At 41.9% G+C, this 57,671-nt stretch carries 50 protein-coding genes and 1 tRNA gene (2 of these 51 only partly in view); 24 read left to right on the top strand and 27 right to left on the bottom strand.

Annotation, left to right across the window (positions count from 1 at the left end):
- Nucleotides 1–129, top strand: the 3' end of a protein-coding gene (locus AHMF7605_RS16595) for a Fic family protein (protein WP_106931181.1). It extends 1,206 nt beyond the left edge of the window; the window shows 129 of its 1,335 coding nt (coding positions 1,207–1,335); its start codon lies off the left edge, out of view; the stop codon is at nt 127–129.
- A gap of 148 nt (nt 130–277) precedes the next feature.
- Here AHMF7605_RS16595 and AHMF7605_RS16600 read toward each other — a convergent pair whose 3' ends face one another.
- From AHMF7605_RS16600 to AHMF7605_RS16610, 3 genes are all read right to left on the bottom strand, one after another.
- Nucleotides 278–1,654 carry an alkaline phosphatase family protein gene (locus AHMF7605_RS16600; RefSeq protein ID WP_106931182.1) on the bottom strand — a complete coding sequence of 459 codons (1,377 nt, stop codon included), beginning with the start codon at nt 1,652–1,654 and terminating at the stop codon, nt 278–280.
- Between the two features lie 113 nt (nt 1,655–1,767).
- Entirely contained in the window at nt 1,768–2,991 is a 1,224-nt protein-coding gene (gene eboE, locus AHMF7605_RS16605; protein WP_106931183.1) for a metabolite traffic protein EboE, read from the bottom strand.
- 367 nt (nt 2,992–3,358) lie between these two features.
- Complete coding sequence (locus AHMF7605_RS16610) at nt 3,359–4,717, bottom strand: DEAD/DEAH box helicase (protein ID WP_106931184.1); 1,359 nt, start codon at nt 4,715–4,717, stop codon at nt 3,359–3,361.
- 146 nt (nt 4,718–4,863) lie between these two features.
- On the opposite strand from AHMF7605_RS16610, the gene AHMF7605_RS16615 reads away from it, so the two are divergent.
- The 9 genes from AHMF7605_RS16615 to AHMF7605_RS16655 all read left to right on the top strand — a co-directional run bounded on the left by AHMF7605_RS16615 (nt 4,864) and on the right by AHMF7605_RS16655 (nt 14,370).
- Entirely contained in the window at nt 4,864–6,237 is a 1,374-nt protein-coding gene (locus AHMF7605_RS16615) for a dihydroorotase (RefSeq protein WP_106931185.1), read from the top strand.
- 36 nt (nt 6,238–6,273) lie between these two features.
- Nucleotides 6,274–6,350, top strand: a tRNA-His gene (locus tag AHMF7605_RS16620).
- A 144-nt stretch (nt 6,351–6,494) separates the two neighbouring features.
- Nucleotides 6,495–7,409: a PfkB family carbohydrate kinase gene (locus tag AHMF7605_RS16625; protein ID WP_106931186.1), complete on the top strand. Its 915-nt coding sequence runs from the start codon at nt 6,495–6,497 to the stop codon at nt 7,407–7,409.
- Between the two features lie 600 nt (nt 7,410–8,009).
- Complete coding sequence (locus AHMF7605_RS16630; protein ID WP_106931187.1) at nt 8,010–8,738, top strand: diacylglycerol/polyprenol kinase family protein; 729 nt, start codon at nt 8,010–8,012, stop codon at nt 8,736–8,738.
- A 308-nt stretch (nt 8,739–9,046) separates the two neighbouring features.
- Complete coding sequence (locus tag AHMF7605_RS16635) at nt 9,047–9,868, top strand: NIPSNAP family protein (RefSeq protein WP_106931188.1); 822 nt, start codon at nt 9,047–9,049, stop codon at nt 9,866–9,868.
- Between the two features lie 361 nt (nt 9,869–10,229).
- Nucleotides 10,230–11,117, top strand: a complete 888-nt coding sequence (locus AHMF7605_RS16640; protein ID WP_146153609.1) for an EboA domain-containing protein — start codon at nt 10,230–10,232, stop codon at nt 11,115–11,117.
- Nucleotides 11,118–11,190: 73 nt separating this feature from the next.
- Nucleotides 11,191–12,120 carry a TatD family hydrolase gene (locus AHMF7605_RS16645; protein ID WP_106931190.1) on the top strand — a complete coding sequence of 310 codons (930 nt, stop codon included), beginning with the start codon at nt 11,191–11,193 and terminating at the stop codon, nt 12,118–12,120.
- A gap of 20 nt (nt 12,121–12,140) precedes the next feature.
- Nucleotides 12,141–13,061 (top strand): UbiA-like protein EboC, encoded by a 921-nt coding sequence (gene eboC / locus AHMF7605_RS16650; protein ID WP_106931191.1) that lies wholly within the window; start codon nt 12,141–12,143, stop codon nt 13,059–13,061.
- Nucleotides 13,062–13,200: 139 nt separating this feature from the next.
- A complete protein-coding gene (locus AHMF7605_RS16655) occupies nt 13,201–14,370 on the top strand; it encodes a 3-dehydroquinate synthase (RefSeq protein WP_106933507.1) in 1,170 nt (389 codons plus the stop codon).
- Between the two features lie 171 nt (nt 14,371–14,541).
- Here AHMF7605_RS16655 and AHMF7605_RS16660 read toward each other — a convergent pair whose 3' ends face one another.
- The 8 genes from AHMF7605_RS16660 to upp all read right to left on the bottom strand — a co-directional run bounded on the left by AHMF7605_RS16660 (nt 14,542) and on the right by upp (nt 20,185).
- Nucleotides 14,542–14,814 (bottom strand): DUF3368 domain-containing protein, encoded by a 273-nt coding sequence (locus AHMF7605_RS16660; RefSeq protein WP_106931192.1) that lies wholly within the window; start codon nt 14,812–14,814, stop codon nt 14,542–14,544.
- 160 nt (nt 14,815–14,974) lie between these two features.
- Nucleotides 14,975–15,214 carry a UPF0175 family protein gene (locus tag AHMF7605_RS16665; protein ID WP_106931193.1) on the bottom strand — a complete coding sequence of 80 codons (240 nt, stop codon included), beginning with the start codon at nt 15,212–15,214 and terminating at the stop codon, nt 14,975–14,977.
- Between the two features lie 79 nt (nt 15,215–15,293).
- Complete coding sequence (locus tag AHMF7605_RS16670) at nt 15,294–15,644, bottom strand: L-rhamnose mutarotase (protein ID WP_106931194.1); 351 nt, start codon at nt 15,642–15,644, stop codon at nt 15,294–15,296.
- Nucleotides 15,645–15,670: 26 nt separating this feature from the next.
- Nucleotides 15,671–16,489 carry a sugar phosphate isomerase/epimerase family protein gene (locus tag AHMF7605_RS16675; protein ID WP_106931195.1) on the bottom strand — a complete coding sequence of 273 codons (819 nt, stop codon included), beginning with the start codon at nt 16,487–16,489 and terminating at the stop codon, nt 15,671–15,673.
- 89 nt (nt 16,490–16,578) lie between these two features.
- Nucleotides 16,579–17,598, bottom strand: a complete 1,020-nt coding sequence (locus AHMF7605_RS16680) for a zinc-binding alcohol dehydrogenase family protein (RefSeq protein WP_106931196.1) — start codon at nt 17,596–17,598, stop codon at nt 16,579–16,581.
- Nucleotides 17,599–17,613: 15 nt separating this feature from the next.
- On the bottom strand, nt 17,614–18,555 hold the full coding sequence (locus tag AHMF7605_RS16685; RefSeq protein ID WP_106931197.1) for an aldo/keto reductase: 942 nt from the start codon (nt 18,553–18,555) through the stop codon (nt 17,614–17,616).
- Between the two features lie 377 nt (nt 18,556–18,932).
- Entirely contained in the window at nt 18,933–19,349 is a 417-nt protein-coding gene (locus AHMF7605_RS16690) for a hypothetical protein (RefSeq protein WP_199200253.1), read from the bottom strand.
- Between the two features lie 179 nt (nt 19,350–19,528).
- Nucleotides 19,529–20,185, bottom strand: coding sequence for a uracil phosphoribosyltransferase (upp, locus tag AHMF7605_RS16695; RefSeq protein ID WP_233219162.1), 657 nt, complete (start codon nt 20,183–20,185; stop codon nt 19,529–19,531).
- 238 nt (nt 20,186–20,423) lie between these two features.
- On the opposite strand from upp, the gene AHMF7605_RS16700 reads away from it, so the two are divergent.
- The 5 genes from AHMF7605_RS16700 (at nt 20,424) to AHMF7605_RS16720 (ending at nt 27,251) form a co-directional block, all read left to right on the top strand.
- Nucleotides 20,424–22,103 (top strand): hypothetical protein, encoded by a 1,680-nt coding sequence (locus tag AHMF7605_RS16700; protein WP_106931198.1) that lies wholly within the window; start codon nt 20,424–20,426, stop codon nt 22,101–22,103.
- Nucleotides 22,104–22,383: 280 nt separating this feature from the next.
- Nucleotides 22,384–24,231: an ABC transporter ATP-binding protein gene (locus tag AHMF7605_RS16705; protein ID WP_106931199.1), complete on the top strand. Its 1,848-nt coding sequence runs from the start codon at nt 22,384–22,386 to the stop codon at nt 24,229–24,231.
- A 188-nt stretch (nt 24,232–24,419) separates the two neighbouring features.
- Entirely contained in the window at nt 24,420–24,845 is a 426-nt protein-coding gene (locus tag AHMF7605_RS16710; protein WP_106931200.1) for a hypothetical protein, read from the top strand.
- A gap of 13 nt (nt 24,846–24,858) precedes the next feature.
- A complete protein-coding gene (gene lpcA / locus AHMF7605_RS16715; protein WP_394336235.1) occupies nt 24,859–25,437 on the top strand; it encodes a D-sedoheptulose 7-phosphate isomerase in 579 nt (192 codons plus the stop codon).
- Nucleotides 25,438–25,712: 275 nt separating this feature from the next.
- A complete protein-coding gene (locus tag AHMF7605_RS16720; RefSeq protein WP_106931202.1) occupies nt 25,713–27,251 on the top strand; it encodes a YifB family Mg chelatase-like AAA ATPase in 1,539 nt (512 codons plus the stop codon).
- 155 nt (nt 27,252–27,406) lie between these two features.
- On the opposite strand, the gene AHMF7605_RS16725 is transcribed toward AHMF7605_RS16720, so the two are convergent.
- Nucleotides 27,407–28,525, bottom strand: coding sequence for an acyloxyacyl hydrolase (locus tag AHMF7605_RS16725; protein WP_146153610.1), 1,119 nt, complete (start codon nt 28,523–28,525; stop codon nt 27,407–27,409).
- 294 nt (nt 28,526–28,819) lie between these two features.
- Between AHMF7605_RS16725 and AHMF7605_RS16730 the strand changes: the two genes are divergently transcribed.
- Nucleotides 28,820–29,485, top strand: coding sequence for a porin family protein (locus tag AHMF7605_RS16730; protein WP_106931204.1), 666 nt, complete (start codon nt 28,820–28,822; stop codon nt 29,483–29,485).
- A gap of 145 nt (nt 29,486–29,630) precedes the next feature.
- On the opposite strand, the gene AHMF7605_RS16735 is transcribed toward AHMF7605_RS16730, so the two are convergent.
- The 7 genes from AHMF7605_RS16735 to AHMF7605_RS16765 form a co-directional block, all read right to left on the bottom strand.
- Nucleotides 29,631–31,004 (bottom strand): dipeptidase, encoded by a 1,374-nt coding sequence (locus AHMF7605_RS16735; RefSeq protein ID WP_106931205.1) that lies wholly within the window; start codon nt 31,002–31,004, stop codon nt 29,631–29,633.
- Between the two features lie 217 nt (nt 31,005–31,221).
- A complete protein-coding gene (gene plsY / locus AHMF7605_RS16740) occupies nt 31,222–31,872 on the bottom strand; it encodes a glycerol-3-phosphate 1-O-acyltransferase PlsY (RefSeq protein WP_106931206.1) in 651 nt (216 codons plus the stop codon).
- A 300-nt stretch (nt 31,873–32,172) separates the two neighbouring features.
- Nucleotides 32,173–37,605, bottom strand: a complete 5,433-nt coding sequence (locus tag AHMF7605_RS16745) for a hypothetical protein (RefSeq protein ID WP_106931207.1) — start codon at nt 37,603–37,605, stop codon at nt 32,173–32,175.
- 16 nt (nt 37,606–37,621) lie between these two features.
- On the bottom strand, nt 37,622–38,455 hold the full coding sequence (gene prmA / locus AHMF7605_RS16750) for a 50S ribosomal protein L11 methyltransferase (protein ID WP_106931208.1): 834 nt from the start codon (nt 38,453–38,455) through the stop codon (nt 37,622–37,624).
- 112 nt (nt 38,456–38,567) lie between these two features.
- A complete protein-coding gene (locus AHMF7605_RS16755) occupies nt 38,568–38,822 on the bottom strand; it encodes a DUF6150 family protein (RefSeq protein WP_233219163.1) in 255 nt (84 codons plus the stop codon).
- Between the two features lie 238 nt (nt 38,823–39,060).
- Entirely contained in the window at nt 39,061–39,822 is a 762-nt protein-coding gene (gene tpiA, locus AHMF7605_RS16760; protein ID WP_106931209.1) for a triose-phosphate isomerase, read from the bottom strand.
- 136 nt (nt 39,823–39,958) lie between these two features.
- Entirely contained in the window at nt 39,959–40,651 is a 693-nt protein-coding gene (locus tag AHMF7605_RS16765; RefSeq protein ID WP_106931210.1) for a hypothetical protein, read from the bottom strand.
- Between the two features lie 362 nt (nt 40,652–41,013).
- On the opposite strand from AHMF7605_RS16765, the gene AHMF7605_RS16770 reads away from it, so the two are divergent.
- Complete coding sequence (locus AHMF7605_RS16770; protein ID WP_146153611.1) at nt 41,014–42,915, top strand: SIR2 family NAD-dependent protein deacylase; 1,902 nt, start codon at nt 41,014–41,016, stop codon at nt 42,913–42,915.
- Between the two features lie 47 nt (nt 42,916–42,962).
- Here the strand turns inward: AHMF7605_RS16770 and uvrA are convergent, their stop codons facing one another.
- The gene (gene uvrA / locus AHMF7605_RS16775; protein WP_106931212.1) at nt 42,963–45,776 is read right to left on the bottom strand and encodes an excinuclease ABC subunit UvrA; all 2,814 of its coding nucleotides are present in this window, start codon (nt 45,774–45,776) and stop codon (nt 42,963–42,965) included.
- 264 nt (nt 45,777–46,040) lie between these two features.
- Between uvrA and AHMF7605_RS16780 the strand changes: the two genes are divergently transcribed.
- Complete coding sequence (locus AHMF7605_RS16780; RefSeq protein ID WP_106931213.1) at nt 46,041–46,196, top strand: 30S ribosomal protein THX; 156 nt, start codon at nt 46,041–46,043, stop codon at nt 46,194–46,196.
- A gap of 202 nt (nt 46,197–46,398) precedes the next feature.
- Here the strand turns inward: AHMF7605_RS16780 and AHMF7605_RS16785 are convergent, their stop codons facing one another.
- Nucleotides 46,399–47,649: an MFS transporter gene (locus AHMF7605_RS16785; RefSeq protein WP_106931214.1), complete on the bottom strand. Its 1,251-nt coding sequence runs from the start codon at nt 47,647–47,649 to the stop codon at nt 46,399–46,401.
- A 332-nt stretch (nt 47,650–47,981) separates the two neighbouring features.
- Here AHMF7605_RS16785 and AHMF7605_RS16790 point away from each other — a divergent pair, with 332 nt between their 5' ends.
- The 3 genes from AHMF7605_RS16790 (at nt 47,982) to AHMF7605_RS16800 (ending at nt 49,943) form a co-directional block, all read left to right on the top strand.
- The gene (locus AHMF7605_RS16790) at nt 47,982–48,905 is read left to right on the top strand and encodes an EamA family transporter (RefSeq protein ID WP_233219165.1); all 924 of its coding nucleotides are present in this window, start codon (nt 47,982–47,984) and stop codon (nt 48,903–48,905) included.
- Nucleotides 48,906–48,947: 42 nt separating this feature from the next.
- Nucleotides 48,948–49,391: a DinB family protein gene (locus AHMF7605_RS16795; protein ID WP_106931216.1), complete on the top strand. Its 444-nt coding sequence runs from the start codon at nt 48,948–48,950 to the stop codon at nt 49,389–49,391.
- A 75-nt stretch (nt 49,392–49,466) separates the two neighbouring features.
- Nucleotides 49,467–49,943 carry a hypothetical protein gene (locus tag AHMF7605_RS16800; protein ID WP_106931217.1) on the top strand — a complete coding sequence of 159 codons (477 nt, stop codon included), beginning with the start codon at nt 49,467–49,469 and terminating at the stop codon, nt 49,941–49,943.
- 16 nt (nt 49,944–49,959) lie between these two features.
- On the opposite strand, the gene AHMF7605_RS16805 is transcribed toward AHMF7605_RS16800, so the two are convergent.
- Nucleotides 49,960–50,235, bottom strand: a complete 276-nt coding sequence (locus AHMF7605_RS16805; protein ID WP_106931218.1) for a hypothetical protein — start codon at nt 50,233–50,235, stop codon at nt 49,960–49,962.
- 155 nt (nt 50,236–50,390) lie between these two features.
- Nucleotides 50,391–52,982 carry a DUF5686 and carboxypeptidase regulatory-like domain-containing protein gene (locus AHMF7605_RS16810; protein ID WP_106931219.1) on the bottom strand — a complete coding sequence of 864 codons (2,592 nt, stop codon included), beginning with the start codon at nt 52,980–52,982 and terminating at the stop codon, nt 50,391–50,393.
- A gap of 12 nt (nt 52,983–52,994) precedes the next feature.
- On the opposite strand from AHMF7605_RS16810, the gene AHMF7605_RS29810 reads away from it, so the two are divergent.
- From AHMF7605_RS29810 to AHMF7605_RS16820, 3 genes are all read left to right on the top strand, one after another.
- Nucleotides 52,995–53,147, top strand: a complete 153-nt coding sequence (locus tag AHMF7605_RS29810) for a hypothetical protein (protein WP_158267538.1) — start codon at nt 52,995–52,997, stop codon at nt 53,145–53,147.
- Nucleotides 53,148–53,158: 11 nt separating this feature from the next.
- Nucleotides 53,159–54,094, top strand: coding sequence for a glycosyltransferase family 2 protein (locus AHMF7605_RS16815; protein WP_106931220.1), 936 nt, complete (start codon nt 53,159–53,161; stop codon nt 54,092–54,094).
- A gap of 417 nt (nt 54,095–54,511) precedes the next feature.
- Nucleotides 54,512–55,003: a regulatory protein RecX gene (locus AHMF7605_RS16820; protein ID WP_106931221.1), complete on the top strand. Its 492-nt coding sequence runs from the start codon at nt 54,512–54,514 to the stop codon at nt 55,001–55,003.
- An 81-nt stretch (nt 55,004–55,084) separates the two neighbouring features.
- On the opposite strand, the gene AHMF7605_RS16825 is transcribed toward AHMF7605_RS16820, so the two are convergent.
- From AHMF7605_RS16825 to AHMF7605_RS16840, 4 genes are all read right to left on the bottom strand, one after another.
- Nucleotides 55,085–55,621, bottom strand: a complete 537-nt coding sequence (locus tag AHMF7605_RS16825) for a GNAT family N-acetyltransferase (protein WP_106931222.1) — start codon at nt 55,619–55,621, stop codon at nt 55,085–55,087.
- 144 nt (nt 55,622–55,765) lie between these two features.
- The gene (locus AHMF7605_RS16830) at nt 55,766–56,386 is read right to left on the bottom strand and encodes a DUF4230 domain-containing protein (protein WP_106931223.1); all 621 of its coding nucleotides are present in this window, start codon (nt 56,384–56,386) and stop codon (nt 55,766–55,768) included.
- A 193-nt stretch (nt 56,387–56,579) separates the two neighbouring features.
- On the bottom strand, nt 56,580–57,488 hold the full coding sequence (locus AHMF7605_RS16835) for a 1-aminocyclopropane-1-carboxylate deaminase/D-cysteine desulfhydrase (RefSeq protein WP_106931224.1): 909 nt from the start codon (nt 57,486–57,488) through the stop codon (nt 56,580–56,582).
- A gap of 149 nt (nt 57,489–57,637) precedes the next feature.
- Nucleotides 57,638–57,671: the end of a YfhO family protein gene (locus AHMF7605_RS16840; protein WP_106931225.1), read on the bottom strand. 2,471 nt of this gene lie beyond the right edge of the window; 34 of the gene's 2,505 nt are visible here — the last part of the coding sequence; its start codon lies off the right edge, out of view; its stop codon occupies nt 57,638–57,640.

Here is a 57,671-nt window from a genome sequence, read left to right on the forward strand (position 1 = left end):
TTATTGGAAAAACCTTATGGAGTGCAGTTGACAGATAAAGAGATAGATGAATTAGTAAAGGTCGAAGCTCTTAGACATAAGGATTTTATTGAAAGAAAATTAAAGGAAATTCAAAATAAAAATACCTAACCGTATAATAGCGCTTGGCAGTTGAGAAAGCGATTATGTTTAGGTGTCATTTTTAGATATTCTAATTTATTTCATTCAGGAGAAATCTTATTCGCGCATAGTTGAATAGACTCCTCCTAAATGGCCAGGGACAAATTAAAATACCCTGCTACTTCTGCTGTAAATGAGCCAGCATTAAATCAAATACTTCCGTGGGTTCGATAGAATCGGTCGGGAGCAGGTTTTTGTTTTTCGTGATGAACAAAGGCCCTTCAGCCGGTGATGCTGGTTGGCGGCCGTGCGAGCCACCCACCAGCGTAGCATCCAGCGGAATAATATCCATGAGCATCCGGAAACCCAGCTTTTTCTTTAATACTTTAAAGCCTACTTTCGGCATCAGCATCTTTATTTCCGGATTGGTAAACATTTCCACCGGGTCAAAACCGGGCTTGCGGTGAATATCAATAACGCGGGCAAAATCCGGAGCTTTGGCATCGTCGAGCCAATAGTAATAGGTAAACCACGAATCTTTATTCGCAATAGCTACTAATTCACCCGCCCGGTCATGATCAAGGTGGTAAGCAGCTTTTTCTTCCGGACCCAGTACTTTTTCCACGCCTGGTACGCTTTCTATCAATTTCCGGACTTCATTAAGTTTAGAGTGATCGTTTACATAGATATGCGCTACCTGGTGGTCGGCAACGGCAAAAGCTTGGCAGGTACCTGGGTCCAGAAGTTCCAAACCTCTTTCTTCCCGAATCGAAATATAGCCGTGCTGCCGCAATACCCGGTTTAAATGCACCGGTTGACTTACCTTCGCAATACCGTATTCCGATAATACAATTACCTGCGCTCCCCGGCCTTCAAAATAAGTTATTAATTCGCCTGCCAGTTGGTCTATTTCCTGTAAATCCTTAGCAACCCGGGCATCTTGCGGGCCATAGCGCTGCGAATTATAATCCAGGTGAGGAAGATAAACGAGCGTAAGCGTAGGGTCGTACAATTTATCGGTTTCTATGGCTGCTTTTGCCAACCAACGACTGGAGTTAATGGTAGTTCTCGGGCCCCAATACTCAAACAGCGGAAAAGTGCCTAATTTCTCTGTCAGCTTATCGCGGAGGTCCATGGGATACGTATAGCAATCCGGCATTTTGCGGCCATCGGCTAAATACTGCGGTCGAGGGGTAACCGTATAATCGACGGTAGAGTTCATGGCAAACCACCAGTTAATGTTGGCGCAAGTAAACGTAGGGTCCAGTTCGCGGGCTTTTTCCCAGATTTTAGGCGCTTGTACCAGTTTATTAGATTGATGCCAATTGCGAACTTCGCACACGTCCCGGAAATACCAGCCATTGGCTACAATTCCGTGTTCGCTGGGCCATTTGCCGGTAAGATAAGTAGATTGCACCGAACAAGTAACGGCCGGTAATACATGGCCCACAGTTGCTAATTTGGAATCATCCGACCATTTTTTTAAAAAAGGAGTATTCTTGCCAATAGCGGCAGGAGTTAATCCTACTATATCTAAAACAATTGTTTTGCGCATACTATGTAGTATCAAGTAGCAAGATGCAAGTATCAGGTAATTAGATACTTTTTTTAAGTTAAAAAAACAGATTAATAAGAATTGAACGGTTTATTGCCCGGATCGGTATTAAATCAGATTTTTGCGGGCCATTGCGCCAATACCCAAGCCAGTTCGCGCTCAATAGAAGCTCCTAACTCTTGTTTTAACTCCGGGGGTAAGACTCCCCAGGTATAGGTTTCTACTTCCAGGTGTTTGGTAACCGGGTTATCGGGTAATAACTGCAGCGTTTTAATTATTTCGTCCTGGGTTGATTGTAAGCGGTTAAACCGGTTCACGAAGATTGGTACGTGGAAATGCGTGCGCCATTCGGTAGCGTCGGTGTCCTGAATATGTTCCAGTGCGGGCGGTAAATCCGGATACTGCACAATAGAACCATCAGCGTTTTTAACCAACACCTGGTGCAGGTAAGTAGATTCTACGAAAGGCTGAAAAGCTTGCTTTATTTCCTCGCGCTCTTCGCTATTAGAAGTAAACTGCACTTTAATAGCCGCACTAATCTGAACTTTACCTACCCGAATATCTGCTTCCGCTAACTTCTGGAAAACCGTTTGCGGTTCTTCGTAAGCCAAGGCAAAATGGCACACATCGTAGCATAACTGAATGTGCGTTTTAATAATTTGTTCGGCTTGGTCGGCCGACAAGCCAAGCTGGATTCCCAAATAATTGGTAGTTACCGGTAAGAGCCAGTTTTTATAATAATTTAAAAATTCAGCGGAGTTTTCGAGTAAGCCGTCCGGCTCTGGCTCTATATCAATATGAATGATTTTGCCAGTTTCCAATTTCAGTTGATATAGGCTTTCCACCAGCATGGCCAGGTGCATAGTGGCTTGCTCGAAAACTTCCCTGGTATGCGCCGGATCATTGCCCAGCCAAGGTTTATAAGATAAAGGCGACGTAGAAATACCACCATCCAAACCTTCCGGAACTAACTCTGCCAAAATACGGCTCAGCCGTTGCGTATATTCAAATCGAGCAACAGTGGTCCAGTCGGGGTGATGAACTGCATCTTTCACTACTTGCCCGTGAAAACCGCCAAACGGAAAACCGTTCATGGTAAAAATATACAGACCATTCTGCCGGAGCCAGGTTTTAAACTCAGCCAGGTAGTTTTGAGTGAGTAAATCTTTACTGGCCTGGTCCGAAAGGCGCAAACCTATTCCAAAAGGCTTATCCGGTGATAAATGCGCTTTTATGGGTAACACGTAGGTTTGCAGACTTTCGAAAACTTCGGCCCAGGTTTCGCCGGGATGGATGTTGGTGCAATAGGTTAAATGGTAGCCTTGTCCGATATTCATGAAGAATGGGTTTGCTTAAATAGAGAACGGGAAAATTAACGGGAATAGGGCAAAAAAGTAAAAGGTTTTAGCAGTTATTTATGTAGATGGCCTCTGGCTGGATGATTAAATTCGGAATGGAGAGGATTTTTCAAAAAATCCTTCGTTGAAAATAAACCACCCCCAGTTCCTCCTCATCTGAGGCGGGGAGCTTTTTAGTATTCTCATTTATTAATTTTCATAATCGAATTACTTCATTCTGAAATAATAAAGCATAAGCCCGATAGTTTAAGATTCTAATACTTTGAAAATTTTATCTATTATCAAGCTTCATTCAAATAATAATCCGTGGAATCCGAATGATCCGCGCAAATCTAAGATTCGGACACTAAGATTTATTCCGGCGAAAACCGCGGATTTTAGTTGGTTTTTTCTCCTGGAATGGCTTACCGGTACGTTTGTCGATCACACCTTCGTGCAAGTGCTGTTTTTTCTCGTGAAAAGCTCCTTTAAAGTTAGGGTCCGCCCGGCGTTTTTGCTTGTCCATTTCCTTTGCCATCTCCTGACCTTCCGCAAATTTCGTTTTCGCTATTTCTACTTCGGGCGGTAGCGGCGCTTCCGGAATCGACATATTAATAATTTTTTCAATTTCCCGGATGTGGTGTATTTCGGCTTCGGTGGCAAAAGTAATGGAAGCACCTTCCTGTTCTGCCCGACCCGTCCGACCAATACGATGCACGTAATCTTCGTAAATAATAGGCACGTCTACGTTTATCACGTGGCTCACGCCGGATATATCAATGCCCCGGGAAGCTACATCAGTAGCCACTAAAAACCGGACTTCGCCGCTCCGGAAGGCATCCATGGCGTTAATGCGGGTATTCTGGCCTTTGTTGCCGTGAATTACGCGCACGGTGCCGCGGGCGCTATCGTTTACAAATTCGGCAACTTGTTCGGCGTTGGTTTTGCTGCGGGTAAATAAAATTACGCGGGTAAAACTTTCTTCGTCTTTAAACAAGTAGCGCAGCATATTTAATTTCGTCTGCATATTCGGAATCTGGTACAAGACCTGCGATACCGTTTCTACGGGCGTAGCGGAAGGCGTTACCTCAACTTTCATCGGAAATTCGAGAAACTCGGCGGTCAAATTTTCAAGGCGCGGGTGCATGGTTGCCGAGAACAATAGATTCTGGCGTTTGCGCGGTATTACTTCCAAAATACTCCGGATTTGCGGCATAAAGCCCATGTCCAGCATTTTGTCGGCTTCGTCGAGGACCAGAGTTTTTAATTCTTTTAAAACTAAATCACCTTTCAGGTAAATTTCCATTAAGCGCCCGGGAGTAGCCACTAAAATATCCAAGCCTTTTTTAATCTGTTCCATTTGGGTTTTAGGGCCAATGCCGCCGTATATGGCTAAAAACCGCAAATCGGTATATTTAGCTAATTGCCGGATACTTTCTTCAATTTGCATGGCCAGTTCGCGGGTAGGCGATAGTATAAGTGCCCGCGGATGTGTGCCTTGCGCATATTTTACTTTCATAAGCAGCGGCAGTACGTAAGCTGCCGTTTTACCAGTCCCGGTTTGCGCAATTCCCATTACATCGTGCCCGGCGGTGATAAGCGGGATAGTTTGCTGTTGCACCGGCGTGGGGGTGGTATAACCCGCATCGGCTACCGCATTTAGTAATTGGCGGTTCAGTTTAAAATCCTCGAAGGTTACAATCGGGGCAGCTTCTTTCTCTTCCATCAAAGTAATATTTAGCACAAAGGTAAATTTTTCTCGTAGAATGATTTTTTCTTCTTACGAATGTCCGTTCAGATTAATCGCAAAACAGAATTAATTTCCGGATTTTTTCCTGTCTAAAACCATTTTTGAATTGCTAACTTCGCCGCATGAAAACCTTTCTGATTAAAAATGCCCAGGTTGTCAACGAAGGTCAGATTTTTTCGGCCGATGTATTGATTCAAGAGGGTAGAATAGCCCGCATAGCTCCCGGTTTAAATGAACCAGCCGATGAAGTTATCGATGCTACCGGCCAGTATCTATTACCGGGAATAATCGATGACCAAGTGCATTTCCGTGACCCGGGCCTAACCCACAAAGGAGATATTTATACCGAATCGCGGGCAGCCGTAGCTGGTGGGGTTACGTCTTTCATGGAAATGCCCAATACGGTACCCAACACCATTACCCAGGAATTACTCGAAGAAAAGTATGCTTTAGCTGCTGAGAAATCATTGGCCAATTATTCATTTTTCATGGGCGCCACCAACGATAACCTGGCCGAAGTACTACTTACCAACCCCAATACGGTTTGTGGCATTAAAATATTCATGGGCTCTTCTACGGGTAACATGCTGGTGGATGATACGAGTACTTTGGAGCAAATTTTTGAGAAGGCGCAGTTGTTAATTGCCGTACACTGCGAAGATGAGCAAACCATCCGGGATAATATGACTTTGTACGAAGAAAAATACGGCGATGCTATTCCAATAAGTTGCCACCCGGAAATCAGGAACGAGGCCGCTTGTTTTAAATCTTCGTATTTGGCTACCAAACTAGCTAAGAAGTACGGTACCCGGCTGCATATTTTGCATATCTCCACCGAAGAAGAACTGGCTTTATTTCAGAACCATGTTCCTTTAGCCGAAAAAAAAATAACCGCTGAAGTGTGCGTACATCATTTATACTTTGATAAAGCCGATTACGAGACTTTGGGTACGCAGATTAAATGCAACCCGGCCGTAAAAGAAGCCCGCCACAAGCAAGCCTTATTCCAAGGTTTATTAGATAACCGTTTAGATATTATTGCCACCGACCACGCGCCGCATACCTGGGACGAGAAGCAAAATATTTATAAAAAATCGCCTTCGGGTGTGCCTCTGGTGCAACATTCCTTACCTACTATGCTGGAGTTTTACCACGAAGGTAAAATAAGTTTAGAACGTATTGTAGAAAAAATGTGCCACGCCCCGGCCATTTGTTTTCAGGTGCGGCACCGCGGCTATATCCGGGAAGGTTATTTTGCTGATTTAGTGTTGGTAGATTTAAACCAAACGCATACGGTAAGTAAAGAGAATATCTTTTACAAGTGCCAATGGTCGCCGTTCGAAGGAAAAACTTTTAGGTCGGTTATTACGCGTAGCTTTGTTTCGGGACATTTAGCTTACGCCAACGGGCAGTTTAATGAGACCAAATTCGGTGAGCGCTTATTGTTCGACCGGGAAATTATGAAGAAAAATTTTTCTGAAACGTTGAATAATTAAGGAAACTGCCTTACATTTGCAAACCAATATAAAACGGTGGTTGTAGCTCAGTCGGTTAGAGCACCAGATTGTGATTCTGGGGGTCGCGGGTTCGAGCCCCGTCTCCCACCCCAAAAGGCCTCTGCGAAAGCAGGGGCTTTTTTGTTTTACCTTTTCCTTATTTCAAAAAGCAAACGCTTATATTTGCCGCACTTAAAAAGTCGAATGGTGGAAAATATTCATGCTTTCGGCTTATCTAAAATTTCTAATTTAACTAGATGAGTTTACTTGTTGTAGGTTCGGTAGCTTTTGATGCGCTGGAAACTCCGTTTGGAAAAACGGATAAAATATTGGGTGGAGCCGGAACGTTTATTGCCCTGGCTGCTTCTAACTACGTGAAACCAATAAACCTGGTGTCGGTAGTAGGGGGCGATTTTTTAAAATCGGATATTGCTATGTTCGAGGAGCATGGCATTAATACCGAAGGCTTGCAGATAAAAGAAAACGAAAAATCGTTCTTCTGGAAAGGCCGCTACTTCAACGACATGAACAGCCGCGAAACATTGGTTACCGAGCTAAACGTACTCGGCGATTTCGACCCGATTGTTCCTGAAAGTTACCAAAATTGCTCTTATTTAATGCTGGGCAATCTGGCCCCGCAGGTACAACGCCAAGTTATTGAGCGGTTGCGTAACCGTCCGAAACTGATTGTAATGGATACCATGAATTTCTGGATGAACATTGCTTTGGACGATTTAATGCAAACCATTGCCTTAGTAGATGTGCTAAGCATTAACGACGAAGAAGCCCGCCAGTTATCCGGTGATTATTCGTTAAGAAAAGCAGCCAAGAAAATTATGGCGATGGGCCCAAAATACTTGATTATTAAAAAAGGCGAACACGGAGCTTTATTATTTCACCAGGACCAAATGTTTTTCGCGCCGGCATTGCCGCTCGAAGATGTATTCGACCCAACGGGCGCCGGCGATACTTTTGCCGGCGGTTTTATTGGTTACCTGGCGAAAACAGATAATTATTCGTTCGAAAACATGAAGCGAGCCGTTATTCATGGTTCGGCTTTGGCTTCGTTCTGCGTGGAGAAGTTTGGTCCGGAACGTATTATTGGTTTAACCGAAACCGAAGTGCAAGAACGGGTACAGCAATTCGTAAACTTGGCCTCGTTTTCTGTATAGATATTATATTAGACACTAGGCACTGGATATTAGACATAAGACTCTTAAATATTATCTTAATAAAAGCCTCTGTTCAATTCGTACAGAGGCTTTTTACTTTAGACTTTTGTATCGTTCTAGAATCAATGGACAGCGCGAGCACTGTTGAATAAGCATGACAACTGAAGTTCCTCCGCATTTTGATTATTCTTATCTTGTCACTGCTTCCGCCATAAGCCCCTCAACTTAATGGAAATAAGGAGACGTATTTACAGATTCTAATACTTTTATTTTTATTTGGCAAATGCAGAGCTAAGGATAAACTTCACCCGTTTGGCTTGTGAGCGTCTTGTAGACTTCCGGTGCCAAGGCACGAGGCATTCCGACGTAGGAGGAAAGGAGGGATACACCGCGCGAAGAAGCCAAACGAGTCCTGCCGGCTACGAGGCAAACAGCGACTTATCAAGCCGCATCAACACCAATGCATGGAGGCTTGAAAAGACTCCATGCATTGGTGTTGATGCGGCTTGAATATTTCCAGCTAAGATTAATCATCTCTTACAATTTAGACCTAAAAAACCAGTACCTGGCAGATACGTACCCTAAGTAGCCCCTTTTACTATGCTGCAAAACTTTATCAACCGTGCAATTCCTACCCCGGAGCTAATTAGGCAACTAGGGCCGTTTATTTTAGGTTACGTTTTAGTAGTGACATTATTGGTTTCTTACCTAAAGAAGCAACACCAGGTACGTACCGCCTACACCCGCAAAATTTTTCACTTCCTGATTTTTTCTACCGCCAGTATTTTTCAATTAAAATACGGCCTACCTGCTGTAGTCTTGTTTGGCAGCATTGTAGGTTTATTCGTACTGTTTGCGATTTTAAAAGGAGATAACTATCCGTTTTACGAGGTAATGGCCCGCGAATCGGATCGCCCGTACCGGTCTTTGTTTATTTTGATTCCTTTGTTTACTACTGCTTTAGGGGGAGTTTTATCTAATATCTTTTTTATGAAATTTGCTTATATCGGTTATTTGGTGGGGGGTTGGGGCGATGCCGTAGGCGAACCGGTAGGTTCACGGTGGGGTAAACACCGGTACCAAGTTCCTTCGTTGCTGGGTGTAAAAGCTACACGCAGTTTAGAAGGTTCAGCGGCAGTTGCCATTGTAAGCACCCTGGTGGCTTACTTTGGGTTCTACATGGCCGGCTATCCTTCGGCAGAATGCATAAAAACAGCCGCAATATGCGGTTTAGGCGGAGCTGGAGTAGAAGCAATCAGTAATCATGGGCTCGATAATTTAACCATGCAGTTCACTGCCGCCGGTCTGGCTTACTGGTTATTGGCCTGAACTTGCCTTATTACAAAATCCTTTTATGTTGCCTGCGCTTAGAAAACTGTAAAAAATCAGTATAAAAAGCAGCTCCGCGCTTAAGTTTCCTAACGGAATAATTGCTATACTTGTACCGCTTGGCTACTTTTTAATCCTCACCTTTCTTTAATTATTTGCTTTACTCCTATCAGATAAGGAAAAAATAAATCTGGATGGTTAGTAAGACGGATAGAATGAAAGGCTAACTTATTGTTGATGATAATATCACCTATTTTTAAAATTTTCTATTCTATACATCTATAAACAGCTACTTTAATTAAAAACTCATGCGTAAACTGCATTACTTTCTGCTTTTAGCAATTTCATTCAGCATATTTCTTTCAGCTTGTAAATCTGGTACGGGCGCTCAAACATCTACTGCCAATGCTACAGCTGCCTCCGCTGCCCCGGCCTCCAAGGATACCCGAATTTTTGAAATGCGGGTTTATTATGCCCACCCGGGTAAATTAGCCGACCTGGAAAATCGTTTCCGGACCAATACTACCCGGATTTTTGAAAAACACGGCATGACCAATATTGGCTATTGGCTACCGCTGGAAAACCCGGACAATAAACTTATTTATATTTTGGCTTACCCTAACCGCGAAGCGCGGGATGCTTCCTGGCAAGCTTTCGGCTCGGACCCAGAATGGAAAGAGGTAGCCTCCAAATCCGAAGAAAACGGCAAACTGGTAGCCAAAGTAGACCAATTATTTATGGAAACTACCGATTACTCACCAGCCATTACGTTGAAAAAAGCTACGCCAGAGCGTACTTTCGAGTTACGCACGTATACTACTACTCCCAATAACTTAGTAAACCTGGATGCCCGTTTCCGGGATCACACCATGGGATTATTTAGCAAATACGGTATGGAAAACATTGTTTACTTTCATCCGGTAGCGGGCCAGCCAGGAGCCGATAACACTTTGGTTTATATCTTAGCGCATAAAAGCAAAGAGGCTGGCTTAGCCTCATTCGACGCCTTTCGGTTAGATCCAGAATGGGTAAAGGTAAAAGCAGCCTCCGAAGTAAAAGGGGGCGGATCTTTAACTACTAAAGTTGAATCGGTTTACATGAAACCTACCGATTACTCGCCTATTAAATAATTTTCTCGGCATTTTACTACCTGGTTAGGGAAACCGCATCCAGAGGTAGATCTTTTCAGCACTTACCTTCTGTGGTAAGTGCTTTTGTTTTATCTGGGCATGATGTTGATGATAGTGAAAACAGAAAAACAAACTGCTTCTGTTTGATGAAAAATTAAAAATTTAGAGGCTTATTTTATAAAAAGCTGTTCAATGATAAAAATTATTTCTAATATAAAAGAAATCTAATATTTTATCGTTCCGAAGTAAATATTATTACATTTGAAGTGCTAAAGTAATTAAGCAGTACCTTTTGGTTCATAAAATGCGTATGCTTTTACCATTGAAAAGCTGCTTTCACTTAAAACTGTTCTTTTCTGCTATGCCAATTGCTGACCAAGAATCTGTAAAAAACTTTTTAACGGAACTTCTTACCCGCGCCACTACGCCCCAAGGAATAACCTGGCTCGAAAAACAATTAGCCGAAGCGCAAACCGAGAGCAAATTTTTTCAGGCTTTTAGTATGGCGCCCCGTTTTATTGGAAAAAGAAAAATTGAAATTACCGAGGCCGATACTGCTGCTGCCAATGCTTTACGCACGGGTTTCAATCCACAAGGTTGGACCGCCGACCAGGCTGCCCGTACTTCATTAGCACTTTCGTTGCCGCATCAATCACCGGAAGAATATATAAAAATTCTGGATAAATTGTTTGCTACCGCCGACGTGAACGAACTGGTGGCTTTATATGCTGCCCTGCCTGTTTTACCATACCCGGAAAAACACATTCCTCGAATGGCCGAAGGTGTTCGGACCAATATGACTTTAGTTTTTGAAGCAGTAGCTCTGCAGAATCCGTACCCGCATGATTACCTGCCCGAAGAAGCCTGGAACCAATTAGTATTAAAATCTATTTTCACCAGCCGGCCTTTGTACCGCATTTATGGTTTAGAAAACCGTCGTAATAAAAAGCTAGCGCAAACCCTTTCGGATTTTGCCCACGAACGCTGGGCGGCGGGTCGAACGCTTAGCCCGGAAGTATGGCGCAACGTGGGGCCATTCGTAGACGAAACTATTTGGCCGGATATTCAAAAATTATTTACGCAACCTAACGAACTGGAACAACAAGCGGCCGCGCTGGTCTGCGCCGAAAGTAATTATCCGGAAGCTAAAACCATGCTCGACACCGTGCCCGATTTAAAAGCTAAAATTGAAAACGGCGAGCTAACCTGGGATACTATTGGCGAAGATGTAGCTGCGCAAACCGTATAATTTTAAATTCAGGTATACTGTTTTTAAATTTTCCTGATACGTAATATAAAATTTAAATTCCTAATTAATTATCATGGATACTTCGAACTCTTTTATGCTGATAGACCCGCACGTGCACATGACCTCGCGGACTACCGATGATTATGAAGCAATGCGCCGGGCAGGTATTGTGGCACTTATAGAACCTGCTTTCTGGATGGGGCAGCCGCGCACCGAAGCGGGAACCTTTAAAGATTATTACAGCCACTTAATTGGTTTTGAGCGTTTCCGGTCGAGCCAGTTTGGGATTAAACATTATTGCACCATTGGTTTAAATTCCAAAGAAGCCAATAACGAAGCATTAGCCGAGCAGGTAATGGAGTTGCTGCCTTTGTATGTATGCAAAGAAGGTGTAGTGGGCGTAGGCGAAATTGGTTACGATGACCAGACAGCTGCCGAAGATAAATATTACCGCCTACAACTCGAAATTGCCAAAGAAGTAAACCTGCCCGTGCAAATCCATACACCTCACCGCGACAAGAAGAAAGGTACTTTACGCAGCATGGAAGTAGCGCTCGAACACGGATTAGATCCGGGCATGGTAATCGTAGATCATAACAACGAAGAAACCGTAAAAGACGTGCTGGATCGAGGATTTTGGGCCGCGTTTACCATTTATCCGCACACCAAAATGGGCAACGAGCGCATGGTAGAAATTGTGAAACAATACGGCCCGGAAAGAATCATGATTAATTCGGCGGCCGACTGGGGCATCAGCGATCCGCTGGCGGTGCCAAAAACGGTGGCTTTAATGCTGGAACGCGGGGTGCCGGAAGAGCATGTTCGTTTGGTAAGTTATAGTAACGCGCTAGCAGCTTTCGGCCAAAGCGGACAAATGCAGGAAAGCGACTGGCTCGAGGCGCAACCCATCGACCAAAGCCAGAAATTTTCGGGTAGTTCTATTTTACGCGGCGGCCAAACCCCTCGCATCGATGCCCCGGAATCCAGCAATATTATCCGCTAATTTTGTTTTAAAATTACTTCATGAATAAATTCTTCGCCCACTTGGTACTCATGCGGCCGGCTAACATTATTACGGCCATTGCCGATATCCTACTGGGCTTTGCGGCGGCCGGTGCCGTACAACAAATTCAGAGAGCCTCTGCTACTGCCTACGGGTACCTGGAGCACCCGCTGGCAGTAGATTTAGGCTGGCTAATTGCGGCAACCATTGGTTTGTACGGTGGTGGAGTAGTTTTTAACGATGTTTTAGATGCCGATTTAGATAAGATAGAACGCCCGGAACGTCCTATTCCCAGCGGGGCAGCTACGAAAACTAGCGCTACTATTTTAGGAGCTTTACTGCTTTTAGGTGGTATTCTGGCAGCTTTTAAGGTATCACAAATAAGTGGTGTTATTGCGGCGGTAATAGCCGGACTTGCCTTATTATACGATGCTTGGGGCAAACACCAGGGATTTATTGGTCCAATTAACATGGGAGCGTGCCGGGGCGGCAACTTACTTTTAGGAATGAGCGCCATACCTGCCAGCCTGGAGCATTATTGGTTTCTAGCCCTTATTCCGATTGTGTACATTGCCAACATTACCGTTATTAGTCGGGGCGAAGTGCACGGGGGCAGCCGACCAATTTTACGGTTTGCCGTTGCCTTGTACCTTTTAGTATTTGTAAGTATTGTTGCTTTAACTTTCTTACCGCACTTTTCCATTATAACGGCCTTACCTTTTGGTTTACTTTTCGCTTACTTGATTTTTCCTCCTTTGTTAAAAGCGCTTAACACTCTACAACCCAAAGAGATTCGGTTGGCGGTAAAAGCGGGGGTATTATCCTTAATAATTTTGGATGCTACTCTGGCGGCTGGTTTTGCTCATTGGGTGTACGGTTTACTGGTGTTATTACTTTTTCCACTTTCCCGTTTTCTGGCAAAGCAATTTGCTGTTACTTGATTTTAACAAGAAAGATCTTAGGCATTTTTTTTGCCAACTTAATAGTACTTAAAACTACTTTTTTATCTTTAATTTTGTTATCTGTAAAATAGCTTTCTAAGTTAGGAAGTAATATTTTTTTAGATCTTTATTCATGCAGATTTACCCAATCCAGCAAACGTTCCAGGTAACGTATAACTATACTGTTCATTTTACCGAAAACTTATTTTCACTCCGGAACCCCTTGCTTCGCGATGTAATTGCAGCGGGTGGTGGCGATGGCCGGAAAGTTTTATTTGTATTAGACCACCACGTAGCCGAAGCAATTCCTTCGTTAATTACCGATATTAAAAACTACACTTCGCACTACGCCGATGTTTTACAATTAGCCGCTGATCCTATGATTATTCCGGGTGGAGAACAATGTAAGAATGATCCGGCCTATACGGAACGGGTAATTGATGCAATAAATGAAAAAGGCATTGATCGCCATTCGTACGTCTTGGCGGTAGGCGGTGGTGCTTTATTAGATATGGTTGGCTACGCTGCCGGTATTGCGCATCGGGGTATCCGCCACATTCGCATTCCTACTACGGTGTTGTCGCAGAACGACTCGGGAGTTGGGGTAAAGAACAGTATTAATGCCTACGGCAAAAAGAACTTCCTGGGCACCTTTACTCCTCCCTTTGCTGTAATTAACGACTTCCATTTTCTGCGTACTTTAACGCACCGCGAATGGCGCGCCGGCATTGCTGAAGCCATTAAGGTTTCACTTATTAAAGACGCCGAATTTTTTAGGTTTATTCAGGAAAATACGCAGAAACTGGCCGAGCGTGATATGCCAGCCATGCAGTACCTGATTCACCGGTGCGCCGAAATGCACGTGCAGCATATTGCCAGCGGTGATCCTTTTGAGAAAGGTTCTTCGCGGCCATTAGATTTTGGGCACTGGTCGGCGCATAAACTAGAGCAGTTAAGTAATTACCGTATTCGCCACGGCGAAGCCGTAGCCATGGGCATTGCCCTGGATTCGACGTATTCCTACCTAAAAGGCATGCTTACTGAAGCCGAATTAAAGCAAATTCTGGAGGTAGTTACCGGTATTGGTTTTGAATTATTTGCTCCCGAAATGACTTCGCACCTGGAGGATGCCACCCATCCGCAAAGTTTGCTGCGGGGTTTACAGGAATTCCGGGAACACCTAGGCGGACAATTAACTATTATGCTGCTGGCTAAAATTGGCAAAGGCGTAGAAGTACACGAGATAGATAACGAGTTAATGATTGCTGCCATCGAGCAACTTCGGCACCATTCCGAGGCTACTGTTTAGAAAGAAAACTTAGAAATTTTTGTAAGCTGGTTAAACATCGGTTGGAGACTGGGATGTTTAACCAGCTTCTTTGTTTTTTGAATAGCATCTTGGTTTGTCCGGGTAGAGGCCAACTGGTAGTAGAGGTCAATTTAAGAAGCTTTATAATTTTTTATTGGCAAGAGATATTTTTTATTCTCCTGCTAATTTCAATAGCTCTTTTTCAAAGTTTTCCGCTATTCGGAAGTTGGTCATTTTGATTTGTACTAGAATCGGTTTAATAAGCTGAATTAAGCCAGCTTCTTTTGCTCCTAGCAGAAGTCCTAATGTGCCGATATAATTAACTCCTAATCTATTTGCTGCTTTTCTGGCTTTATTATCATCTAAAATGAGCAAGCAATTTTGTTTTTCAATAGCTAAAGCAATAGCACTGGCTTCTCCTAAATCTACCGTAGATTGAAGCATTACTTGATATACTTTATTCTGGACGCTCTCAGTTTTTATCTATTCTGGCAGTTGCTTACCATATTCCTTTCCAATCTCGGGAGTGATTACTATTTCTTCAAAGAGTTCCTTTAAGATAAAAAGCAAGTGTAGTTTGTCCAACAGAATCAAACAACTGGTATCACTTACGATAATTTTTGACATGCATTAGCTCTTTTTCTAATTCACTTTCGTCGTAATTAAATAGGGATACATAATGACCGAGAACTTCCATAAAAGCCCGTTTAGAAAGCCCCGCAATTTCTGCCGCTTGCCCTAAAGATAGCTTACTTTTCTCGTAGAGCCTGGAAGCCAGAAACATGACCATTTCTCTATCTTCCAAATCAACTGAATCAGGTATATGTATTGTGAGTGTTCTCATATTATTATTATAATCATTTTTTAACTTTTTGTTTCTTTTGCTTACCGGCTAAAGGATTGAAAAACAGCATTATTATTTATTACTGTTTTTTTGCTCCGGACTGGAATATTTTATCCATTAAAATCCATTTTTCGCCTTCTTTAGCCCAAGGCAAGGGAACCTGGTACTTCCACATGAGTTTTTCCCATTCCTGCACTTTCGGAACCGTGGCATCCAGAGCGGCTTTTTTCTCGAAACTAAAGTTATCGTCGGTATCCATAATCATAAACATGCGGTTACCGGTACGGTAAATTTGCAGATTTATAATGCCGGCATCCAGGTCGTTTTTAGTTACTTCAGGCCAATCGTTACCGGGGCTATGGTAATTTTCGTACTCCTGGATTAATTTCGGGTCATCTACTAAGTCAAGGGCAAAGCAAAATCGCTGCATATCTGGTTAAAAAGTTACATTCTTGGTTAATCTTTAAAAAATTCTCGAAAAGCCTTAATGGTTTGTTGGGCCGCTTCGTCTGGGTTAGGCCAGGGGAAAGCTTCGGCAGATACATACCCCTGGTAATTACTTTCCTGCAAAGCGGTTGCAATTTCGGCCATGGCGGTATGGCCAAAGCCAACGGGCCGCCGGTTACTGTCGGCAAAGTGAATGTGACCAATAGCCGGCCCAAAAGTTCGAATACTCTCCGGCAAAGAACTTTCTTCGATGTTCATGTGAAACAAATCCGCTAATAACTTGACGTTCCGGGTTTTTAAAAAATTTAGAAATTCAACTCCGCTGCTTAGATTGTTGAATAAATTAGTTTCGTAGCGGTTCAGGGGTTCGTAAATCAGGGGTACTTTTTTTTCTTCCGCTACTTTTCCTAAAATATTTAATCCATCGGCCAGCCATTCCAGAGCCTGCTCGCGCTCCACTCCGGCAACTACGTTGCCCTGCATCGACCCAATAATGGCGGGTGCCTGAAACGGCGCCCCAAAAGCAATCATATCCGCGACAAAAGCAATGGCTTGTTGCCGGATAGTCGGATTGGGATCGGTTAAAGTCAAGCCTTGTATAACTTTACCCGCGCCGGTGCCCACTGCAGCTAAGTTAAGGCCAGAATTTTGTAGTAAACCGGTTAGAACCGAAGGCTCAATGGCATTGGCAGAAGCCGTAAAAAGCTCTATGGCATTAAAACCCAGTTGAGCCGCTTTAGCAATACTGGCCTCCAAATCTTCCCAATATATCCAAGGACCCGTTTTTATTTGTGGAACCAGGGCAATAGTAACACAAGATTTTATCATTTATTTCTATTTAACTAAAGAAATGAGACCAACTAAAAATGCTGCGGTATTATTAAAATTTTGTCTAATATCTTAATACTTGTGTCTATTTACCTATCAAAATCTACCATTATTTTGGTGATAGGTCCCGGATTATCTGACCAAGCTGCAAGGGCCGCACCAGCCTCGTCAATTGAAACAACTTTCGAAATAACAGCATCCACCGGAAATTTACCTGATTCCAGGTAACGGATGACTTCCGGAAATTCTCCCAAACAATTGCGGGAGCCCAGAATTTCAATTTCTTTTCGCACAAAAACGCCGGTATTAAATTCAGCCGATTTTTTAGCGTAACCAATGCAAACTACTCTCCCGGTGTACGCCACTTCTTCTACGGCAGCCCGATAAGTTTGCGGACTTCCTACGGCTTCTATTATAACATCCGGACCATCTCCATCTGTAATTTCTGCTAAAGCTTCGTGTAAGTCTACTTTAGATGTATTAATCGTATGCGCAACACCTACTTTTTTAGCAATCTCCATTTTTGAATCATCGATATCAATGGCAATTACTTCGGCACCCCGGTTAACCGAGGCGGCAATAGCGCCCATTCCCACAATGCCGCAACCAATTACGGCTACTTTATCCTTTTCGGAAACCCGGCCCCGGGCTGCAGCATGAAACCCTACGGTAAGAGGTTCTACTAAAGCCAACTCCTGGAGCGATAGCTTATCCGAAGAAAATAGATTTTTCCAGTGAATAGTGATATAGTTGGTCATGGCACCAGGCCGGCGCACCCCCATGGTTTTATTATCCTGACAGGCATTGGGCCGGCCTTTCCGGCAAGAAACGCAAGTGCCACAATTTAGGTAAGGGTACACGGTAGCTCGCATGCCAGGCTTAAAATCAGGCGGAACCTGGCTTCCTACCTGCTCAATAGTAGCTCCTACTTCGTGCCCCAGAATATTAGGATATTCCTGCAATTCAAATAAACCCCGGTACCCATTTAAGTCGCCGCCACAGAAACCTACCATACCAATCCGCAACAAAACTTCTTCAGGTCCGGGAGCAACTGGTTCTATTGTTCTAACTTCCGTTTTACCGGGTTCCACTAAAAATAAAGCCTTCATACGCCGTTTATTCGTTTATTTTTTAGGAATATTATTTTCTGGTCTGCCTTCAAACCACATCTGATTTTTTACGGGAGTTACTATTTTTAAAATTTCCTCCATCAAGTCAGCCGGAATAGATAAATCCAGAGCTTTAATATTTTGCTGGACGTGCTTCACCTCCCACATACCCACAATGGTAGTAGCAATATCCGGGTGGTCAACGGCATACTTAATGGCAACATCACTTAGCCGCACCCCATAACTTTCGCACAATTGCAACAACTTGGGTTGCACATCTTTAACGGCCTGGGGCGAGCGGTGCCAATCGGGCAAAGGAGCATCGGATAATATTCTTTGCATCAGTGGTGCCGCATTCATTAAACCAAAACCTTTTTCTTTTGAAAGCGGCACCAACTCGTCGTCAATTTCGTCTTCGAGCAAATTATAGTGGGCCCACGAAAGCACAGTGTCGAGTTCAACCTGCCGGGCAATTTCAGCCAGATAACGCACCGGTAATCCAGTAATGCCTATAAAGCGGGCTTTACCTAATTCTTTAATTTTCTGAACGGCCGGAATCGCTTCGTTTAATACCTGGTGTTTATCGCCAAACTCAATATCATGCAGTTGCAAAACATCTACGTAGTCCGTTTTAAGCCTTACTAGCGATTCGTCAATACTTCTCAGAATCCGGTTATACGAAAAATCAAAATCTTGTAAACCATAACGGCCGCATTTGGTAGCCAAAAATATGTCTTTACGTTTACCTTCCAGCGCTTTGCCCAATCGTTCTTCGGCCAGAGTAAAACCATAGAAAGGAGAAACATCAAAAAAATTAATTCCTTGGTCAATGGCATAATGCACGGCTCTTACTCCTTCTTTCTCATCGGCTACATCAAACACGTTACCTAAGGGCGAAGCGCCAAAGCCAAGGACAGATACGTTCAGGTTGGTTTTGCCAAGTTTGCGATAATTCATAGGCAATTAAGCTGCAAGGTTATAAAGTTAAAAAGCACCAGATCCAGGTTAAAGCTCCCCAATTGTAGAAAATAAATAGATATAATACCAGAAAATACCAGACTGTTTACCTGTCTTTTGGTAAAAAGAGCAAATCTCTTTAAAGAAAAAGCAGTTAACTTGGATTTTCTGGTAATATTTAACAGGAAATAAACTTAAAAATAAATTTAAGCCATTCCCTTAATGCCGATATTAAATAATGGGGACATAGATTTTGAAACGGAAAGGAAATACATTGTTCCAGGTGATTACTTAACTTTGGAGAAGGAAAATGTAAGACAAAAAAAACAGGTAAGAGTATTATTTTCTTACCTGTTTTACATTTTAAGTTATAAAGCCTATTTATGATGAAAAATTGGAATATTGAGATGACTTAACTCGTGTAGGGCAAAGGTAAAAGCAACTCCCCAGAAAATAGCGCTCCAAAGCATATGTAATAAAATATGACGTTGACTGGCTCCTAAAACCGTAGCCATAATAGTGCCGATTACCGGACTAAAAATAACCGGCGTTAGAAAAGCAATACCTTTAATTCCGAACTTTTGCCAGATCTGCACAATTTTCCGGCTCTTTTTGGTAAAAATGGGCTTATTCTTTGCCCGGTGCTTTTCTACGTACCATCGCGAAACGAGCATGCCTACCTGCGAAAAAATAAAGACACTCGTCATCATGCCGGTTACGCTTAACAGTAAGGTCATCCAAAAAGATAAGCCCATGGATACCCCCGCTAGCGGTCCGCCAAAAAACTTAACCATACTTAGAAGGTAAACAGATAAATATTTCATTATTTCAGCGGCCAAGTGATGCACTAGTTTATTGTATTAAGTTCGCAGTAAGTTATTATATAACGTAAGACATACGTCGGAAAATTGTAATACGGATCTTTATACAAGAAAAGTACCAGACTTTTAATAAAATACAAATATTGCTATTTTTAGATTTTCGACCCGAAAGCTAGATCGCCGGCATCACCTAAGCCAGGTACAATGTAAGCTCGTTCATTCAGGTGATTATCTAAAGCTCCTAACCAAATCATGGCTTGGGGTAGTTCTCGTTGAATATGGCTTACTCCTTCAGGGCTGGCAATAGCCGCCGCAATGTGCACTTGGCTAGGCGTACCAAACCGCAGCATAGCCTTATACGTAAGCGCCAATGAGGTACCCGTAGCCAGCATAGGGTCCACGAGTAATAATACGCGCCTTTCTAGGGAAGGCCCCGCTAAGTAATCAACGTTTACGGCTATTTCCGAAGTGGCTTCTAACCGGTAAGCGGCTACGAAAGCGCTCGGCGATTTATCGAAATAATTTAAAAAGCCATGGTGAAAAGGTAAGCCGGCCCGCAAAACTGTGGCTAGTACGGGATAATCTACCAAGTGCTGCTGTTCGCAGGCAGCTAAGGGAGTTTGAATTTGCTGCGGCGCATAAGTTAACCGGGTAGAAATTTTATAAGCCAGCACTTCTCCTAACCGTTCCAGATTGCGCCGAAAACGCATACTGTCGCGCTGCACCTGCACATTTCGCAGTTCAGAAATAAATTGGCTAGCCACCGATGGCTCCTGGGTAAGAATATAAATAGAATCTGACGGCTTCATAAATAAGAAAAGTTCTTGAGGTGAAAAGAAACGTTTAGAAATATGCTCGGCTCAAAAGTAATTCGTTTAAGAGTGGATACGTTAATTTATTCTGGAATGAATTAAACTATGGATCCTATTTTATAGTATATCCTTATCTTCAAATTAATATCTTTTGCTTTTGTCTTGTAAAACACAGAAGTGCATAAGAGCAAATTCTGGATTGTAAAACTTTGGTTGTTACCTTTTCACCTTCTCTATGAGATTATCAATTACGTTGTTTTGCTTATTGTTTTTTCTAGTTAATGCAGGTTTTGCTCAAAGCACCTACGTACCACTCGACCCGGATACGTATCATAAAATAGAACGTTTCCAGATTAAATTCAGTAAACAGGTGCCTAATTTCCACACCGGTATTAAGCCGTACTTCCGGAAGGAAGTTGCCGACCTGGCCCAGGAAGTATTTCGGAAAAACGATTCGCTTTCGCACTCCGACCAGTTTAACGCAACTTATTTACTAAATGATAACTGGAATTATACCGACCGGGTAAATCAGACTAACTTTAATAAACCGTTTCTGCGCTATTTTTTCCGCCAGCCCGCCGACTTATATTCCGTAGACATACCCAATTTTACCTTACGGATTAATCCGGTAATTCACTTTGAAGGCGGTTTGGACTCGGATGTAGATGGATTGCGCTACATTAATACTCGGGGCATTCAGTTAGAAGGGCAACTCGATGAAAAATTAGGTTTTTATACGTTTATAACCGATAATCAGGCTCGGTTTCCGGAATACGTAAACGACCGGATTGTACGGGATACCATTTTACCGCACGAAGGCTACTTCAAACCTTTCCGGAGCGTGGGTTACGACAAAACGGCGGGTTACGATTTTACTACTGCCCGGGGCTACCTTAATTACGCGGCTTCTAAACACGTAAGTGTACAACTTGGCCACGACAAAAATTTTATTGGCAACGGCTACCGCTCCTTAGTGCTTTCGGATTATGCTCCCGCTTATTTTTTCTTAAAATTTAACGTGAACGTCTGGAAGTTGCAGTACACCAATTTGTTCACCGAAATGAACGCCGATTACGATTTTAGGGACCAGTTGCTGCCCAAGAAATACTTTGCCTACCATCATCTAGGCATTAATTTTACGCCTAATTTTAACGTTGGCGTGTTTGAATCGGTGGTGTACGCCCGCGACAAAGGCCATTTTGAATTAGAATACCTCAATCCTATCATTTTTTACCGGAGCGTGGAGCTTATGCTAGGGAGTAACGATAACGCGCTGTTAGGCTTGGATTTTAAAGTTAATTTATTTCAAACGGCCCAGGTATACGGCCAAGTAATGCTCGATGAATTTTCGTTGACAAACGTGCGAGCCCGTAACGGTTGGTGGGGTAATAAACAAGCTTTTCAGTTGGGAGCCAAATACATAGATGTGGCGGGTATTGCCAATCTGGATGCACAAGGTGAGTTTAATTTTATCCGGCCGTACACGTATCAGCACGAAAATAAATTTACTAATTATCAGCATTATCAACAGCCACTCGCGCATCCTATGGGGGCTAACTTGTACGAATGGATTGGCATTCTGCGCTACCAACCGCTAGGCCGCTTAAACTTAACTGCTAAAGCTATCTACACCCATTACGGCGCTGATACCGATACCCTGAATTACGGAAACAATGTTTTATTGCCTTATACAACCCGGGCGCAGGAATTTAACAACAAAGTTGGTCAGGGAGTTACTACTGATCAATTGCACGTAGATGTAACCGCTTCGTGGCAATTACGGCACAACCTATTTCTGGATGTAAAACAGATTCTCCGGAAAGTAGACAGTCAATTGGCGGCCCGTTCTAACAATACGGCTTATACCACGCTGGCTTTTCGCTGGAACATTCCCCAACGACTACATGAGTTTTAACTTAGTGTTTAGTCCACAGTCCGTAGGCGATAGCCGTGATTGTAATTAGTTTATTAGATGATTTAAGGTTTATCAACCCGCAAACTTATAATTAACTTAACGCTAGAAATAACTAAAGTACTCTTTTTTGATATGAACGCTGAACACTCTGATAAGCCATATGATTATCCGTTCAGAAAATAAGTGCACTTAAATTAAACCTTACTTTCCATAGGCTCTGGTCTGCCATCCGTGGACTATCGACTATTGACTATGGACTAATTCTACTACCTTTGCCAACATGAAAACCTATTGGCGCATTCTGCAGTTTGCCCGGCCTTTCGGCGGGTTTGTGCCGCAGTACTTTATATTTACCTTTCTAGGCATTGTTTTCGGATTATTTAACTTTGCCTTACTTATTCCTTTGCTCGAAGTTCTTTTTGGCACGGTAGATACTTCGAAGGCTCAAACTATTCTTCAAAAACCGGCGTTTTCCCTGAGCCTTGATTTCGCTAAAGAATATTTTAATTATTATTTTGGACAGATAATCCGGGAAAACGGAAAAAGTGGTGCCTTGCAATTTGTTTGTATTTTAATTTTAATATCCAACTTACTGGCCAACTTATTCCGGTACCTGAGCCTACGCCTCGACGGGGCCATTCGAGCCAAAGTAGTACGTAATTTACGCTTGGCCGTTTACGAACGCCTTACGCAACTACAGTTGGGCTTTTTCTCCAATGAACGCCGGGGCGATATTATGACCCGTCTGACTACCGATGTGCAGGAAATCGAGAATTCTGTTATCAGTACTTTAAACGTAGTATCGCGCGAGCCGCTTACCATTGTGGGTTTATTCGCGATGCTATTTGCCATGTCGGTAAAGCTCACCTTATTTACGGTGTTGGTAATGCCCATTTCAGGCTATATTATTTCTGCTATTTCTAAAAAACTAAAGCAACGCGCTGTAGAAGGGCACGAGTCGCTGGGCACTATCCTGAGCATTATCGACGAAACCTTAGGCGGCATGCGCGTGATTAAAGCCTTTAACGCGCAGGAATATGTCATTGATAAGTTCAGTCAGCACAATAACCGGTATGCCCGCATTATTACCTCTATCACCAACAAACGAAGTTTAGCTTCCCCTATTTCCGAATTTATGGGTGTAGCCGCGGTGGCAGGCATTTTATTTTACGGCGGATCGTTGGTTCTCAATCAGCAATCTGATTTAACCGCTAGTGAGTTTATTACCTACATCGTGCTTTTCTCGCAGGTACTGGTTCCCGCAAAGGCTATTTCCACCGCCTTCAGCAATATTCAGCGGGGTTTGGTGTCCGGCGATAAGATTCTGGCTATTATAGATACCCAGCCGCAAATTCGGGATCTACCCACCGCTAAAATATTACCTGCTTTTACCGAGTCCATTACTTTTCAGGATGTTTCTTTCGCTTACGGCACCGAACCGGTATTGCAGCATATTAATCTTACTATTCCGAAAGGTAAAACCATTGCCCTGGTAGGTCCTTCGGGCGGCGGTAAATCTACTTTGGCCGATTTACTGCCGCGTTTTTATGACCCCACCTCCGGAATTATTACCATTGATGGCATGGATATTAAAACCTGCACCCTGCACTCTCTGCGCGACCAATTGGGGGTAGTTACCCAGGAGTCTATTTTATTTAACGATACCATTTTTAATAACATTGCTTTTAATAAAACCGAAGCCACCGAAGCCGAAGTAATAGCCGCTGCTAAAATTGCCAACGCTCACGACTTTATCTTACAAACCCCCAATGGTTACCAGACCACCATTGGCGATAGAGGTGGTAAATTATCGGGTGGGCAACGACAACGGATTAGTATTGCCCGGGCAATTTTAAAAAATCCGCCTATTTTAATTATGGATGAGGCTACTTCTGCATTAGATACCGAATCGGAGAAATTAGTACAAGAAGCCTTGATTAATTTAATGAAAAACCGTACCTCGCTGGTAATTGCACACCGGCTAAGTACTATTCAGCACGCTGACGAGATTATTGTGCTGCAAAAAGGTAAAATCCGGGAGCGCGGTACCCACGAACAATTGCTGCGGCAAAATGGGTTATACGCCCGGCTTAATCAAATGCAGATTACCACTAGCGTAGTTTCCTGAACAATTAATTACACATCCTGGAAGCTTGATATAAGAATACTTTAGGATAGTTTAGATATTGTTCTTTCATCTGATTAACAATGATTTAAGTTTAAAAAGTAAGGTTAAATCCTTAAAGTAGAAATTATTATCCCAAGCTGGACATTTACGTATTATAACTGAAGCGTCACGCATTAAGTAAAATTCTTATGGAAGCGATAAAGAAATTTGTAAACGTATTGGTTATACTGTACTTAGTAGCAGCTACCCTTATTTATCTGGATGTATTGAAGGTTGGTCAAGATGCTAACCCTAATTTTAATACTACTTTTTACGTGGTGGGTGGCGTTATTTTGCTACTCGAATTGCTCGTAGAAAATTTGTATATTGCTACCCTAAAACGCGGTCAGGTTCATACGCAACGCAAAATAAACGAATTAAAAGCCTTGCTCTACGACCAGAAACAAGAAATGCAGCAGTACCGAAGCAACCGCACTCCCGAGACTAATACTAGCACGTCTCCGTTAAATTCTTCCGCTCCTGTTTATGATCGCAACACTATTATTGTAAAACCTGGTTTTTCATCCGGTCAGGACCCCAATCGATCATCGCCTAAAAACTCTGACCCTATTTAATGGCATGTCTACTATTTCTGATACAATATTGGCCGAACTGAATGAGGCCCAAAATTTATTAAATTCTTTTATTGCTCTGCCAGAAACTACGGCAAAAATAGAGGCAGCGGCTCAGATCATGAGCCAGGCCATTAAAAATAAAGGCAAAATCTTATCCTGCGGTAATGGTGGATCTATGTGCGATGCCATGCACTTTGCCGAAGAATTATCGGGCCGGTACCGCCACGACCGGCAGGCCTTACCCGCTATTTCTATTTCAGATTCCAGTCACCTGAGTTGCGTGAGTAATGATTACGGTTACGATTCTGTTTTTTCGCGCTACCTGGAAGCTTTAGGAAACCCCGGCGATGTTTTACTCGCCATTAGTACTAGCGGTAATTCTGGCAACGTATTAAAAGCAGCTGAAACTGCGCGCGAAAAAGGATTAAAAGTAGTTAGCCTTACTGGTAAAGATGGTGGTAAACTCGCACCGCTTAGCGACGTAGAAATCCGGGTTCCCCATTTTGGCTACGCCGATCGCATCCAGGAAATTCACATTAAAGTTATTCATATCCTGATTTTACTGATTGAACAAAGCGTAATAGGTAAATAGCTTGTCTGTATCCTACCGAGTTAAAATTTATTAACGGTGCCTGTGCTGTAACGCGCATTCACCTTTTAGCACAGGCTTGCAATAAGTTTGTGCTTTTGCTTTTTAAAGGGTTCTTAATTAAGTAAGTGTACCAATAGCTTCAAGTAAAATTTAGCTTTAGCTATATTTAATTAAATACTTCTTCGGAAATCAAAATCCTGGAATTTATTTGCTGGCTTTCCTGTTCCGCTTCCAATTATACCTTATTCTCTATATTTTAATTTATACCCGATTTCATGCTCATAAAAACGTTTGGTAGTGCGGTACAAGGCGTAAATGCCTACACTATTACCATGGAAGTAAATGTTACTCCTGGCACCAAGTATTATATGGTTGGATTGCCCGATAATGCCATTAAAGAAAGTGAGCAACGCATTGAATCGGCCTTAAAGTTTAATGGCTACCGCATGCCCCGCCAGAAAGTGGTCATAAATATGGCTCCGGCAGGTATCCGAAAAGAAGGTTCCGCTTACGACTTACCCATTGCGCTGGGTATTCTGGCGGCCTCCGACCAAATGCGCGGCGAACGTTTAGGCGAGTACATTATTATGGGCGAGCTCTCGCTCGACGGTACTTTACGTCCGGTAAAAGGTATTCTGCCCATTGCTATTCAGGCCCGTAAGGAAGGTTTCAAAGGGTTTGTACTCCCAATTCAAAATGCTCAAGAAGCCGCTATTGTAAATAAATTAGATATTATCGGGGTTGAAAATATCAAACAGGCCATTGATTTTTTTGATGGTAAAGTAGATATTACTCCTTTGGTGATAGATACCCGCGATATTTTTCAAGCTACGGTTAACCAATACGAAGCAGATTTTGCGCATGTGCAAGGTCAGGAAAACATCAAAAGAGCGTTGGAAATTGCGGCGGCTGGTGGTCATAATGCCATTATGATCGGTCCTCCCGGAGCCGGTAAAACTATGTTGGCGAAACGTTTGCCTTCTATTTTACCGCCGCTTACCATGCACGAAGCTTTAGAAACCACCAAAATTCATTCGGTGGCTGGTAAATTGGGCGAATCGGCTTCTTTGCTATCTACGCGGCCATTTCGGGCACCGCATCATACCATTTCGGACGTAGCTTTAGTAGGTGGCGGTGGTGTGCCGCAGCCCGGCGAAATTTCTCTTTCGCACAACGGAGTACTTTTTATGGATGAATTGCCGGAGTTTAAACGCACTGTATTGGAAGTAATGCGCCAGCCCCTCGAAGAGCGACGTGTTTCTATCTCCCGGGCCAAAATGACCATTGATTTTCCGGCTAACTTTATGCTCATTGCCAGCATGAATCCGTGCCCGTGTGGCTACTACAATCATCCGGATAAGGATTGCGTGTGCGGACCAGGAGTGGTACAACGGTATTTGAACAAAGTAAGTGGCCCGCTCTTAGACCGGATTGATTTGCACGTAGAAGTAACTCCCGTAACCTTCGACCAGATGACTGAATCGCGCAAGGCGGAAAGCAGCGAAGCCATTCGGGAGCGGGTAGTAAAAGCTAGGCAAATTCAGGAGGAACGGTTTAAAGAATTTCCGAATATTCATTCTAACGCCATGATGCCTTCGCAAATGGTAAAAGAAATTTGCGAAATAAACGCCGGCGGCAAAGCTTTATTGAAAACTGCCATGGAACGCTTAGGTTTATCGGCGCGCGCTTACGATCGTATTCTAAAGGTAAGCCGTACCATTGCCGATTTGGCTGATTCCCCAGAGATCCGCATCGAACATTTAGCGGAAGCTATTCAATATCGCAGCCTCGATCGGGAAGGTTGGGCTGGATAGACGATAGTCGATGGTCGATAGTCTACAGACCACGGTTGATTGGAAACAACAATAGTATAAAGGATTATTTATAATTACTCCATAAATTTTATTAATTTACTGAAGTCTATGGCCCATTGACTATTCACCATAGTCTGTGGTCTGCCGACTATCGTCTATGGTCTATTTTTCCTCCAAAACCGAAATCCTAACCGGTATTCAATAATATCGGCTTTAATCAGATCGTGTAATTTTAAGCCAGCTGCCAGGTAAATATTTCGGGTAAGCGGATACCGTGTTTCCAGTCGCTGGTAAAACGGGGCATCTGATTTATACGGCCGGTAGGCATACCAGCCCACATACGTACCAAAGCCCAGTTTACCAAGGGCTAACTCATGGCCAAAGTTTAGCGCCACTCTTTTTATATCCGGCGAAGTACCTGGTTTTACCCGCGGGTCCCAATTCCGCCGTGGAAGGAGCGATGGATCATAAAACCCTTCCAACCCCACCAGTAAGGTGCTTTTCGGGTTTAACTGTTGCATAGCCGAAAGAGCTATCGACTTAACGGTGTAAGTAAGCGTATCAAAATCGTTACGCTGTTTTATGCCGGCGCTGCTGCTAATAGTAAAAGAAAGTTTATTTTCGGGAGGTGGCCACGCTTGTATTAATGGCTCAAAGGAACGATGGCTATAGTAGTTTAAGCCTAGGCTAAGCGTGCCAATATTTATTCCCAAATTAGGTTTCGCATTGCCTCCGTTTGAATAATGGTTAATTCCGGCTGCCAACACGAGCGAAAACTTCTGACTAAGCATTCGTTCGTACTCCGCTCTAAATTGAATAACTGCATTTAAGGGAGCACTAATAACATTATTGGTCGCATTTACTCGCCAGTCGAAATGGTTGCTAAAATACGCTAGCCCACTGCCTAATCGCACACTTAATTGATCCTGAACCCGATGGTAAACAAATTTATTAATGTAAATACTGGCTGCAACGGATTTACCTAAAATAGGCTCCTGGTAATCGAAGGCAATAAATGAAATGCCGATGCGGGGATACTTGTATAGCTGGTGCCAGAATTTAGTACCTGTAGTTTGGTATTGTAAATTTATTTCGACTCCATTGGGCTTTACGCCTTGTAAGTGCCTTATTTTTGGGCTATGTACCAGCACGGAGCCCGCTTGATAGGCTACTCCTATAATAAGTGGAGTACGTTCTTGCGCGTAAGCCGCCAGGCAGCTAAAATAACCTAAAACAATAAAATACCACCTAAATATTAGGCGCTTTTTACTCATCTCTATTTCTTGGCATAAAATTGGCAGCAAAATAGGGAAAATATCTCTCCTTTTTAATTACGCTTGCTGATTCAGCAAATTGTTCAGATACTTATTGTACTTAAGCGTAAATTGCTTAAGTACAAATTACGTAATTCCATCATAACCATTTTTTTACTAAAAAAACATTTTATTTAAATAAAATGCAACATTTTATTTAAATAACGTATACCTACCATAAAACATATTATGAGTTTAATACAATATTTATTTACAAGTAACACCAATTAACCGATTAACTTAAATTTTATTATTATGAAAAAGATTGCTTTTTTACTATTTACTGCACTTACTGTTTCTTTTGCTTCGCATGCCCAAATTGGAATTAAATTAGGAGCGAACTTATCTAACTTAGCGGGTGATTTAAAACACGAAGATTTAAATAAAAATAAGATTGGCTTCGTAGGCGGACTTAGCTATAATATTCCCTTGTCCGGCGATAATTTTATTTCCCTGCAGCCAGAGTTACTATACTCCATGAAAGGATATAAATATGCGGATATTACTGTAACCGAAATTGATCCGGTAACCAGCCAGAGTAACCAGGTTACTTACGAAGGCAAAGTAAATTATAGCTATTTAGACTTACCTATCTTATTAAAAGTAAATGCCGGTCCGATATTCTTTGAAGCTGGACCTCAATTATCTTATTTATTAGGTATTCAAGATAACACCGAAAAAACCATAAACGGCGTTGATTTTGAAAGCTATCAGAAAATTGATAAGGATAATTTAGCTGAACTAGAAATAGGTTATGCCGCAGGTGTAGGTTTTCAGGCACCCATGGGTATTACCGTTGGATTACGTTACAATGGCAGCATTAGTCATTTAGCTAAAAACGATAATGGCGACGAGTTAGCCAATGCCCGTAATTCTTTATACCAAGCAACTGTTGGTTTTAGATTGCCAACTGGTAAGTAATACTTTCTCTGATTTAGTATAAAAGAAGGCTGGTACATTTACCAGCCTTCTTTTTGTTTATTAAAAATATAAAGTTGACGCCAAGCTACTGTAAATAATTTTACTTCTTTTAACTTATTACAACTTAAAACTTGCTATTTACAACTCAACCTTTACTCATTGCGGCGTAATATTTATAAAAATACGGGATAGTTTCGATTCCTTTTAAAAAGTTAAAAATCCCGAAATGTTCGTTAGGCGAATGAATAGCATCGGAGTCAAGACCGAAACCCATTAGTACTGTATCTAAGCCTAGTTCTGTCTTAAACATGGCCACAATAGGAATACTGCCGCCGCTTCGGACGGGAACAGGCTTTTTACCAAAAGTTTGCTCAAAAGCTTTGCTGGCTGCCTGGTAGGCCACCGAGTTAGTAGGCGTTACTACCGGCTCACCCCCGTGGTGTGGTTTTACCGCTACCTTTACACTTTTAGGGGCAATTGAGGTAAAATGCTTTTGAAATTTCTCCGTTATTTCTTCAGAAGATTGGTTAGGCACCAGGCGCATTGAAATTTTTGCCGAAGCTTTGGAGGCTATAACTGTTTTAGCGCCCTCGCCGGTATAGCCGCCCCAAATACCATTTACGTCCAGCGTTGGTCGAATAGAATTCCGTTCCATAGTAGAGTAGCCCACTTCACCGTAAATATCTCCTAAATTTAGGGCAGCTTTGTATTCTTCTACATCAAAAGGCGCTTTAGCCATTTCCGTTCGCTCCTCAGTGGTTAATTCCTGTACATTGTCGTAAAAACCCGGAATGGTAACGCGGTTGTTTTCATCGTGCAACGAGGCTATCATTTTACATAAAATATTAATTGGGTTAGCCACCGCACCACCGTACAAACCAGAATGTAAATCGCGGCTAGGCCCTACAACTTCTACTTCCACGTAACTCATTCCGCGTAGTCCCGAAGTAATAGATGGAATGTCGTTGGCAATTATACCCGTGTCTGAAATTAAAATAACATCGGCCCGAAGGCGCTCTTTGTTCTGCTGCACAAAAGTATTCAGGTTATTGGAGCCTACTTCTTCTTCTCCTTCAATCATAAATTTAACGTTGCAAGGCAGTTGATTCTGCTGCATCATTATTTCGAAGGCTTTAAGGTGCATGTATAATTGACCTTTATCGTCGCAGGCGCCCCGGGCATAAATTTTATCGTCTTTTATAACCGGCTCAAATGGCGGCGAATTCCAGAGTTCGTAGGGGTCGGCGGGTTGAACATCGTAGTGCCCGTACATTAAAACAGTGGGCAAATCAGGATCAATAATTTTCTCGCCGTATACAATCGGGTAACCAGCGGTAGGGCAAATTTCTACTTTATCGGCACCGGCTTCACGTAGTTTTTGGGATAGAAAATCAGCCGCCCGTAGTACATCGCCGCGAAAGGCCGGATCAGCGCTTACCGAAGGAATGCGGAGTAAATCTATTAATTCGGAAATAAAACGATTCTTGTTAGCTTCAATATAAGCAGCAGTAGAATTCATAAGTTATAAAGTGAGGCGCTTTAAAAATTACTTTAAAATTAGAGTTATAAATATCGGTATAAGCAAGTCGATAAAGTGCTTTTTAATAGATTATGGATTTACGTTATCTTTTCTCTATTACCAACTAAAAAGAAACAGCTGTTAAAAGTCTAAAAATTAAATTATGGCGGCTGATAGATATTAATCTTAAAATTCCAGGTTTTCTAAAAATCTTAAATCAGGAACGTTTGCCAAAGAGAGAGATAGGCACTTTGCTTTCAACACCGTTTACCAGGCGGTTAATGTTTTTACGGTGCGTGTATACGACCAAACCGGCTAGTAAAAAAGCAAAAATGGTTAGAACCGGTTTGTCCGGGTGAAATTCGGGAATTAAAAGTAATAACAATGGAAAAGCCAAAGCCCCAATCATAGAACCCAGCGACACGTATTTAAAAAGCAACAGCACCACCACGAATATCCCAATACAAATAAGCGCGGCCTGCGGCTGAATAGCCAGCACCATTCCTAACAAAGTGGCCACACCCTTACCGCCTTTAAAACCAACGTATACGGGGAATACGTGCCCAACTACCGCTAAAATACCCAAAGCCAATTGGTAATAAATAAGGTTATCCGGCGAAATGGCGTGAATCTGTACCAATATGTGCGCCAATGAGGTAGCTGCCCAGCCCTTTAGTACATCGAACAGCAGCACAAATGTACCTGGCTTTTTACCCAGCACCCGAAAAGTATTAGTAGCACCCCCATTTTTACTGCCGTATTCGCGGACATCTATTCCGTAAAAGCGCTTACTTACCCATACAGCAGTGGCAATAGAACCTATTAAGTAAGCGGCGAGCAAAATCCCAATTATATAAAGTATTTCCATAGTTTATGAAAGAAGCATTTAATTCCTTTTACGGTAACCAGTTTCCGGAAGCTAATAAAAGACTAAAAACCAGTAGCAGTTTGATAAAATTTTAGCTTCAAGTTAGTGATTATCCTACATGACTAGCAAAATTTTTAAGTTCTATTAAACGAATAACAGGTATTTACAATTGTTCGAGAGAGTTCAAGAATCTATATTACTAATCCTTTTAGATAGATGATTGCCTTGTTAAATAACAAATTAAATAAAAAAGGCAGTAAGTTTACTGCCTTTTTTATTCTGCCATAAATAGTTAGCTCGTTATTCAATATCAGGTAAAGCATCATTTTCCGTACTTTTTGCTTTTTTCTTTTTCTTAGGTTTCTCTTCCGGAGCTTCCGCCGGTAAATCGGATTCCTCTTTAGCCGGAGCTACCTTTTCTTTTTCTTTGGTATTCTTTTTAGCTGGTTTTTCTTCGGCCGGAGCGGCTTCTATATCCGTGTTGGGTTCATCAGCTGGTTCAGCGGCTGCTTTTTTACCTTTGCGGCCTTTTTTAGGAGCGGCTTCCCCTTGCTCCATAAAATCATCCGCTGGAACTCCTCCTGGAGCTACTTCATCGGCAGCTATTGGCGGTAAACCCAAGTAGTTTTTCCGGAAATAGTTAACAAACTCGGTTTTCTCCATGCCTTCGCCAGCAGCTAAACTACCCGAACTTTTGGAAGATATAATGCCATTTACTTTATCATCCGCCGAAGCGATTGTTAGCATATTATCCGCGTAACTGATGTAATACCACAACGATGGAATTGGCTCCAGGTAAATGGTTACAATATCGCTTTCAGGTCCGCGTTTGATTTCGATATAACCCGGTATTTGCGCATTAACATCTTTTTTTAGAATGTTGGATAATGCTAATTTTCCTTTACTGTACCAGGCTTGGGTAGTGTCCGACCAATGTAATTGTACATTATTGAATACCAGGCTGTGTACCAGTTTCGGCGAAATAGACGGTAGCGGCACGTGACCCGATGCGGTTTTAGCAATATAATCCTGTACACCTTTGTTGCCAATAAACTCCGCCAATTTAAAATGCAGGTCAGCGCTACCGGCATCTACTGCTTCGGGAGCGCCGCCATTATTATCCGTTATAGCGGTAGCCATTGTGGCTAACGCCGACTCGGGCATTGCTACATCAAACGCCATAAAAGCATCAAAATGGTATTGGTTCTGATTTGTTTTGGCTTTGATATTTCCGGAAGTTGTTAAGCCCAGCGTTTTAGTAGATTGAATTAAATTAAATTTACCTTCGTACCGGGCTTCGGAAGTAGCATCGTTAAAAGTCATCAGGTTGCCTTCGTAAGCCTCGGCATTGGCCTGCTTGGCTTTGCCCAATTTATACTGATGGTTAGCTTTATCAAACGATAGCACGCCATCAATGGTAAATACGTCCAAATCCGCCTCATCTACTTTTTTTGAACCAAAAGTAGGGTACAGCTTACCGGAAGTGCTGGAAATATGTAACCCAGTAATGGTTGCTCCTTCTTCGTTGCCTTTACTGTTATCAATATTTATTTTAACTTCTTTTGGATTTACGTTTGAAGCAATATAAGGCATCCATTCCGAAGCTCCGGCTTCTTTCGCAAAACCCAACTTAATAAACCCGTTAAAATCAAGGTGCTCTTTATTCGAGTTCATGGTAGCGTTACCTTTAAACTGTACGTTTGGCGCCAGAAAGAATTGGTCCGATTCCTCAATAGTTGCTACTGCCGAGGTATACGGGCTGGTATCAAAAGTTGGAGCCTTTCGTTTTTTTCTGCTGGATACTCTTACTGGTTCAGCACTTGCCAGTAAATTACTGGAACTGCTATCGGCTGAAGCAGTTACTATTTCTTTTTGGGCATGTTTTTCGGCTTTTACTTGTTTGCGCGATTTTTTAGGTGCGGCTTGGGCAATAGCTTCTTTAGTTGGTTCAGTAGCTAAAGAATCTGTGAGTGCTAGTTTTGTTTCCGTTGATGGTGTGCTTGCTTTTTTAGTTTTACTTAAACCTATTTTTTGCAGCAAACTCTTTTTAACCACCGGTGCTGGTACTTTTGGATTTTCGGCTGCATTTGCCGCCGCAATTAACTCAGAAGCCGAGTATTTTCGGGGCTGTACTTCCGGTTTTACTTCTTCGGCTTTCATGTGATGCATGGCAAAGTTCCCGAATTGAAGTTTAAAGGTTTGGGCGTCAGCATTAGCATAATCAAAGAAAGCTTTCCCCCGGTACTCTGTCCGGGAAATTACATCAATCTCTCCCTGATAAAGTTTGTGGTATTTATTTACCGTATCAATAACAGTAGCGTGTTTAAAAGGCCTTAAGTCAGATTTCTCATTAACAAACACCTGACCGCTATCTGGCACAATGTGCGCATCGGCCGAGGCAATGTACGGTACGCCGCCAATTTCCAGGGTTTGTTTGGCAATGTCGTAAGTACCCGAAGAAGCACTGAATTTAAGATTACCGTGGTCGGGGTTGGTGGAAACAAAATAAGCTTTGTCGGCAGTGGCCCCTTTCGGTTGGTTTAAGGTTACTATTTTTTTCTTAAAATCGTATTTACCCCCGCTCAACGACGTTTTAAATTGCGCAAACGGGAAGGCTGTACTGGCAAAGCCGGCTTTTTCCGGGGAGAAAGTAGCGTATAAATCATTTAAGTCAAACTCCAGTTTTACATCCGTAGCCCGAACTACTGGTTTATTCGGAGTTTTTGATTTTGCTTCGAAAGTGGCATGTTTACCGGTAAACCTGGTTTTACTAAAATTTAATACTGGCGAGCTGATGATGGCATCGGTACTTTGTAATTCACCATCGCCGGCAAACCCTTTAGGCGTAACAATAACAATGCCCTGGTACTTAAACTTGTTGCCGTACATGGCAATAGGTTCGGTAGTGGTACTGATATTCATGGTATCACGTTTAGGTAACCATTCCAGGGCGTATTGTTTAAAATCGGCTTGCATAAAATAAGCATCTCCCATATTGCCTTCGGCCACCGTTGCCTTAGTACCTAGCGTTAAAGTTTTGTCCTGGTAAAAAGTAAAAGCATTCGATTGCAGTGTGGTGGTTAAATATTTTAACTCGCCGCTGCCCTGCAAACCTTTAAAGCTCATCGTTAACTTATTATAAAATTTGCCTTTACCGCCGTAGGCTTCGAACCCGTTTTTAGGAATCTGGTACTCAAACCCCAGTGATTGATCGGGCATAATGCCGAGGGTGGTATTAAAATCCGGGAAAATGCCCCCGGAATGGAAACGGCCTTTAAAACTTACAGTATTGGGCTTGGAACTGTTCAGACTATCCATTTTAAAAGGCGGAATAGCAAAATAAACCGTGGTATCGTACACTCCTCCCAAGATTTCCGGCTTATCAAAATAAACATACGACGGCGACAAAGCATTGAAGGAAGGATAGCCGGGCGTTTTCTTTTTGCCCGATTTATTATCGGGTCGGTTCAGGTATAATTTTCCGCTTGATTTATTAGAATGATTCGCCAGATATTGTTCCCGCACTTTGTCATCGCCTTTCATGCTTTTTACTTTCCCGCGCGTAGCAAAAGCAATGGTATCAATCTTGGCCATATCCACCAGAAAATCCTTGTAATCAAAGGTGAATTGTTTCCCGACGAAACGGAAATAAGAAGCGTATACTTTGCCGTTAAACAAAATATTCCGGTTTTGTAGAATCCGCACCTGGTTACTATCCGGCACGGCATACACAGCTCCTGAGTCGCCGGTAAAGTAAAATTTCTCGACGCCACGCACGAGCAGTTCATTTTTGTTTAAATCAATGGTCGCGTTTTTGCCGCTAGGTGCCAACGAACTTAACGTAATATAATCGTAATCTTTCTTTTCGCGCGAGGAGCTTACATAATGCCAGGCTTTAGGCTTTATGGTTACTAAGCCAGTGCCGCCATTATAATCGATAAAACCTTGCTTCTGAAGCGTACTCATAGCCCCCCGAATGATTGGTTCCTTAATTTGCACATCGCGGGCCAGATCCGAGGTGTAAAACTGATTTGTTTTTTGCCGGGCGGCAAAACTTACGGCTACTTTTAAGGGGTGAAAATCAGCGGTACCCTGGATAGCCAGCCATCTATCCAAAGTAAAATACTCTTTAGAATCGAAGCGGGCGGGTACTTGATTTTTGGCGTTAATAATGGAGAAATTTATCTGCGATTTGGTTATATTCCAGGTCAGCATTTCCGCCGATATCTCCATCTGGTGATAAGAATCAAAGAACAAAGATTTTTTAAAACTGCCCGCATCGCTGATGAGCGTTAATAAGTGCCTGGGTTTAGAATACTTGAGGCGCATAGCGGGGTGGCTAATTGAATCTTTACCCCGATACAATACCACCGAGGCAACCTCGGCGGAAATTAGAGAATCGGAAAGCGCATAACTGGCCGCTGAGGCTTTAAAACGAGGTTTACCTTCGTATTCTACTATAATATTCGATAAACTTTTATCCAACGCACCCGTCATTATTTTTTTGCCCGCCATGGAAATGCCACCCACATAGGTAATGCCCTGCCCAATACTTTTTAAGCGGGCATTATTGGTGTAGGAAATAAATTTTGGATAGCTGCTTTCCCCACCTTTAGCGGCTTTAACGCTGCGGTATTCCCATACTCCTTCCACTGGTTTTTCGAGTACGGTTGGGTGGGTAAGCGTTACTTTTTCGGCTTTCAGCCCCGGTTTGGTAATATCAAAATGGAAGCCACTGAAAGTTGCGGTAGCAGTATTGCCACCTTCGTTCCACTCGTAACGGCCTTTTGAACCTACTAAAGTTTGGCGGGTAAGCAAGATGGCGCCACTAACCTCTTTTAACAGCAGCGAATCGTGGGGAGTTGAAAATTTTAAATCGGCGTTTTGCAAAACCAGCACGGCCCCGGTAACCGGAACAGTATAGGCTGGCTCCATTACGGCTGGTTTTTGTTTGGCTGGTTCTTCTGTTTTCTTAGCTACGGAAGCTTTTTTTACAAATGTTTTAGCGCCACCTTTTGTAGGGACAGTTGCTTTTTTGGCCGGTGCTTTTTTAACTGGTTTTGAGGCTTTACTCCAGAAATCATCTTCAGCGCTTGTAGAAGCCGGAATAGAAGTGGGTGTTTCTGGAATGGGCGGTAAATCATTGGCTACTACTGGGGCAGCCGTAACAGGCATAATATCGGGCAAAGCGGCCTGAATTTCTTTCTGAGACACTTGGGCACCCGGACGGTATTCAAAGGAAAAAGAACCAGTTTGGGCCTGCAGTTTATTATAACCTGATTTATAAATTAATTTGTTATTTAGGAACGAATAAGAAGTAACCAGAAAGTTCTCAAAGCCTTTTACATCGTCTTTATCCAACGACTCGCCGGTAACATTCAGAAATTCGTCGAGTTTGCTCCCGCTTAGTTTTTGTACGTTTATGCCACTTACCAGCGCCCCAAAAAAGTTTTCAAAATAAGGCCGAGCCTTCATTTTTTTTAACTGCATTTTCTGAGCAATATCCATTACCTTGGCTTGCTGCGTACTGGTAAGCGCATTCGCCGACCATACCTGCTCTAACTGAGTGGCGACTTTAATGGCGTTTTCATTGCGCGTAGGCGCCATTAAGGCTTTTACCTGCGGTATAAACTGGGCCGGGTCCTGAAAAGATTTAGCTGTCTGTGTTTGGGCCAGTACTGACCCGCTGGCAGCAAGCATTAAAAAATTGAGAAATAGTAAAAAATGTTTCATACAATCAATAAGTTGGTCAGGGCTGTTTGGTAAATACCGCCGATACCCAGTTGTTTTTAGTGCGAATAGAAGTAAAAGTTAAATCAGAATGTAAAGCCTTTTCTTTAATTAAGTCCAGGTCTTCGGTGTAAAACCCACTTACTACTAAAGCTCCTCCAGGAAGTATTTTAGTCGCATAAGCAGGAATATCATCGAGCAAAACGTTACGGTTTATATTAGCTAAAACAATATTATAAGGCACATCGGCCGCAATTTGTTGCACATCGCCTAATCGCACTTCTATAGCGGTACATTCATTAACCGCGGCATTCTCGCGGGCGTTTTCTACGGTCCAGTCTTCAATATCAACAGCTACAATATTGGCTGCTCCTAATTTACAAGCCATAATGGCCAGAATACCCGTGCCACAACCCATATCCAATACTCTTTTGTTTTGGTGATCAATGGTAAGTTGGTTTTCGATCATGAGGGTAGTGGTTTCGTGGTGACCGGTACCAAACGACATTTTGGGATTAATAATAATATCGTATTGTACCTGCTCCGGCTTAGGATGAAAAGAGGCGCGCACCGAACATACATTGCCAATAAGTAAAGGTTCAAAGTTTTTTTCCCACTCTTCGTTCCAGTTTTGTTTTTCAATTTTCTGGGTATTATAGGCAATGCGGCCATTTTGGTTATAGCGCTCCAATACGGCAACTACGTCGTCCTCCGAAAAAATATCTTCGGTAGTGTAAGCATCTAGTCCCTCGTCGGTTTCCATGAAGGTATCGTAGCCATACTGACTTAATTCGGCGGTAAGAATGTCTACTAATTCGGGCGGAGCGGTAATGGAAACTTGTATAAAATCCATGAGAAGAAGGTTAGGCGCAATATTTTAAGTTGTAGATAATGAACTGGTAACTGTTGATCCTAAAATCTTAAAACGCGTATTTTAGGCAAACTAAGATATGGATGGGCGTATTTTATTCCCGGCAACCGGCAAAGGAACGCGACTTAGTGTAAAAAACCGAGAAATCAGCGAAAGCCCGGTTGGTGGTTACAAATAAAACATGGTCGGCAAAATCGTGTGCCGGAGCGGGATACCACAAACCGGGCTTATCGGCAAATAGCTTATTTTCTTCTTTAAAAACTACCAGGTTAGCAAAAGCTTCTTCCGTTTCCAGGTAAACCACATAATGAGCCAGGCTTTTATATTTTGGATCAGATGTTAGAAACACGGAGCCATAGATGCGGCAAAAATCCGGTTCCCTATTTAATTCCGTAGTATTTTCTTTAGGAATATATCTAGATGAAACTGCTACGGAAGGAGGTAATACCAAAAACAAAATGGACAACAATAAACTCACCAACATAGCTCTAAATTAGAAAGAAGTACCCTTTAAACCAAAAAAAATACCCGGACGTTCATGCCCGGGCGCTAGTATTGCCAAAAATATACCAATTGTATTATTTGTATCAGAAGGATTTTACGATATCGGTAAAATCGCGGGATTTTAAAGAAGCTCCGCCAATTAAACCACCGTCTACATCTAGTTGCGAAAATAACTCACGGGCATTACTTGGGTTAGCGCTGCCGCCGTACAAAATGGTAGTATCCAGCGCGGCCTGCGCATCGTAATGGCGGGCAATTTGTTCCCGGATAAAAGCATGTACTTCCTGAGCCTGCGCACTGGTGGCGGTTCTGCCGGTACCAATCGCCCAAACTGGTTCGTACGCAATGACAACATTTGCAAATTCTTCGTTACTTAAATGAAAAAGGCCTTCTTTTAGTTGCGTTTGAATAATTTGAAAAGTTAAATCCTGCTCCCGTTGTTCTAACGATTCGCCGACGCAAAAAATAGGTTTAAGGCCTTGTTTTAAAGCAGTTTTAACTTTGGCTTCTAATAATTGGTTATCTTCCAGAAAATACTGGCGGCGCTCGCTATGGCCCAGAATAACGTATTCCACTCCCACTGATTTCAGCATAGCCGCCGATACTTCACCGGTATAAGCGCCGCTTTCGTTTTGATGACAATTTTGGGCCCCCAGTTTTACTTTGTCGTTGCCTGCCAGAGCTTTCCCGATACCAGCCAAAAAAGGAAATGGTGGACAAACTACTACGATTGCATCATTATTTACTTCGTCTTGCACCATATTGGTGATTTCGGATACCAGCGATAGACCTTCGTCGTAGGTCTTGTTCATTTTCCAGTTACCAGCCACTATTTTCTTTCTCATGTCTTGGTTTCGTTGTTAGTTGCTCGTTATAAGTTGTTCGATTCGCGCGTAAGATTACGGATTTTACGGGAAATTTCTAAAACTAGCAGCCCGATTCTCTAAACAGCTGCGAAAAAATATGGCTCGGAGGCCTGCTTTAGATAAGGATGAATCCAACTTTAAAACCTAATCCTAAATGTATCCGGCTAAAGGTACCTTCCCGCTTATCTACCGGCTCAATATAAAAATCAACGGGCGGGTCGTACTCGCGCAATTCTGCCTTAAAGGTATGATGGTCTATTTTAATCCGCCGCAAGCCGGGCCCGACAAAAACATCCAGCAATAATCTACGGAGAACCGTATATTCTAAACCTACTTTTAAACAAACTCCCTGCATTTTCCGGGTTACATCCGAGTATTCATAATGATAGGCATCTTCGTCTTTTAAGAGCCAATCATCCTTTTTCCGGTATTTTTCCGGACCAAAAAAGATTTCGCTGCTAAAATAAGGTCTGGATTTTTCGTTGGCTTTAACCCAAGCGGGCGGCATAAAATACTTTACTTCGGCTCTGATTCTATGGTACTCGTGCTGCTCCGATTGAAGATCCGGGTTGGTATAAATTTGCTCAGCCAGCTTTTTATAGGGCAAACCATAATCCACGGAAAAGCCCAGCCGGTTTTTAATATTTGCTTGTACGCCTAACTGGATGGTAGCCGCTCTTGGGTCTAGTAAACTCAAGGGGGAAACCCGAAATTGGAAACCAATATTTTTTTGCTCCTGGGCCGCAGTTAAACGGCAAAGCAGCATTAAAAGAAAAGAAAAATAGCTTACAAGATATATTTTTTTCATTGTCAAAGGCTTAGGAACAAACCTAAATTCTTAACTTCAGTAAAAAGAGATTTGATTAAAATTTAATCATCTGAATCAGTATCTTCCTATAAAAATTGCTTTTGATCCAACTTCCAGTTTTATCGACCATTATTTTCTTTCTCATACTTTACTGAAGTTGTTAGATACTTATTATCAATAGTTTTGTGAATCAGTTTACGGATTTTACCCAGGAATGCCTAGAAGTTTGTTGAAGAAACTATAATAATGGATTCAATAAAATATACAATTATAATATTAGTAACTCTTTGGAAAAAACTACACTAGAGTGCTAATTGAAATTATTAGATCAAGCTATAATAATTAACTTATTTGATAATAGTATGAATTCAGCACATTTGTCTGCCTTATTCAATAAAATAAGAAATGAAGATGTTACTTTCTGGGTTGGAGCTGGCTTTTCTTTATACGCAGGATATAAATCCGGGATTGCCTTAAAAGAATATTTGTTTGATAACTTAAGCAAAGAAGAACAGCTATATATTAATCTTAACTTAGAATTTACTCAATTTATGGAAAAATATATAGAATTAAAAGGTAGCAAAAATTCTTTAATTGAAAGTCTAAAAACTTTATATTTAGAACAGTCTCCTAAAAGTATTGTTTACCATAAAAAGTTAGCAAACGTACCTCACGTAAAGGATATTATTACAACTAATTATGATCGGCTTTTTGAACTTGCTTATGTAGATAAGTTAGAAGTAATTTATAAACAAGAACAAATTCCATTGATAAACAAGAACAAAAAAAGACTTTTTAAAATTCACGGAGATTTAGCCGACCCGCTATCAATTATAATTTCAGAAACAGATTATAAGAGAGCTGCGAGTGAACAAAGAACAAATCTTATATGGCCCATTATTCAAGAAAGTATAATAACTAAATCAATTGTCTTCATTGGTTATAATTTAGAAGATTCAGATATAAATAAACTATTTAATAATATTCGAAAGCAATTGAAAAACTTAAAAAAAGAACAGTTTTTTATTGCTCCAAATATATCAACTTCAAAAATAAAAAATTTAAAGGAGTATGGAATTAAATACATAAACCTTAAAGGTGAAGATTTTATTGACGAGTTAATTAAGAATATAAATCATAATCTAATATCTGATTATGACAAAGAGAGAATAAGTGAGAAGACTCTTAAAGATTACCTACAGCCTCATCAGCTTGAACCATCCTTGATTGTTGAAAATAATAAATACAGAATTAGTGGACTTAAAAATAAAAACCCTCAAGCTAATTTATTAAATGTTAAATTAGACTTAAATGAGATGGTTTCAAATAAGTTCAATGATTTTATACATGGAAAATCTTCAAACAATATTAGGATTTCAAATAAAGATGTAAAAGACATTCAAGCATTTATAGGTGACATAAGAATAATAGATGGAACCGATTTTTCATTTTTAGAATTAAAAATTCATCCAAATTTTGAATCAAAAGTAGCTTTTTTATTTCTAGAGACAGATACAGAACTTGAAGATATTCCATTAAAGGTCTATTATTCTGAAAATAATGTTAAGTGCATGATTGAGTTTTCAAAGTCAAAGCTAACTATTTTTTTAAGTAATATTAGACCTGACTCATCATATATAAACTTTAAATTTGACAATAGTGATGGATATTCTACTACTAGAGAAGAATTAAGAATTTATACGTTGCTTTATAATATATCTAAAGGTCAAAGGTTTAAAGCTATATTTCCCGAAGGGCAATCATTTGAAGGTGTAATTTCAGGAAATAAAAAAGTATTTGACGAAGCAAATTATTTAAAAGATTACTTTACCAAATTAAAAATAATTGAAAATAATTTTGGTTTTAGATTTGAGTTTATTGATGCTATTTCTGAGTCTACCTACAATTTAGTCAATAATTTAGTTAAAGTTATAGAGGATGGATATTTTGTGTATACAATAGATAAAGAACTTACTCTTGAGTTCAAAACAAAAACAAAATTCAATTGGAATCAAATTAGTATAAAAACCATTAAAATAACATTCACCTCAGAACCGATATCTATAAATCTAAATAATAAAAAAATCGAATTGGGTTATAAAATATACACTATAACTAACCCAGTTGTAGTTCACGATAACCAGACGAAATATGATCGGGTAAAAGTTAAAAATTTCCCTATTGGAATACATGTAAGCTTTAAATCTTCTTTAAATGAAATAGAAAAAGCAAATCGACCTTTTTTACTTACTATTGAAGATTAAATAATTTATTTTATTAATAACTTCAGATGTAAACTTAACTTGTTAATCTAAACGAGCTTTTCCCGCAAATAATCGGCGGTGGCGTTACCTTCTAATTTTACCATTTCTTCGGGAGTACCTTCAAATAATAAATGACCACCATTGGTGCCACCTTCCGGGCCCATATCAATAATCCAGTCGGCGCATTTAATAATATCCATGTTGTGCTCAATAATAACCACGGAATTTCCTTTATCAATGAGCGCGTTAATGGCGGTTAGCAGTTTGTTGATATCGTGAAAGTGCAGTCCGGTGGAAGGTTCGTCGAAAATAAACAAAATGCCTTCGGAATGAGCGGTGGCTCCTTTCGTTAAAAAAGAAGCCAATTTTACCCGTTGTGCTTCGCCGCCGGAAAGCGTATTAGAAGATTGCCCCAATCGGATATATCCCAAACCTACGTCATCGAGCGGCTTTAATTTCTCAATGATTTTCGGCTGTTCTTTAAAGAACTGGATGCTGTCGGCAATCGTCATGTCAAGCACCTCGGCTATGTTTTTATCGTGGTACTTAATTTCGAGAATGTCTTGTTTGAATTTCTGCCCGTGACAGGCCTCGCAGGTAAGGTAAATATCGGCCATAAACTGCATTTCAATTTTCACCTGGCCTTCCCCCTGGCACACTTCGCAGCGGCCACCCTCAATGTTAAACGAAAAATGCGACGGCTTTAAGCCCCGGGCTTTGGCCAGCGGCTGGTCGGCAAATAAGGAGCGGATAGCGTCGTACGCTTTTACGTAGGTAACCGGGTTAGAACGCGATGACTTGCCGATTGGATTCTGGTCCACGAACTCTACGTGCGAAATTTTACTGTAGCTGCCCTGAATTTTATCGAATTTACCGGTGGCATCGGAGTGACCGCCAAGTACTTTTGCCAAGGCCGGATGCAGAATACGTTTAATAAGCGTAGACTTACCCGAACCACTCACGCCGGTTATAACGGTCATTACATCCAGCGGAAATTTTACGGTAATATTCTTGAGATTATTCTCGCGGGCACCCACAATCTCAATGGTGTTACGCCACTGGCGGCGCTTTACCGGCACTTCTACCTGGCGTTTGCCGTTTAAATATTGCGCCGTATACGTTTCGGTAGATTTTAGCATTTCCGGATAAGTGCCTTGAAACATAAGATTACCGCCACCCGAACCCGCTTCCGGACCAATATCAATAATCTGGTCAGCAATTTCCATCATTTTTTCTTCGTGCTCTACCACAATTACGGTATTACCAATTTTCTGGAGTGAGCGCAAAACGCCAATTAACTGCTCGGCATCGCGCGGGTGCAGACCAATACTGGGCTCGTCCAGAATATACATAGAACCTACCAAGGCACTACCCAAAGAAGTTGCCAGGTTAATACGCTGCGACTCTCCACCGGATAAAGTAGACGATAAACGATTTAAAGTAAGATATCCTAAACCTACCCGCACCAAATAGCTTAAGCGGTTGGTAATTTCTATTACTAAGCGGTCGGCTACCTGCAATTCGTGTTCGGTTAACTGGATGTTTTGGAAAAATTCCAGAACGCCGGTAATTGGTTTTAAAAGTAAATCGGTAATGCTGGTACCGTTAATTTTTACGTAGCTCGCATCTTTACGCAAGCGCGTTCCCCGGCAATCGGGGCAGGTGGTGCGGCCCCGGTAGCGGCTGAGCATTACGCGGTATTGTATTTTATGCGTTTGCGCCTGCACGTGCGCAAAAAAAGCATCCAACCCATCAAAGTACTGATTACCCGTCCAGAGCAGCTGCCTTTGTTCTTCGGTAAGTTCGTTGTAAGGCCGGTGAATGGGAAAATCGAAACGAATGCCGTTTTTAATTAAAGGAACCTGCCATTCGCTCATTTTTTCGGTCCGCCAGGGCGCAATGGCTCCCTCGTACACGCTTAGGGTTTTATCCGGAATAACTAAATCTTCATCAATACCTAATACATTACCAAAACCTTCGCAACGCTGGCAGGCCCCGTAAGGATTATTAAACGAGAAAAAATTAACCGATGGCTCTTCAAAAGTCATTCCGTCGAGTTCAAATTTATTGGAGAAAACGCGTTTTTGGTCGCCGTATAGAACGTGGCATTCGCCGTGGCCTTCGAAAAAAGCGGTTTGTACCGAATCGGAAATCCGGAATTGTAGATCTTCGTCGTCTTTACGCAATACGGCCCGGTCTACCAGTACATACACGTCGCCGGTTATATCGGCGGCATCGGCACTAATAACATCTTCAATAAATAAAACCTGGTCGTTATTGTAAATCCGGGAGTACCCTTTTTGCAGAAGTAAGTCAAGCTCTTTGGTCAGTTTTCGGTCGGGCTGTACTTGTAGGGGGGCTAGAATTACTATCCGGCTGCCATCTTCTAAATTAAAAATAAAGTCAACCACATCGGCTACATTATCTTTGCGTACCTGGTTTCCGGAAATTGGCGAAATAGTTTTTCCAATGCGGGCATATAACAGCTTAAGATAATCGTAGATTTCGGTGCTGGTACCTACCGTAGAGCGGTTATTTTTAATACTTACTTTTTGTTCAATGGCAATCGCCGGACTAATGCCGCGAATATAATCTACGTCGGGTTTGTCCATGCGGCCCAAAAACTGGCGGGCGTAGGAGCTGAGGCTTTCCACGTACATCCGCTGCCCTTCGGCGTATAAGGTATCGAAGGCTAACGACGATTTACCTGAGCCGGATAACCCAGTTACCACAATAAACTGGTTACGCGGCAAGGCTACGCTTAAGTTTTTAAGATTGTGTACGCGTGCGCCTTTAATTATAATGAATTCCTTCGGGTCAAGGGTATCTATATCGGTTTGATGGATAGTTGCTGTTGTCATAGAATTGGGAAGGCCGCTACGAGTAAGTACGGCTACAGAAGAAACAAAAGAATGCCGTAAAAAATTACCTGGCTTTAAAACGCAAAATTACAAATACGCAGGCAGATTAAGAAGGGTCGCTTCATTATTCTTAAGAGTAGTTTTGTAGAACGTATTGGGTATAACAAGTACTTGCTTCTATTTTTCAGTTTAGGTAATTTTGCAACTACTGTTTGCTTTTAACGTAAATTTTATTTCGTTCATCATCTAACACAAACTACCATAATGGGAAAAGGAGATATAAAATCCAAAAAAGGCAAAATTACGAAAGGCAGTTTTGGCAATAGCCGTCCGCACAAAGTAAAAAAGAACACCGCACCTAAAAAAGAAACCGGCATTGTAGGCAAAATTGTAGAAAAGGTAAAGGATATAATTAAGTAGAATCACGGATTACCGCCGATTACTCGGATTTTATTTATAATTCCGTAGCTTTTATTTGCCATTTTAAAGAGCCACCCTGAGAAAATCAGGGTGGCTCTTTTGATTTTTTGAAATTTTATCTTTACGGGAATATTCTATTTAATTTATTTACGAGAGTAGAACTTGAATCCAGGTAATCTGTGAAGCCCGTTTAATCCGCAATTCAGAGATTCAGTTTTCTTAGTTTATCGGCTTTAAAAGCAGTAATGCCTACTACCAGCAATGTCATGCAGCCGCCAAAAACTACCGAAGAAACAACCCCCATCAGTTTTGCCACCGCACCCGACTCGAAAGAGCCAATTTCGTTGGAAGAACCCACAAAGATATTATTGACTGATGATACCCGGCCTTTCATGTGTTCGGGAGTTAAGGTTTGCATGAGCGTAGACCGGATAATCACACTAATAGAATCGAACACCCCGCTTAAGCCTAATAATAACAGCGAAAAGTAAAAATTAGTAGATAAGCCAAACAAAATCATACATACTCCAAAACCCGCCACGCACAATAACATTTTTTTGCCGGCATCTATTTTTATGGGATGATGGGTAATATAAACCGCCATGGCCACCGAACCCAAAGCCGGAGCGGCCCGCAAAAAACCTAAGCCTTGGGGACCCGTGTGCAAAATTTCGGAAGCAAAAATAGGCAATAAAGCCACCGCCCCACCAAACAAAACCGCAAATAAATCCAAGGAGATAGCGCTTAAAATAACCTGATTATTAAACACAAACCGGATTCCGGAAAGCAGACTTTCTTTAATGGGCAAACGTTGGGTATTTTCGGGCAAAGGCTTGGCAGCAATTAAAAAGAAAAATAATAAAGCCATCAGCGTTAACCCTACATCGGCACTGTACGACGCCTGAACGCCAAAGAATCCGTAGAGTAAGCCGCCAATGGCCGGGCCAGCCACAGAGGCTCCCTGCCAGGTTGTGCTCGACCAGCTAACCGCATTTATATACCAGGTTTTATCAGGCAATAATTGCGGCATAAACGAGAAAGTAGCTGGTCCGAAAAACCCCCGGGCAATTCCGCTTAGAAATATAACCGAGTAAATAGGAATGGTGCCCAAAACTGCCATGCTCTGGTGAATATTAAAAGAATATACCAGCAAAGCCGAAGAACATACCAGCAATACCAACACACACGTAATAATAATTTTTTTCCGGCTGGTGCTATCGGCTACGTGGCCGGCGTATAGCGCTACTATTATAGAAGGGATTGCTTCGGCTAAACCAATTAAACCTAAAGCCAAAGGGTCTTGGGTTAGATCATAAATTTGCCAACCTACTATTACCGATTGAATTTGTAAGGCCAGCGTTAAACTTAAGCGAGCCAAAACAAACAACCGAAACTCCGGTATTTTTAAAACCGCGTAGGGGTCGTGTTTTACGGCACTTTTTTCTATTCCCATGTAACTTATTTTAACATGTACCGGGTGCGTTTTGCTCTAAACGTACCCGGTAAAATACAGACTAACTAAAAAAATGCAGGCATGGTTGCTTTTTTTATTTTTAAAAAGCAACTCGTTGCTGATTAATGCCAACTTGTTTTCAGGAATTCTTAGATAATCCGGAATATTTTTCTGCAATAATTGTAATACATAAATTTTATTGTAATACTTCTTTTATTTAAAAAGTTAGAAGCGTTTACGGAATTATTTGCTAAATTTTAAACTAAAAATCAGTTTCACTTAAACTAATTATTTAAAAATCTTACCTTTATCTCCTAATAATTTTATTGCTCGTGAAACTTAGAAATTACTATTCGGCCGGCATTTTTGCTTTTATCATCTGGGGATTTATTGTTTTTCCGCTTCGGGCGGTAGCTGCTTTCCCGAGTGGGCAGATTTTATATTTCCGGGTATTATTTGCCATGCTGGGCTTAGGGGTAATCACCTTTTTATTCCGGCGCGATAGTTTGAAGCAAACCTGGCAGGCTTACCAGTCGGAGACCTTGCGTAATAAACGCCGTTTTGTAATTTTTACCGTGCTGGGTGGTTTGTTGCTGATGGTAAACTGGCTGGTATTCATCTATGTTATCAACCATATCGATATTCAGACGGGTTCTTTTTCGTATTTGCTTTGCCCTATTCTAACGGCATTATTAGGTTTTCTGCTTTTGAAAGAAGAGCTGCGTTCTAATCAGTGGTTAGCCATTGGCATTAGTATTATAAGTTGTTGCTTGATTGGCACGGGAGCACTTACCAATTTATTTTATTCTTTGGTGGTGGCCTTGAGTTATGCCTTTTTCTTAATTACCCAACGGGTTTTAAAACAATACGATAAACTGGTTTTGCTCACGTTGCAACTAATTATTGTATTTGCCTGCATTGGCCCGTTTTACTCGTTTTTTAAAGGTACTGATGCTAGCCATGCCCCCGACTTTTCGTTCTACGGAGCCATAATAGTAATAAGCTTTTTATTTACGATTTTGCCTTTGTTCCTGAACATGTACGCCTTGAAAGAATTAACATCCGGCACCATTGGCATTTTAATGTATATCAACCCGATTATTAATTTCCTGATTGCTTTTTTGTACTTTCAGGAAAAAACCAGCCCGGAAAAGGCCATTGCTTACGGGTTGATATTTTTATCAGTAGTAATTTATAATTTGCCGGCCCGGAAAAAAACAGCACCTAAAAGAATGGCGGTACCCGCCATAAAATAAAGTGTACCTTAAAATTTATAGGCAACAAAATTTCCTGAAAGTATGCAAAAGCAGATAGCTGATAGAATAATCTTTTTGTGTGATGTATTGCCGGACAAATTCCGGCAAATTCCGGCAGCGGATTTTCAAACCTGGCCTCAACCAACTAAATGGTCGCAGCAGGAAATTTTGGGGCATTTAATTGATTCGGCGGCTAATAACCACCAACGGTTTGTTCGCGGCCAGATCGAAGATACGCCTACTGTATTTTACCAGCAAGACCAGTGGGTGAATATTCAGGCTTACCAACAGGAAAATAAAGATATTCTGATTTCGCTTTGGGAAAGCTACAACCGGCACCTAGCGCACGTAATTACCCAGGTTGCCAACGAAAATTTAGAAAAAGAATGCCGGGGCAAGGATGGAAGTACCGTTACCTTGGCCTTTTTAATAGAAGATTATCTCCGGCATTTAGAACATCACCTGCATCAAATTATTGTCTATTAGAACGCTTGCTTGCAACCTTTTCGGGTTATTCTGGCTCTTATAAGTAAAATAGAGGCTGTTTTAATCTGAAATATTATGAAAACAATACTGGCTCCATTACTGGCTGTTTTTATATTTGCTCGCTGCGCGAAAGAAGAATTACCCGCCACCGGACGCGCCCATTTGAACCAAGACGTTACTATTGCTTTAAACGAAACTTTGGAATTATCTAAAAGTGGGGATGATAATGATACAAATAAAGTACGGGTACACCTCGCCGAACTAAACGAAAGCCGTTGCCCGATGAATGTAAATTGTATTCGCTACGGCAATGCCATCGTTCGTTTATGGTTAGAAAAGGGCCAGGAGCGTTCCGATACGGCCGAACTGGTAATTGGCGAAGCTCTACCTACCGATACCCGTAAATTACGTCTTCGCTCGGCAGATACTACGTTAGTTACTGTAGCCAATACTCAATACCAGGTAATTTTAAAAAGTGTGTTACCTTATCCCTGCACTAACTGCCCCGACCAGGGAGAGCCCCACGCCAATATTGTAGTTACGCCTCAATAAAATAAAAAAGCCTGAATTATTTCAGGCCCCGGGCAGCAGAATCAACGTTTTCTACGTTTGTTTCACCTAGTTGGTCCGCTTGTTCTTTCGTTTTAGCCGTATCGCCGATAGGCGCCGGCCGCGGTTCAGCTAAATTAGCAGAGTCACCCACAATCGCTTCGGCAGTTCCATTTTCGCCCGCGGGATAATCTTCCCGTGGGTTCTTTTTATCGGAAGAGCAGCTTATTAGTAAAGCCAAAGCTCCAGCTATCAACAAGTTATGTGCGTTATTAAAATTAAAAGGCATTTTCATAGTTTTATTCTGACCAATGGTTTGCCCTTAATAACGAGTAAGCCGGTAAAAGGTTAAGTTGGATATTTTTAGATTTTGCCTCTGCTTTTTTAGGGTTAATTGCTTGCCCGGAATAAGTGAAAGTTAAATTAATTTTTCCTTGGGTTGAATTTTCTTTAAAACCCAAAGCCGAGCCGCAAGCCCGAACCTACTTTCTCCCGGCTCTGGAAACCAGTAAAGAAATCGACCCGCACTATTTTAAAAATATGTTCTACCCCTACCCCTAATTCCAGATAATGTTTGGTCTGTTGGGTGTGTAAATAATTAGCCGTTACTACTTCCTGCCATTTTAACCGCCGGAACAGCGGTATTTTATTAAAAATAAATCCGTTAAAATCGTGCGTAAAATGAGCTTCCAAATAACTCATGCGGGTACTGTAACGGTAATAATCGAGTAGCTGAAAACCACCGAAGCCACCAGCGTATAACACCCGGTTACCCGCAAAATGCTTGTAATCCATTAGCCAAAGCTGCTTGCTATTTAAAAAAGTACCTACTTGCGCCGAATAGTTGGTGGTTCCAACTAAGCCCAAATCTAATTCGTCGCTCACGTTCAACGATACCCTATCAAAGTTAACATCGCTGCCCAGAATCTTAGAAAAACCTTTTGTGTAATTCAACCGGAAAGTGGGATATTTTGAACCAAGCACCCATTTTTCATCGGGCCGGTTAATGTATTTCTGGCCGGGCCGTAATTGTAAGGTTACACTGCCCACCAAAGCCTGGTTGCGGGTAAAAGAGGCATCGGGCAGTTCGGCGTTTACGGGAATGTTAGAGGTAAATTGTTTATTCGTGTAATCTTTAAAAGTAAAATCCGTAGCATTTTGTAATTGGCGGCGGTCGGCATACTCTAAAGCTCCAACAAGGTAAACGCCGTTCCGGATTTCGGAGCGATGGGTGACGCTTAGGTTTGTTCTCTGGTAAATTTTAAGGTAATTCTGTTCGTAAAGTAAAGTATATAGGGCATTCCAGAAAGGAGCAATGGGTTCAGCAGCATTGTACTGCGCTACAAACTGCCCGCCTTCTAACGCCAAATGCGCAAACCGGTGCGGATTGTAATTATACTGAACCTGTAATTTACCGTATAATTTTTCACTCGCGAAACCGTAGCGGATAGTTGGGGTAATAGTTAAATCTTTCTCGGGGTTTTCAGCTTTCCATTTACGGTACTGCACGCCTACATTTAATACGGTTCCTTCTACGGTGTTGTATTGCAACACCGAATTACGATTAAGCACCGCTAGCAAAGGGTCCACGGAAATGCTATAGCGTTTAAACGAGTGGCGATAACGAAAACCTGACAGAAATAAATTACCTACTTCAAACTTATTCGCGCGTTTATCCACCGAGTCCTGGTACGGTTTCGATTCCTGAACTTTTTGTAAACTGTCTTTATGGATGTAATCTTTTTGTTCTTCTAAAGTAAGCGGTATGGGCCGAATATCGCTCCAATAAGTGGTGTCGCGTTTATTTGCATTCGGTTCTACGCGCATTAGTTCGTTGGCTGGCATTTTAGTATCGACCGGAAGCGTCGCCAGTTTCTTTTTCGCTAATTTTCGGAGTTGTTTTTTCTTCGGCAAAGGTGGCTCTGGTTGCGTAACTGCAATTGGGGAAGTAGCGGTAACAGGAGCGGGTGCCGCCGGTGGTTTTTGGTAAGCAGGTACTACGTTGTACTTCGAATAAACCGTAGTAAAATAGCCATTGCCTTTAAAACCAAATGAATCGAACTGTACCGTTAATTTCTGCGAAAATAACATCCAGACATCCTCCTGAACCGGGCCAAATACCTGGTCTATTCGTAAGGTATCAGCGTACTCAATTTGTGATTTCTGGGTTAATTTTAAACTGGTACTGTGCAGGCGGTAGCTGTTATCTAAAATGTAAATATACCCGCTAAAAGCCGGGTCGTTCTGGCGGATAGGGGTTACTTTAATTTTATTCACCATTTGTCCGTTATCAACCGAAGTACCCATTAATTTGTACCGGTAAAAAAGGAGGGCATTGTTGGCAATCGGCGAGATAAATGCCCGCTCGCTTAAGCCCGGAATGCGCAGTAAGTTATCGTAAAAATTAAAATTTACCCTTGATGCCCGGTTAAAAGAAAACCCTTTGGTATCGCCACTTACCTTACTGGATAGCATGCGCTCGTGGGTTTTGTTCGGTTGCCGGAAATTTACTTCGGATACCGTTTCAGATAAGTACACAATGCCGGGCTTCACCTCGTCTACTTTAATACCCATAACCCGGTTAGGCACCTTTAACAAACGGCCAAGTCCTTTGGTGTATACCCGGCAACTATAAGCAGCTACCTCGTTCCGGTAATATCTTCGGCGGGCAATGGCTTCGCGGATAATGGCGTAGGCCGGGTCTTTTTCGTTTGCCCGCACTACTACTTCGTTCAGGCTATACACATCGGGTTGCAAGGTTACGTTGTGCTCTATCGGCTCCGACGTAATTTCTACGGTATCTACCCGGGCTTTGTAGCCCACGTATTGGTAAACAACCGGATAGACGCCAGGAGTTAGATTTAGTTGGTAATATCCTTGTTCGTTAGTAGCCGTGCCAAGGGTAGAATTTTTTATATATACATTCGCGTACGCTAGCCCGGCACCCTGCGGATCGGTAACTCGGCCTTTAAATATACCGGCAACGGCTAATGGGCAGGTTAAACAGAAAAAAATTAAAAATAAAGTCTTTTGAAGCCGCATGCACTTAAAAGTATGGAATACGGGTTATTTAAAAATACAGATGATTATTTGATGGTTACCGTTGCCCGGCATACTTTTTTGTTTCGAAAGGCATACCGCTTACCTTTACCCGCTGCATTTTGCGTAGCCGTTTTTTTTATTTCGGCTAAAATAGCTCGTAATTGAATTAAGTTTACGTGGATTTATCTGTCATTATACCTGTTTACAACGAAGCCGCTAATGTATTAGTGCTTTACCAGCGCTTATTACAGGCTATTCAACCTATAGGTATTCGCTATGAACTGCTATTTGTAAACGATGGTAGTACCGACCAATCTTTGGCCATTATAAAGGAGCTGGCTGCGCGGGATATCACAGTCCGGTACATAGATTTTACCCGCAATTTTGGTCAGCAAATAGCTATTAGTGCCGGTCTGGATAAAGCAATGGGGCAGGCCATTGCTATTTTGGATGGAGATTTACAAGACCCTCCCGAGTTAATTCCGGAACTTTACGCCCGCTACCAGCAGGGGCACCCCGTTGTATACGCCCGGCGCCGGACGCGGGTCGGCGAAAGTGCGACCAAGTTAGCTACTGCCCGCCTGTTTTACCGTTTACTTACCCGCATTACCCATGTTTCCATTCCGGTCGATGCCGGCGATTTTAGAATTATTAATCGTAAAGTAACGGATACCTTAAAACAGATGCCGGAGCGGCAAAAATTTATCCGGGGCCAGATTTCCTGGATTGGTTTTCCCCAAACTTTCCTGGAGTACGACCGCCCCGAACGCAACCAAGGCCGGAGTGGCTATTCTTACTCGAAAATGATTCGGCTCGCGCTGGATGGCATTACGTCTTATTCCAACCTGCCTTTAAAAATGGCTACGGTGAGTGGTTTTGTGGTGTCGGGTATTGCCTTTTTGGTGATGCTGTACACGTTGTACTCGCGGTTTATCAGCCGGGATTACGTTCCGGGGTGGTCCTCGCTGATGATGAGCATTTTATTTCTGGGGGGAGTGCAGTTAATTGCCATTGGTATTATTGGGGAATATATCAGTCGCTTGAGTGAAAACGTCCGTAATCGCCCGCTTTATATTATTAATGAAACAAATATTCCGGAGGAATCCGGTTAATAATACTAAGTCATATATAATCTTAAATTAGAATACTCCTCCCCTTGGATAGGGAGGGGTTAGGGGCGGTTGACTTTTCGTGAAAGATGTTTAGTAATTACTTCTACTACTTGGAGCCTTTTCAAGTCTCCAAGGCCCTCTAGAGCCAAACTGGTGTCAGTTGCTAATGGCTTCTGCTCATTACTCATTCTACCGAACTATTTGAAGAATTTAGGTTGAATTTTTGAATTTATAAATTAATTGGGGTGGTATTTTATTCATCGACTTTTCCCTCTTACTGCTAAACTGTTTACTGGCAAAATCTGTTAAATAGTAAGCTTGGCCCTACATATTAATATTTGACTTTATCGAAGAAGTAGAGCAACTTTTCTTTGATTGTACTTAGATTCAGAATCTCAAATCAAATTCAAAAATACTTTGCAGGAACCCCGAAAAAAGAAAACCTATACGGTGAAAGAAGCTTTAATTAAAGCGGCGGCATATTGTGCCTACCAGGAACGAACGCAGCAGGAAGTCCGCAACAAATTGTATTCGTATGGTTTGGATTTTGAAGAAGTAGAAGAAACGATTATCCGGTTGTGTGCTGAAAAACTTATCGACGAAGAGCGGTTCGCCAAGGCTTATGTACGCGGAAAATATAGTTTAAAGCGTTGGGGGCGCCGTAAAATTCTGCTGGGCCTGAAAGCACACCAAATTTCTGATTATTGCATTCGCCAGGGAATGAAGGAAATTGATCTGGATACTTACTGGCAAAATCTCTTGTATCTCACCGAAAAGAAAAACCGCACGGAAAAGGAAAGCAACCCAGCCATACGCAAACACAAACTCACGCAGTTCTTACTTAGCAAAGGCTACGAAAACGACTTAATTCAGGATGCGCTGCAGGAAGTATCAAAAGAAAAGCAATAAACTCAAATGGCTCTATTTGCAATAATTTCTTAGATGAGAATGTTAGGGCTTTAAAATTATCCGGTTTGTAAAAACCTCTGATTAGATAAAGCTTTTCTTTTTAAAATTTTGATTAAACCAAGCCATAGGTATATCGGCTTCCAACTCTCCGTTTCGTGAATCAATCCGATTGGCCATTCTGCCTTCTATGACAAAGCCTAAACTTTGGTAAAACGCAATAGCTTTCTGATTACTCTCCCGGACAATTAACTCTACCCGGTAAATATCCGGCCGATTATTTCTAATTTCCTGCAACAATTGCATAAAAAGTATTTTACCTAAACCTTTTCCCTGAAATTCGGGATGAACCACAATGGTTAAATCTGACAAAACGTGCGCGAATACACTTGGTTCTGGTTGGTAGCAATGAATCTCAGCTACTAGCTCTTCTTTATTTTCTGGGTTTTCTATGACGTATTCTATTCCTCTTTGCTCTGATTTAGAAATAAAGTGCGTTACGTACTCTTCGGTAATCTCACTTTCAACTCGGGCAATTCCACCCATTACGGCCGCCACTTTCTTATACAAAGCTTGTATCATTTCTTTATCTGCTAATGTCGCCGGCCGGATGGTATTCATGAATTTAGGAGTTTTACTCTTTATTTTTTAGAATTACAATTTACTTAACTCTTAATGGACTTAATTTATGAGGTTAAAGGAAGTAATCTGTCAGAGTCTTAAGACCTTTACTAAGGTTAGTAATTTTATTTCCCTCTTGTTGTCCTACCGTTTTGGTAAAACCGGCGGGGCTTTGGTGGTATGCTTGTGCTCTAAAATAACTTGTTTACCCGTGAGGCTTTCCAGTAAGGGTTTCAGAATTTTATCAGCGTTTACGGCGGTTTGCTGCAAAATACCCGAATTTAAGGCTGATTGCCGGATGTGTTTTTCGGCAAATTTATAACCTTCGTCTACCAATTCGGCATCCTGGAAATAGGTGTTCTGCATGGCAAATACTTTAGACTTATTATGGTCTACTTTAAAATAGCAGATTTGGGGTTCGGGCAATTTTACCGTAATCACCGAATCATTGGTAAACACAATATCCTGAGCGGTAACCTGGCGCAAGTCGATGCAACCCACCGCTTCGCCGGCTACTATTAACACACTCTTGGAATTGGGTAACCACTCCGAAAACTCTTTCTCGTACTCTACCACATCTTTGAAATTATAGCGCACCAGTTCCAGATTGCCTAAATCATCAATTTTATCCAGAATGGTATTATACGTTATTTTTACTGTCTCTTTACCAGAAGTAAAATACGATTCTAATTTTCGCCAGACGAAAAAGCCAATTATTAGTATTAAAATCCAAGGAACTAAGCGCTTAAGCAGGTAAGTAAGCATTAATGGTTGTCTTTATAAATAAGGGTTCAGATTACAACTTAAACGAACAAAATAAGAATAACATCATTTTAAAGCTGGCAGTATTTTTTGGATGCTAAAATTATCCGCTTATGATTATTAAAGATATTAAACAAGATATGCTTAAAATGCTTCACCTGCCGGTATCAATAGGCCTTCCTCCTTATACTTAATTTTATAACGCTAACCCGAAACGCTCGGCAAAACCAGCTAGCCCTTGCAAGCCTCCGGTATGAATAGCTATTATAGTATTTCCGGCCTTAAAGAAGTCTTGGCGAATTAAATCGTAAATGCCATACATCATTTTACCCGTGTAAATGGTTTCTAATGGAATGTGGTGGTTTTCTTTGAAAGCTTGCATAAAAGCGATCAACTCCGGTTTTACTTTGGCGTAACCACCAAAATGATAATCCGTTTGTAATTGCCAGTTGTCGTACTCCTGGCCGTTGTACTCTTTTACTAAGGCTGCAATATCCGCTTCTAAAAATTTTCCACCTTTCAAGGCTGAAAAGCCTAAAACCTGAGCTTTTCCTTGCAAACCAGCAATAATCCCCGCCAGCGTTCCCCCGGTACCCGCCGCGCAGCAGATATAATCCACTGGAATGTTTATATCGTGGATGATTTCGGTGCAGCCTTTTACAGCCAATACATTAGTGCCTCCTTCAGGCAGCAAATAAGCATGGGGGTATTTGGATATTAACTGTTCTTGAAAATCGGGCTCTTGTTTTTGCCGGTAAGTGGTCCGGTCAAGGTAATGTAATTGCATACCGCAATTTTGCGCAAACTGGAGAGTAGAGTTAAGCGGTACATGTGGTTCGCCGCGAATAAAGCCAATGGTTTTAAAATTAAATTCTTGCCCCGTGGCGGACACTGCGGCAATGTGGTTAGAATAAGCGCCGCCAAAAGTAAGTAAAGTATCTTTTCCCTGATTTTTTGCCTCCGCTAAATTATACTTCAGTTTACGCCACTTATTACCCGAAATATATGGGTGCAGCAAATCCTCTCTTTTCAGGTACAAAGTAAGTGCTTTCTCCTGCAAGAGCGGTTCCGAAATAAGTTGGAGAGAAGCAGAGGCAGGTGTCACGGTACTTAGCTTGAAAGATTTTACAAGTTGGTTGTATTTCTGGATACAGTTAAATATACTGTCCTTCCGTAACAACCTTTGAAGCTGCACAGCAACTCAAAGAAGTTCTTCCGGAAGGACAGTATATTCAGATTAAAGTTGTAAGCCTTTTACCTGGCTGATTCTTTCAATTCCTCTTTTTTC

Origin of the sequence: Adhaeribacter arboris, from assembly GCF_003023845.1 — a bacterium.
In the GTDB taxonomy this organism is placed as follows: domain Bacteria; phylum Bacteroidota; class Bacteroidia; order Cytophagales; family Hymenobacteraceae; genus Adhaeribacter; species Adhaeribacter arboris.

Excerpts from the sequence above, each read along its gene's own strand:
- AHMF7605_RS16600 (WP_106931182.1), bottom strand. The coding sequence starts at position 1,654 with ATGCGCAAAACAATTGTTTTAGATATAGTAGGATTAACTCCTGCCGCT.
- eboE (WP_106931183.1), bottom strand. The coding sequence starts at position 2,991 with ATGAATATCGGACAAGGCTACCATTTAACCTATTGCACCAACATCCAT.
- AHMF7605_RS16610 (WP_106931184.1), bottom strand. The coding sequence starts at position 4,717 with ATGGAAGAGAAAGAAGCTGCCCCGATTGTAACCTTCGAGGATTTTAAA.
- AHMF7605_RS16615 (WP_106931185.1), top strand. The coding sequence starts at position 4,864 with ATGAAAACCTTTCTGATTAAAAATGCCCAGGTTGTCAACGAAGGTCAG.
- AHMF7605_RS16625 (WP_106931186.1), top strand. The coding sequence starts at position 6,495 with ATGAGTTTACTTGTTGTAGGTTCGGTAGCTTTTGATGCGCTGGAAACT.
- AHMF7605_RS16630 (WP_106931187.1), top strand. The coding sequence starts at position 8,010 with ATGCTGCAAAACTTTATCAACCGTGCAATTCCTACCCCGGAGCTAATT.
- AHMF7605_RS16635 (WP_106931188.1), top strand. The coding sequence starts at position 9,047 with ATGCGTAAACTGCATTACTTTCTGCTTTTAGCAATTTCATTCAGCATA.
- AHMF7605_RS16640 (WP_146153609.1), top strand. The coding sequence starts at position 10,230 with ATGCCAATTGCTGACCAAGAATCTGTAAAAAACTTTTTAACGGAACTT.
- AHMF7605_RS16645 (WP_106931190.1), top strand. The coding sequence starts at position 11,191 with ATGGATACTTCGAACTCTTTTATGCTGATAGACCCGCACGTGCACATG.
- eboC (WP_106931191.1), top strand. The coding sequence starts at position 12,141 with ATGAATAAATTCTTCGCCCACTTGGTACTCATGCGGCCGGCTAACATT.
- AHMF7605_RS16660 (WP_106931192.1), bottom strand. The coding sequence starts at position 14,814 with ATGCTTCAATCTACGGTAGATTTAGGAGAAGCCAGTGCTATTGCTTTA.
- AHMF7605_RS16665 (WP_106931193.1), bottom strand. The coding sequence starts at position 15,214 with ATGAGAACACTCACAATACATATACCTGATTCAGTTGATTTGGAAGAT.
- AHMF7605_RS16670 (WP_106931194.1), bottom strand. The coding sequence starts at position 15,644 with ATGCAGCGATTTTGCTTTGCCCTTGACTTAGTAGATGACCCGAAATTA.
- AHMF7605_RS16675 (WP_106931195.1), bottom strand. The coding sequence starts at position 16,489 with ATGATAAAATCTTGTGTTACTATTGCCCTGGTTCCACAAATAAAAACG.
- AHMF7605_RS16680 (WP_106931196.1), bottom strand. The coding sequence starts at position 17,598 with ATGAAGGCTTTATTTTTAGTGGAACCCGGTAAAACGGAAGTTAGAACA.
- AHMF7605_RS16685 (WP_106931197.1), bottom strand. The coding sequence starts at position 18,555 with ATGAATTATCGCAAACTTGGCAAAACCAACCTGAACGTATCTGTCCTT.
- AHMF7605_RS16690 (WP_199200253.1), bottom strand. The coding sequence starts at position 19,349 with ATGGTTAAGTTTTTTGGCGGACCGCTAGCGGGGGTATCCATGGGCTTA.
- upp (WP_233219162.1), bottom strand. The coding sequence starts at position 20,185 with ATGAAGCCGTCAGATTCTATTTATATTCTTACCCAGGAGCCATCGGTG.
- AHMF7605_RS16700 (WP_106931198.1), top strand. The coding sequence starts at position 20,424 with ATGAGATTATCAATTACGTTGTTTTGCTTATTGTTTTTTCTAGTTAAT.
- AHMF7605_RS16705 (WP_106931199.1), top strand. The coding sequence starts at position 22,384 with ATGAAAACCTATTGGCGCATTCTGCAGTTTGCCCGGCCTTTCGGCGGG.
- AHMF7605_RS16710 (WP_106931200.1), top strand. The coding sequence starts at position 24,420 with ATGGAAGCGATAAAGAAATTTGTAAACGTATTGGTTATACTGTACTTA.
- AHMF7605_RS16720 (WP_106931202.1), top strand. The coding sequence starts at position 25,713 with ATGCTCATAAAAACGTTTGGTAGTGCGGTACAAGGCGTAAATGCCTAC.
- AHMF7605_RS16725 (WP_146153610.1), bottom strand. The coding sequence starts at position 28,525 with ATGAGTAAAAAGCGCCTAATATTTAGGTGGTATTTTATTGTTTTAGGT.
- AHMF7605_RS16730 (WP_106931204.1), top strand. The coding sequence starts at position 28,820 with ATGAAAAAGATTGCTTTTTTACTATTTACTGCACTTACTGTTTCTTTT.
- AHMF7605_RS16735 (WP_106931205.1), bottom strand. The coding sequence starts at position 31,004 with ATGAATTCTACTGCTGCTTATATTGAAGCTAACAAGAATCGTTTTATT.
- plsY (WP_106931206.1), bottom strand. The coding sequence starts at position 31,872 with ATGGAAATACTTTATATAATTGGGATTTTGCTCGCCGCTTACTTAATA.
- AHMF7605_RS16745 (WP_106931207.1), bottom strand. The coding sequence starts at position 37,605 with ATGAAACATTTTTTACTATTTCTCAATTTTTTAATGCTTGCTGCCAGC.
- prmA (WP_106931208.1), bottom strand. The coding sequence starts at position 38,455 with ATGGATTTTATACAAGTTTCCATTACCGCTCCGCCCGAATTAGTAGAC.
- tpiA (WP_106931209.1), bottom strand. The coding sequence starts at position 39,822 with ATGAGAAAGAAAATAGTGGCTGGTAACTGGAAAATGAACAAGACCTAC.
- AHMF7605_RS16765 (WP_106931210.1), bottom strand. The coding sequence starts at position 40,651 with ATGAAAAAAATATATCTTGTAAGCTATTTTTCTTTTCTTTTAATGCTG.
- AHMF7605_RS16770 (WP_146153611.1), top strand. The coding sequence starts at position 41,014 with ATGAATTCAGCACATTTGTCTGCCTTATTCAATAAAATAAGAAATGAA.
- uvrA (WP_106931212.1), bottom strand. The coding sequence starts at position 45,776 with ATGACAACAGCAACTATCCATCAAACCGATATAGATACCCTTGACCCG.
- AHMF7605_RS16780 (WP_106931213.1), top strand. The coding sequence starts at position 46,041 with ATGGGAAAAGGAGATATAAAATCCAAAAAAGGCAAAATTACGAAAGGC.
- AHMF7605_RS16785 (WP_106931214.1), bottom strand. The coding sequence starts at position 47,649 with ATGGGAATAGAAAAAAGTGCCGTAAAACACGACCCCTACGCGGTTTTA.
- AHMF7605_RS16795 (WP_106931216.1), top strand. The coding sequence starts at position 48,948 with ATGCAAAAGCAGATAGCTGATAGAATAATCTTTTTGTGTGATGTATTG.
- AHMF7605_RS16800 (WP_106931217.1), top strand. The coding sequence starts at position 49,467 with ATGAAAACAATACTGGCTCCATTACTGGCTGTTTTTATATTTGCTCGC.
- AHMF7605_RS16805 (WP_106931218.1), bottom strand. The coding sequence starts at position 50,235 with ATGAAAATGCCTTTTAATTTTAATAACGCACATAACTTGTTGATAGCT.
- AHMF7605_RS16810 (WP_106931219.1), bottom strand. The coding sequence starts at position 52,982 with ATGCGGCTTCAAAAGACTTTATTTTTAATTTTTTTCTGTTTAACCTGC.
- AHMF7605_RS29810 (WP_158267538.1), top strand. The coding sequence starts at position 52,995 with ATGGAATACGGGTTATTTAAAAATACAGATGATTATTTGATGGTTACC.
- AHMF7605_RS16825 (WP_106931222.1), bottom strand. The coding sequence starts at position 55,621 with ATGAATACCATCCGGCCGGCGACATTAGCAGATAAAGAAATGATACAA.
- AHMF7605_RS16830 (WP_106931223.1), bottom strand. The coding sequence starts at position 56,386 with ATGCTTACTTACCTGCTTAAGCGCTTAGTTCCTTGGATTTTAATACTA.